Origin of the sequence: Pseudomonas sp. MWU12-2037 (genome assembly GCF_023242345.1) — a bacterium.
Lineage (GTDB): Bacteria > Pseudomonadota > Gammaproteobacteria > Pseudomonadales > Pseudomonadaceae > Aquipseudomonas > Aquipseudomonas gingeri_D.
On record NZ_JALLIZ010000029.1, the window covers coordinates 1 to 55857 of the forward strand.

The following is a 55857-nucleotide window of genomic DNA, read 5'->3' on the forward strand; positions in this document are numbered from 1 at the left end:
CGGTGGTCTTGTCAGTGCCAATGACAAGCTGCTGATCACCTCGACCGGCGCGGTACAGAACGGCAATGGCGGTTTGATCGCCAGCCGTAACGGCGACCTGCAACTGAGCGCCGCCAGCCTTGGCAATGGCAAAGGCTCGTTGCAAGGCAAGGGCGCGGTCAGTCTCGACGTCAGTGGCGATATCGGCAACCAGAGCGGCAAGGTGATTGCCCAGGACGGCATCCTGCTGGTCAAGGCCGCCAATCTCGACAACCGTGGCGGCGTGCTTTCCAGTGTCAGAAATTCGCTGGAAACCCGTGTCGTCGGCGTGCTGAAAAACGGCTATGACCTGAACAACAATCGCCAGGCTGGCAGCATCCAGGGCCAGAGCCTGAATCTCAATGCACTCGGCGGTTTCGACAACTATGGTGGCCGCATCGCTGCCCGCGCCGGTGATGTGATGCTGAACACCGGCAATATCGATAACCGTAACGGCGGCCTTTATGCCAGCGGCCAGGTCACGGTCAATGGCGGTAACTTCGATAACAGTGGTGACCTGGGGGGCCAGATCGCCGGCAGCCAGATCAACCTGAACCTCGCGGGCGCCCTGAGCAACCGCAAAGGCATTATTGAAAGCGATAACGGCCTTTCGATCACCGCTGCGAGCCTGGACAACCAGACCGGCCAACTGCATGCGCTGGGCAGCAGCGGCAAGACCCTGTTCCAGATCGGCGGGCTGTTCGACAACCGCAGCGGCAATCTGGAAATCGCCAGCAACGACCTGACCCTGGGTGCCGGCAGCTTCCTGAACCAGGGCGGCAGCCTGTTGCACACCGGTACTGGCACCTTTGATATCGCCACCGCCAACGTCCTCAACGCCGGCGGCAGCTTCGTGACCCGTGGCGGGCTGACCCTTACCGCCGATAGCTGGACCAACAGCAGCGTGATCCAGGCCGGGCGGCTGACGTTGAATATCGGCACCCTCAATCAGCTCGCCGGTGCCCAGTTGCTAGCGTCCACCAGCCTGACGGGCAGCGGTGGTAACTGGAACAACGACGGTCTGATCGCCAGTGACGGCAGCGTCAACCTGGGCCTGGGTGGCAGCTATACCGGCAATGGCCGGCTGAGCAGTCTGGGCACCCTGGGCCTGAACGCGGCGCAACTGAGCCTGGGAGGTAGCGGCAGCGTCGCCGGTGGTGGCAATACCACGATCAATGTCGGTGGTGTGCTGAACAACTATGGTCGCCTGACCTCGGCGGCGAACATGAGTGTCAACGCCGGAGGCATCAACAACTACGGGACCTTGGGCAGCGCGCAGATCCTGACCGCGACCACCGGGGCATGGCTCAATGACCACGGGCTGATCTTCAGCGGCAGCGACATGGGCCTGCGCGTCGATTCGTTGAACAACAGCTACGGCAATATCTACAGCCTGGGCAATCTGGCCATAGACCGTGACGGTCTGGGCGGTTTGGCCAGCAGCATCGTCAACAGCTCCGGCTCGCTCCAGAGCGATGGCAGCATGAGCCTGGCGGCGAGCACGATCCAGAACGTGCGCGCCGTGCTGACCACCAACAATCAGGGCATCTACACCGCCTCGATCAATGAAGTCCAATGTATCGAAGGCTATAACGCCGGTGACTGCAGCGGTAAGCAGAACCACGTCTGGCAGATCATCCAGCGTGACAAGTTCGAAGTGACCGAGGCCAGTGCGGCCTCGAGCATCACCGCTGGCGCCAATCTGAATGTTCAAGGTGGGGACCTGCTCAACAAAAGCAGCACCATCGCCGCCGGCGGCAGCTTCGTCGCTCGGGTCAACAACCTGATCAACAGCGGTCTGGAAACCGGGGAGACCGAAACGTCACGCACCTTCATGTCCGAACGGACCAAGGACGCGGGTGCCTGGTACAACGCGGCCAGCGTTTTCAACAATCAATATTCGGTTCAAGGTGCGGGCTACAACCCCAATAACCTGGGCGGCCTCGAGGGCGCGATGAGTGCCTTTATCGGCATGACCGAGACCGAGCTGGGGCAGTTCCGCACTACCCGTAAACTGGCCTCCAGCGATCAGAGCTACGCCGCGGTGATCCAGGCCGGCGGCGCGGTCTATGTCCAGGCACAAAACGGCATCGACAATAGCGTCGTGCGTCCGGGTTACACCTATGTCGGCGCCGGCCCGCGCACCGACACCCAGTCCTCGGGGAGCAACTTTTCCACGCGGATCACCGTCAACTCGCAACTGCCGCCGAACCTGGCGCAGCAGCAGGTCAACCCGATCACCTTGCCCGGCTTCAGCCTGCCGACCGGCCAGAATGGTCTGTTCCATCTGAGCGGGGAGGGCAGCGGTGCACCGACTGTCACTGCGCCGCAGAGCTGGACCCTGGGTGGCGCCAGCATTGGCGCGGCGCAGCGCCAGCCGACACCGGGTGACCTTGCCACACCAAGCGGCCTGGCCGCTGGCACAGCAGACAGCGCCCAGGGTAGCCAGACCACCAGCATTACCCGGGTGCAGGGTTTGCCCGACACTTCGGGCCGGTCCAATCCGCAGAAGTACCTGATTGAAACCAATCCGGTGCTGACCGACCTCAAGCAGTTCATGAGTTCGGACTACCTGCTGTCCAACCTGGGCTACGACCCTGACGCCAGCGCCAAGCGTCTGGGTGACGGTTTCTACGAGCAGAAGCTGATCCAGCAGGCTGTGGTCGCCCGCACGGGGCAACGTTTCATCGATGGCCAGACCTCCGATGACAGCATGTTCAAGTACCTGATGAACAACGCCATTGCCAGCAAGCAGGCACTCAATCTACAACTGGGTGTGAGCCTGACTTCCGAGCAGGTCGCGGCCTTGACCCACGATATCGTCTGGATGGAAAACGCGACGGTGAACGGCGAGCAGGTGCTGGTGCCGGTGCTCTACCTGGCCAATGCCAATAACCGCCTGGCCGCCAACGGTGCGCTGATCCAGGGCAGTGATGTGACCCTGATTGCCGGCAAGGACTTGAACAATGCCGGGACCTTGCGGGCCAGTAACAATCTGTTGGCTGCGGCAGGCAACGACCAGGTCAACAGCGGGCTGCTCGAGGCCGGTCAGCGCCTCGATGCGCTGGCGAACAACAACCTGACCAACAAGGCCGGTGGGATTATCGCCGGACGGGATGTCAGCCTGGCCGCCCTCAACGGCGATGTGACCAACGAACGCACCATCACCACACACGAGAGCGGCACTGGTTACAAGACCGAGCAACGCGGGTTTGCCGACAATGCCGCGCGGATCGAGGCGGCCAACAACCTCACGATCAGCGCCGGGCGTGATATCAACAACACCGGCGGTGTGTTAGGGAGCGCAACGGACACAGCCCTCAGGGCGGGACGCGACGTCAATATCACCTCTGCCCAGCAGTTGAACAGCAATACCCTGGGTGATCATCATAATGATCAGACCATTACCCAGAACGGTTCCACTGTCACCGCCGGTCGTGATCTGTTGGTCAGCGCCGGGCGTGACTTGAGCGTTGTGGCCAGCCAGATCGACGCCAAGCGTGATGTTGCGCTTTCCGCGGTGGACAACCTGACCCTGTCTTCGGCGGCGGATGAGCAGCACTCCTATGGCCATACCAAGAAAGTCACCAGCCAGGAAGATCACACCCAACAGGTGTCCTCGAGTGTGACTGGCGGTGGCAATGTCCTGCTGACGGCCGGCAAGGACCTGGGGTTGGTGGCGAGCACGGTGACCGCCGGTAACGAGGCGTATCTGAACGCCGGGGCCAACCTGACGTTGCAGACCGCGACCAATGATGACTATAGCTTCTACACCAAGACCAAGAAAAACTCCTCGGGCAGCAAGAGCCGCCTGGATGAAACGTCGAGCAGCACCAATATCGCCAGTGCCGTCACCAGTGGCAGCCACACCTCGCTGGTGGCTGGCAACGATATTGTGGTCAAAGGCAGCGCGGTGACGACTGAAAAAGGCGGCACCCAGTTGAGCGCCGGCAACGACGTGCAGATTCTGGCCGTTACCGATTCCGAGAGCGCGCGTCATGAAAGCAGCAAAAGTAAAAGCAGCTGGGGTGGCTTGAAATCGAGCAAGGTCAAGGACAAGGTGGCTGAAACCCAGACCACGGCAGTCGGCAGCCTTGTCGCCGGTGACACCGTGGACGTGGTCGCCAAGCGGGATGCAACGATCACGGGCTCCGCCCTGGCCAGCACCCATGACCTGACCGTACAGGCGGGTCGCGACCTGACCATCAACGCTGCGGAAAACACCTTTACCCGCGACGAAATGCACAAGGAAAAAGGTCACGACCTGACCGGTATCCTGACGGGCAACAAACTGGGCATCGATGACATCACCGGTAACCAGCACCTGAACATGAGCAGCTCCAGCCATAACGGCCAGGCGACTCAAACCACCCTGACCGGCAGCACCATCGGTTCGAGCCAGGGCAATGTCAACCTGGTCGCGGGGCGCAACCTGGGCGTTGTCGCCAGTGAGTTGGTCAGCACCCGGAACATGAACCTGACCGGGTCCAATGTGACCATTGCGGCCGGGATGGAAAGTGCCAGTCAGAACAGCACCGACAAATCCTCCAGTCTGGGCGTCGGTCGGGTGTTGGGCGGTTCGGTGATCGGTACGCTGGAGACCATTTATAACTTGCGTGAGACCGTCAAGACGACCAAGGCGATTGACGATCCGCGGCTCAGGGCGGTGAAGGAGGCGCAACTGGCGATGTCGCTCGGCGGGATCGATCCGGCAGGCATGGCCTCGGACGTCAAGGGCGCGGCTTCGAACTATCTGCAAGGGAAAGGCAGTTCGGGGTCGCTGATCAAGATCGGTACCGAGCTGGCCAGCACTCATAGCAAGAAAAGCGAGGAAGCGGAAAGCCAGACGGCCAAGCAAAGCAAGATCACCGCCGGTGGGGGGCTGGCGATCGTCGCCACAGGCAGCGCAGCGGGAACAGCTGGTGATATCCATGTGATCGGCAGCCAGCTCAAAGGCGCCAGTACGGTGTTGGATGCGAAGAACAATATCCTTCTCGAAAGTGCCCAGAACACGACGGATAAATCCAGCAACAGCAGCAACAGCAGGACCGCCATTGGTGCCAGCTTCAACCTCGGCGAGCAGAACGGTTTCACCCTCGACCTGGGTGCGCAGATCGGCAAGGGCATGGGCGATGGCCATTCGGTGACCCAGGTCAACAGCACCCTGGACACCGGTTCCCTGGTGCTGCACAGCGGCAAGGACACCACGCTGGCGGGTGCCCAGGTCAAGGCCGACAGCATCAATGCGGTCATTGGCGGCAACCTCGATATTGTTTCGCGCCAGGACAGCGAGAGCGAGAAGAGCAAGCAGGGCAGCGCCGGCTTCGGTGCCAGTATCTGCATTCCACCTTTCTGCTATGGCTCGACGGTCACCGCTTCGGCCAACCTGTCCGCGGGTAATACCAACAGTGACTACAAGGCGGTGACCGATCAGAGTGGCCTGTTTGCGGGCAAGGGCGGCTACAACATCAATGTGGGCCAGACCACCACCCTGCAGGGTGCGGTGATCGCCAGCGAGGCGAGTGCCGACAAGAACCTGCTCAGCACTGATCGGCTGGTGGTCAGCGACATCAAGAACAAGAGCGAGGCGAGTAGCCAATCGGCGGGTATCTCGTTCTCTTACGGTAAGGACGGCCTGGGCTTTGGCGGCAGTATGCCGTTGGCGCTCAGTGAGTCGGGCGAGAGCAAAACCCGTAGTGCGGTGAGCGAAGGTACGATCATCGTGCGGAATGCCGAAGGGGCCAATGACCTGGTCGGTCTCAATCGCGATACGGCCAATGCCAATCCGAAGCTGGACAAGCCGGACGTGGGTGCCTTGAAGACGCGCATGGATCTGATTCAGAGCTCGATAGCGCTGACCCAGAGTGTCGTGGGGCTGGTGTCTTCCGCTGAGAAGAAGGATGCGGAAGCGAAAGTGAAAGCCGCCAAGGACTCCGGGAACGTCAAGGACTTGAGAGACGCTGAGCTCAATCTCAAGGCTGTCAACGATAGTTGGGGGACCGGTGGAGACAAGAAGATATTCGTCGATATCGCCAGTGGCCTGATCGGCGCGGCCATGGGCGGCGCCGGCGCGGCAACGACCCTGGGTATTGTCGCCAATACCACGGCGGCCGATACGTACAAGCGCATTGGTGACTACGCCAACCAACAGCTTGCAGATGCCAAGGACCCGGCGACTAAAGCGGCCTGGGAAGAGGGCGGCAGTGCGCGGGTGCTGATGCACACCCTGGCGGCGGCGGTCCAGGGACTTTCAGGTAACACCGTGGGTGCCAATGCGCTGGGTGCCGGTGTGGCGGGACTGACGGCGCCGCTGGTAGCGGAAAAGGTCGCGCAGATGGACCTGCCCCTGGACGTGAAGAAATCCCTGATATTGGGGGCTTCCGGATTGGCGGCCGCAGGTGTTGGCGGGATTACCGGCGCTCAGTCCGGGATGGAAGAGGTCAAGAACAATTACCTCAAGCATGAGGACATTGAGCTGTTGTCCAAGCAGTTGGCGGTGTGTGCGGCGGATAACACGGCTTGCCGCATGCGCGTGCAACTCGAGGCGAAAAAACTGAGCGACGCCAATGATGCTGAACTCCTGGCGTGCACGGACCAGGCCTGCCTGGACAAGCACATCGCCCAGATCGTCGACGGGGCCAAGAGCTTCGGCGATTTGTATGCGGCCGACAAGGCGGTCAACTCGAAGGATAAAGACACCTTTGGGGCGATCAGCGATATCGAAACCAACAGCCTGTTGATCGCGGCCAACATGGCTGCCGGGCTGCCGGGCTTCAAGGTATGGGCTTCGAACAACTGTGAATCGATGGGGATGTCGGCCTGTCAGCTCAAGTTTGCCGACGTGGTGAAAAGCGGTACCTTCATCAATAGCAAAGGCCAGGTGGGCGGTGAAATTCCCAAGGGCTTCGAAACGTGGGAAGCCGTGGCGGGCAGCACCAAGCAGCCCCATGAATACAGCGATATCTCGTCGGGATGCATGGTGACCTTGGGCGGCTGCGGTACCCTGGAAAATGAATACGAGGCGCTGAAACGCAACGCCGGTCCCGGTGGCGATGGGACGACGGTGGTGAAAAGTGGAGACGTGAGTGAGTTGTATCTGATGAAGCTCAAGCTCGGGTATGTGGCTCACCTGACGGACGAGAGCAGCAAGAGTGTGATCAACATTACCTTGCCGGGCATGCACGCCCTGGATCCCGGTTTTGTCGTGCGTTCCGTGGTGCCTACCGCCTCGGGCGGCTTCGATATCGAAACCCACGGTTGGGGCACTGGCAGCAGTCCGCTCTTTAACTCCAATGACTGGGCCGCCGGTACGGTATGGGGCGGCAATAGCGCCTGGATTGCCGGGCAGGAGTTGTTAAAGAACAGCCCGGCCTTCAACTGGGGCACCAATAGCAAACAAGGCGGGACGAATTGAGGCCCAATGGCGAACTCCGATTGTTCGCCGTGCCTTTGTGCGGTGGCGTTGTCTATGCCATCGCGAAGGGGATGCTGATCGGCTGGAGTGATTCGGTGCTGTTTTCCGGATTTCTTTTCGGCAGCGTGATTTCTATTGTCCTGGGCATTCCCTTGCTGCTGCTGGGTGATCGCCATTTTGATCGGTTCAGGGCGCGCCATATGGTAAGCGGCCTGATCCAGAGCCTGGTGGCCTGTCTGCTGGTGGGGGCCTGGGGGTGGCATCTGCTGGTGATGACGATGTTGAGCGGATTGGCGCTGGGGGTGTTGTACAGCGTTACTGTCAGTGGGATAGACCTGCTGCCGGCTAGCGTCGATGCGCCTCTTCGCTCAAGGTGGGGACGGGTTGTTTCCGTTCCGCTCTCGGGTGGGGTGACGCTAGGCATGGCGGCGGTGTTATTTCTCTCGGACGGCGCGGCTTTTATCCTGTTCTCCTTGATAGGGGCGCTGCTGGGCATGCTGGTCGGTTGGCCGGTGCTATGGGGTGTCGAGCGTTTTCTAAAAACGCGTTTACGTTACGTCATCGCTGGAATGCTCAGCGCCTTGTTGATCTGGCTGGCGAGTATTGCCCCTGCCTTTCTTGGCTATCCCGCCGCATTATCGAAAGGTGCCGCAGTGTGGCCGACACTATTTTGGCATGGGGCAATCGTGTTCCCGTCTATCGGCCTGCTCTCCGGGTGTGTATGCATGTTGTTCAATTGGTTGTGTCAGCGCTGTTGTTACACCCAAGACAAGGACTAGACGGGCGCTCCTCACGTCCACCAATAGCGCACCAGATGAAAGAAGATCGGCGCGGCAAAGCACACCGAGTCCAGCCGGTCGAGCATGCCGCCATGACCTTCGATCATATGGCCCCAGTCCTTGACCCCACGGTCGCGCTTGATCGCCGACATGACGATGCCACCGGCAAAGCCCAGCAGATTGATCAGCAACGCGATCAGTGCCGCTTGCCAGGGATTGAAAGGGGTAATCCAGAACAGCGCACCACCGATCAACGAGGCCAGGGTAATGCCGCCGACAAAGCCTTCGACGGTTTTCGACGGCGACAGGTTGGGCGCGATCTTGCGTTTGCCGAACAACTTGCCGCAGACGTACTGGAGCACGTCGGACAACTGCACCACGATCACCAGGTAGGCGATCAGCAGCAGGTTGCGGCCTTCATAACCGGCAATCTCCAGGGTTAGCAGCGCCGGCACGAACGACACGCAGAACACCGCGATCATCAGCCCCCACTGGACCTTCGAGGCCCGTTCCAGAAAGTGCGTGCTGTCACCGCCCAGCGAAGCGAGGATCGGCAGCAGCAGGAACACATAGACCGGAATGAAGATCGAGAACAGTCCGTACCAGTCGCTGTAGATCAGCAGGTACTGCAGCGGCAGGGCCAGGTAGAACGCCGCCACCAGCGCCGGGTAGTCGCTGCGCCGGGTTGGTGTCAGGGTCAGGAACTCGCGCAGGGCGTAGAAGGACACCGCATAGAACAGCAGGATCACCGCGCCGGTACCCAGCCAGAAGGCGATGCCGATCACCAGCACCATCACCCACCAGGCGTTGATCCGGGCGTTGAGGTTATCGATAACCGCGTTCGGCGTGCCCCGGGTGCGCCACTTGAGGACAAAGCCGATCAGCGAAGCCAGCACCAGGATCATACCGATCCCGGCGAACAACATCAGGGTCTGCCTATCCATTTCAGTGTTGCTCCGGTGCCAGGGCCAGCAGCGCGTCGCGGCTGCGTTGCAGGAAGTGTTCTTTGCTTTCGTCGTCTTCGAGTCGCAGCGGTGCGCCGAAACTGGTGGTGCACAGCAGCGGCAGGGGCAATACCCGGCCCTTGGGCATCACTCGGTTGAGGTTGGCGATCCATACCGGAATCAACTGCGCCTGTGGGTAGCTCCGGGTCAGGTGGAAGATCCCGCTCTTGAACGGCAGCAGACCGTCCTCCTGGTTGCGGGTGCCTTCGGGGAAGATGATCAGCGAGTGGCCTTGCTCCAGCGCGTCGAGCATCGGCTGCAGCGGGTTGTCCCCGGGCTCCTTGCGTTCGCGGTCGATCAGCACACCGTTGAAGACCCGCTTGATGATGTAGCGGCGCAGGGCGCTTTTATTCCAGTAGTCGGCGCCGGCGACCGGACGGGTGAGTTTGCGCAGTGCCGGTGGCAGCGAGGCCCAGAGCAGCACGAAGTCACCGTGGCTGCTGTGGTTGGCGAAGTAGATGCGCTGCTCCGGATTGGGCCCGCAGCCGATCCACAGGCTGCGGGCACCGGTGATCAGGCGGGCGCCGGAGGTGATGAGGGTGGCAACCACGGGTTCGAACATGACGATTCCTTATCCGGCGAAGGGCAGCCAGGGGCTGGCCAGAATGACGATCAGTGGCAGGGAAATTTGTACCAGCACCAGCAACGCCTGGCGCTTGAGCAGGCCGAGTGCGCCATGGCTGCGCTCGGCCCAGGGGCGGTTTGCGGATTGTCGCGGTTGCAGGCCGAGGTCTTGCAATGCCTGGTCCAGCGCCTCGGTGCGGTCGCTCAGGTTGCTGGGATCCTGCGCCATCAGTTGGAACAGATCAGCGTCGAAAGCGACACGGAAGGCCCAGTATTTTTGCAACAGGCCCGACAGTACCAGCCAGGCACTGACCACCAGGCACCACAGGCTGATGGTGTTGAAGAGCAAGGGTGCCAGACCCAGCAGAACACCCAGTACGGTCAGCCCCATGGAGAGTTGGTCGAGCAGGCGGCCGCGCCGTAGCAGGCTGGCGACCACATGCAGTTGCAGGCTAGCGGGCATCGGCGATCCTCGACTGGGCGACGGCTTCGCCAGGCACGAGCTGAAGCATGGCTTCCAGCACCTGGCGATGCCGCGGATGCAGGACCACGCCGGGACGTGCGGCACGTATCAGCTCCAGGGCTGCATCGATCGTCGTCGCTCGGCCGCTGTGCAGCAACCAGGCGGCGAGCGCCGTGGCGCTGCGTGAATAACCCAGGGCGCAGCAGACCAGCAGCGGCCCGTTCTGGCGCAGTTCATCAATGCTCAGGGCGGCTTCGCGACATTGCTCCGCTGACGGTGCAATCAAGTCCAGTACGGGGATGCTGCTATAGGCCCGGCCCCGGGGGGCCAAGGGCAGTTCGGCACACAGGTCGACGATGGCCGCGAATGGGCCGGCCTGAAGTTCGTGTCGGCTTGGTAGTCGCCCGAGCCAAACGTCATCTACAACCTGATCGGGTTGTGGATGGGATTTTGTCCAGAGCCGCGAATTGATCCAGGCGCCTGCCCGGTAAGGCGCAAACAGCCAGCGTGCGGCCGGGCTCAAGCTGCCGTCGGCGCGTTTCTGGAAGCCCTGGGCACCGAACACCGCGTAATTGAGCGCTACCAGCGCCAGGGCCAGCGCCGGCCAGAGCAACCATAACGCGACATCGGCGAAGCCGAAGCCGGCGATGGCCAACAGCGTCGACCCCAGCCCGTAGCGAACAGCCAGGGCGAGTCGCTTGCCATCGCCTGCCAGGCGCGCAACGGCCAATGGGTTGGCGCGATCATCCGGCCACAGCCAGACGCACAACCAGCCGGCCAAGGCACCGGTGGGCAGGTCGATAAAGTGGTGTTGATAGGTGGTCAGTACCGATACACCGATCAGCGCGAACCAGCCGTGCACCAGCCAGCGCCCGGCACCGGTGAAATGCCGGCGGTACATGACCCACAGAATCACCAGCAACGCGATATGCAGCGAAGGCGCCTGGTTGAAGGGTTTGTCGAAGCCCGCCAGTACCGCGAATAGCCAGCCGAACACGCCGTCCAGCGGTGGCCGGGGGAAGGTGAAGGTCAGCGGCCAAAGCAGGAAGCAGGAGACCGCGATTACCTGGGCCGTCAGCAGGCGCAGGGCGTGTCGGTCGAGCTCGCGCTTGCTTCTGGGCAGCAGCAGCGACAAGCCGTAAAGCAGGTCGATGGACCAATAGGGCACGATGGTCCAGGCCCAGAACGGCATATGGCTTTCCCAACCGAACACGTAGCTGCCGACATCGCTGCGCCGAGCGGTGTACCAGGTGGCAAAGCCATAGCTGGCGAAGAACAACGGCGCCAGCAGGACCAGCCAGAGCACGGCGCGTTTCAGCAGGCCGGCTTCCCGGGGCGTGCTGTTCATGCTCGCACGCGTTGTGCCAGGGACACGCTGAAGATCCCCCATTCATCGACCCGTTGAGTGATCTTGCGAAACCCGGCGGCTTCCACCAACTGGTCCATTTCCGCCTGGCTGCGACGGCGCATGACCCAGGCCTGGCCTTGGCGGTGACTGGTCAGGGCGCGGGCGATCAGTTCCAGCTGCGGGTGCCAGGGTTGCCCGGTGTAGACCAGATAAGCACCCGGTTCACAGGCCTCGGCCAAGCCGGCGAGGGAGTTGCCGACCAGGGTGTTGTCGGCGAACAGTTCGTACAGGCCCGACACCACCGCCAGGCTCGGCTTGGGGTCCAGCGCGGCGAGGTCGTCCCGGTCAAAGGCGTCGCCCTTGACGAACCGGGCGATATCGCCCAGGCCTTTTTCGACGATCAGCGCGCTGCCGTCACGCACGTTGATATCGCTGTAGTCGCGCAGCAGGATCGACTCGGGCAGCGGCGTCACTCCGTGCAGGGCTTCGAGGATATAGCGTCCGTGGCCGGCGGCGATATCGACGATCCGCACTTCGCGGCCTTGCTCGCGCAATTGGGCCATGGCCAGGCGCAGCAGTTCCTCGACATGCAGTTTGCGTTGGCGGATACCGCGCCAGCCGATGGAGTTCAGGTAGTTCTGGTCGATCATCCGGCCCAGCGCGGTATGCCCGGTGGGGGTGTTGCGGTAGACGTAGTCCAGGGTGCTGCCGGAGTCGAAACCGGTGTCGAAGCCGAGCTTGACCCCGGCCGACAGCTTGCTACCCAGGCCCATGCTGGCGCGGGTCAGGCGCCAGTAGAGATCGCGCGGCGAGTTGTGCGGCAAGGGCGCTGCCAGCGACTCGGATTCGGCGCAGGTCTCGCCGATGCGATCAGCGTCGAGCAGGGCCGGGCGGTTAACCGGTGAGAGGAAATTCTGTTGGATAAAACGCTTGGCGCGGCTGACGGCCAGGTGCCGGTCGCGTTCGCCGAGGGTGTCGTGGAAGAAACCGGGGAGTACGTGCCGTTCTTTTTTCAGGCTGCCCAGGCGCTGGAAGAACTGTTCCTGGGGTTTGCGGTGAACCACGAAGTCCGCGCCGGAAATCAGCAACTGGGTCGGTACCTGGATCGCATTGGCATCGGCGACCACGCGGTCGGCGGCTTCGTAGAGCCCGAGCAGCACATTCACCGAAATGGCCTTGGTGATCAGCGGATCGCTGTCATAGGAGGCAATGCGTTCCGGGTCGTGGCTGAGAAACTTGGCCTTGACGTAGCTGTTGACGAAAAAGTTGCCGCGAAAGCGTCGCATCAGGGCCAGGCCTGGACGGGCGAACGGCACGTAGAGCTTGACCTTGAAGGCCGGGGAGGCGAGCACCAGGGCGCGGATCTTTGGCGCGTAGTCGTGAACCCAGGTGGCGACGATCACCGCGCCGACGCTCTGGGCGATGACCGCGATATTTTCTTCGGCGATAGCGAAGATGGTGCCGAGGTGATCGCAGAAGGTCTGCACATCCCGCACGCTGGTGGCGAAGCTCGGGCTGTCACCCCGCGCGCCCGGCGACTGGCCGTGGCCACGGGCGTCCCAGGCGAAGAAGTCGAAGTCCGGCAGGTCGAGTTCATCCACCAGGTGGGCAATGCGCCCGGAATGCTCATGCCCCCGGTGGAACAGCAGGATGGCCTTGCGCGGCTCGCCGGCGGCAGGGGTTGTGGCCGGCCAGTGGCGATAAAACAGTTCGACGCCATCATGGGTACTGAAGGTCTGGGTTTGCTCGTCGCGCATTGCAATGTCCTTTTGCCGGATCTTGGAGTGGGGAGCTTGAGGCAACTATCTTGGGGGAGCGGTTTGGCGATTCGGGTGTTATTGGGCAGGCGGTTCTGCTGTTGTTGCGGCTTCTTTCAAGCCTTGCCGTACCCGATTGACCAGCGTAACCAGCAGGAGTGCCGCCATCAGCACGAATAACCCATTTATCCATTGGGTATTGAGCAGGCCGAAGGCCACGCCGGTGGCGATCACGCCCAGAACAAATGCGCGATCGCTCTTGCCCATGGGACCGTCGTAGCGCCGTGAGGCACCGACCATCGACCCCAAGACACCGGCGTATTCGCTGAACAGGGCCAGCAGGGTCACCAGCAGCACCGCCAGCAGGCTGACCTCGGGTAACAAGGCAAACGGCAGGATCAGCGCGCTGTCGGCGATTATGTCGCAGAGTTCGTTCAGGTAGGCGCCGAGCTTCGATTGCTGGCCGAACTCCCGGGCGAGCATGCCGTCGATGGCGTTCAGGGCCATGCGCAGGATCATCCAAATGGGGATGATCACGAACACCCAGGCGTGCCCGGCGAAGGTGGCGACTACGGCGCCTACCAGCAGGGAAATTACAGCGGCGCTCAAGGTGACCTGGTTGGCGCTGGTGCCATTGTCGAAGAGGCGTTGGACCACTGGACGCAACAGGTTCTGGAAGCGGGGCTTGAGTTGGTAGATCGAAGGCATGGTGGCGACGGTCCTTGTCCGAAGGCAGTGAGCGGGGCTAGGGGAATCCTGGGAGCAGGAGAGACCGCTTATTGGCAAAACAGGTGGATTATTGCCAGAAATGGCCGGGGCTGACATTAGGTTCCGGATAAAAATGTGTGCAGCCGTGCATATTCAGGAAACAAAGCGGTTTTTATGAAGGGGTGGTTTCCAGGACTGTCAGCCAAGGCCAGCGAGCCTGATAACTTTTCGCCTTCTGCTCGAACAAGTCGGGTTCGGGATGTGCCGGATTGATCCGAAGCAGGCCTTGTTCGATATCGGTCAGGCCGTAGGGTGCATAGACTTCACCCGTGGCAACATCCAGTCCGATGCAAGTGCCGGCAATAAGGTAACGATCAATACCTTCTTTGGCCGACTCCAGCCGAGCATAGGTTCTGCCGAACCGTTGGGCATACCAAAGATGGACGCGCGCCTGGTTCTTGATATCGATGTTGACGCCAAGGTCCTGGAAGAGCTGTTGAGTGGCCTGGATAACCTCGTTTTCGGCTTCCCAGGAGAGGTCATTGTCGAAGTAGAAAACGTCGTAATCCTTGACGCCCCACTCGGCTGGCAGGTCCGAATGCTGATTCCAGACGGCCTGGAACAGACAGCCCGCGGTGAGCATGCATTGACTCAAACCGAGGGATGGCAGGCGTGAGGCGATTTCAGCGTTTACCGAGTTGGCCATGGCCAGGCTGAGCAAACGTTCGGCAGTCAATGTCATCTTCATTCCTTTGGCGTAGATCGAGTCCTGGGCGCCGAGGATAGCTCAAAGGTTATGAAATTTTGTGATGGCCATCGACCTTGTCGATGTGCCGCTGGTGGTTCGCAGCCCTTGTTTACAAGCCGTTTTTGGAAAGGCATGCCTCAAGTGCTTCGGTTATCAGGGAAATCAGAATCGGGCCTGAGCTGGACTGCATGTCTTTCCCGATTGCCGATTGTCGCTCTATCACTTTACCGGCGTATTTTGAGTCTCGACCTTTAGACGCCAGCGACGATAGCTCTTCTGAGGAGAAAGACTTCTCATAGGCGGCGGCAAGGTTCTGGTCCCATTTCGGCTGGTACTGCGGGAGTAGCGCAGTGATTTCGCTCGACACGGCTGTGTCTGCCCCGACAGCCCCCAGCTTCGCAACGAGCGTCCCGTAGGTTTGTGTGTGCTTGGCGGCCGATAGTGCGATGGCGGCGAGATCGTCGCCGGCATGGGATTGGGCAACGAAACTGCGGGCTGATTCATGAGCTGTTTCAGCCGCGGCTGTATTCGATAGCGCGAGGAGCAATGTGAAGGCGAGGGTGATGCCAAAGGGTTTCGTCATTGTCGGGCTCCTGAAGGGTTGCGAATAAGCGCTTCGTCTTTTGGACGCTCTCTACAACCAAGCCATCACACCGCCGTGCCGTGAGCAGGTTCCACGCCGATGCTGGCTGAAACTGTAAGTCTTGTCGCGGCACTTGGCCGTGGCACCCTCGGGAGCTCGGTCTGATTTGGTGTGAGCGGGACTGTGTACGATGTTTCCGTCTTTATTGATATACGAGCCGTGCTCGATCAATTGCGACTCGTCTGGGGTGAAGGCTTGACGATCCGTATCGGACCTGGCGAAAGCGGGTTGGAAAATCAAACAGGCGGCAAGCGCCAGGTAGGCGAGTTTCATGGGCTGACCGATCCTTGGTGTACGGGAGGAGATTCATACGGGTGTGATTACCGTACATTTCTTTCCATTAGGATGGTAGCGATTTGGAATCATTTAGGACGTTTTTTCAGCCCAACGTTGTTGGGCATTTCCTTCTGGGGAGTGTTGCGAGTAATGCTTTTCAGGCCGGTGCCAGGCAGGTAGGTTGTGTATGAGGATGACGGTAAAGGTGGTAGAGGAGTCGTGGATGTGGGCCGTTCAGGACTTTTTTACTTTCGTCCAGCCCAAGAGGCGCCAAACTCTAGTGTCTACTGCATTTCAATTTCGTTGAATTTGAGGGCGAGTGTCTCACCATTTAGATCACGGAACATCAGTTTGATTGCTGGTGTCTTGTTCAATTTATGATTGCTCTTCTGGAAGTTTAGAGTCACGCGTGTAGGCACGTTGCGAACCAGTTGAAACTGCAGCCAGTGTTTTTCTTCAGCTTGGCCCACACGAATCGATTCAAATTTGAGCGGTCCACCGGACTCATCGAATAGCTGAGTTTTCTCGCTGAAGCGAAAACTACGATCCACGCTCAGGTTGGTTAGTTCAAAGGTACAGGTGGGCAGACGACCAATATTTTCGCAATCCACCAGTTCGATACGTACGTTGTCCAGTACTTCCATACGCTTGCCAAGCAAATTTCTCCCTTCGTTTTCGACTATCTTGGATTGTAGTCTAGCGAAGTCGAAAGAGGGCTTAGAATATTCGCTGCCCAAGATAAAAAAGCCGAAAGACAGGACGGCGGCGATGAAAAGCTGTAACGTACCTCTGAATGTTGGTTTGTAATTGCGGATTTGCCAGCCGATGGATATGGCTATAAAGAATAGAAAAGCACTGGCCAGCAATACTATGTTTCTCCAGCTAATGAAGCTGAAGCCTAGTACGCTTGGGTCTGGCACGAGATAGGTGATCAGTGCCCACATCATAGGAATCAGCACGACGACGAGGCTGGTGATGCAGCGTGCGATTGTTGAGGTGGATGCTGGTGGGTCTTGAAGGGGCGCCAATGGTACTAACTCCTTGTCCCGTACTTAGATCATTCGTCCTTGAAGGCGTGACTATATCTAGCACTGCAATACTGGATTTTGGTGGTGGCTGTACGCAGGTTGACAGACCGGACACAGAATACCCGGTGCATCCGAAAATGCCCTGCGCGCAGCCGCCATGACATGCAGCGACCAGAGTCGGCATTTACATTGCACTGACGCTATAGCCGCTCGTGGGATTGGTCTGTCAATCTAAAGACTAGCGGTACGCAGACTAACTTGTTGATTCTGGTAAGCGCAACGAGCTGAGATCTTTTGGGAAGAATCCTTCAAGTGAAAGGGAGCTTTCATCGGCGTGTCTCTGGCAAGTTCATTCACTCAAGTTTTCAGAATGAGCGTGGCAGAAAAAATGGTCAATTTCCCAGAGACCAACAGAAACACTTAAGCGCTCGCGAAAGTTCTTCCCGTGTCTATGATTTCAATCACATCGCAGACCTGCCACCTCGGCTGACGTCGAGCTCCGTGGCAAAGGTCAGTCAGTGTCCTGGCGGTACTTTTCACACACACGTTGACAAACAAAGGTTGCACTCTACCATTGCGCAGCCTATAAATATTATAGGTTCGTATGAGCGATAATCTACCGTTGTGGTCACCGAGAGAGCTCGAAAGTCTTGTTCACAGGCTTGCGCAGGACTCTTACCGCGTCATCCTGACTCATCATTTCCTGCAGCGGCTGAAGGAGCGCGGGGGCACGATGGTGGAGGCGCTGAGGTGCTTGCAACGTGGGGTCATCATTAAAGGCCCCACGTACAGTGCTGAACACAAAAGCTTCGAATTCAAGATGTGCGAGCTGCCTCCGCGAGACATCGTGTGTGTGGTCGCAGCGGTGAAGCCGGTTCTTGATCCCGGCGAGGTCATCGCCGTCACCGTATGGGAGGTGAGTGATGTTTGAATACACAGGCAGCGGCCTGGAAGGTATCTATCTGAAAAACGGCTACACGATTGTCGAGTCGTCCTATGGCCAAGGTGTGAAAATCGAGGATGTCGAAGGCCTGCATCGTGCAATTGCACTTGATATCCTTCGGCAGAAAAAGCCCATGACAGGACATCAGTTTCGATTTCTCAGGAAGGAGCAGGATCTGGTCCAGGAGGAAGCCGCGGCGCTTTTTCGTGTCGACGTGCAGACCATCGCCAATTGGGAGAAAAAAGGCAGCGACCCCGTGCCAGGCGCTTCCGATATCGCGATGCGCGCATGGTTTTCGGCATACATACACGTCAATTACGGTCCGGTGAGGGTCGAGCCCGGCACCCCCGCCGATGAGGGGGCCACTTTCCAGCATTGTCAGGATAAGTGGGTTGAGGCTCATGCGGCCTGATCAGCCGGACTCCTGAGCCTGTCGAAGCTCGTCGATCACCCCCATGAACGCCTCGACCAGCAGGCTGCGTCCTTGCGCGCGAGTGAGTACCAGCAGAGGCGCACAGGCGTCGGGATCGGTCAGGGGCCGATAGGTCACGCCTTTTTTTGCCAGGGTCCGGGTGCAGTGAGGCACCAGTGCAACGCCCTGGCCGGCAGCCACGAGGGCGATGATCGAGGTGATCTGCCGTCCGGCCGGCCCGGGCTGCAAGGGCAGGCCATGGCGTTGGTAGAGGTGCTCGATAATCGTGTTGAGCCCCGAGCCGTAATCGGTCGGATAGCGTATCAACGGGCGTGCACTGAGTTGCGCCAGGGTCACCTGGGATTGATCGGCCAGCGGGTCGTCACTGGAGAGGGCGGCCACCAGTTGCTCCTCGCCCAGGGACAGTGACTGGACCTCGGTTTGCCCGTCGGACGGTGGCAGACGGCTCATGCCGATATCGATGCGCCCGTCGACGATCTGCGCCACCAGGGCACCTGAAGCGCTTTCCACCAATGTCAGTTGAACCTCTGGAAAACGCTGGGCGAAGGCCCGAATGGCCTGGCTGAAAATATCCGACAGGGCAATCGAGCTGGCATAACCCAGGACAAGCTGACCGGCAGTGCCAGCCGCCAATTTGTCGGCGATGACTTTGGCCAGGTCGACTTGCTCCAGCACGGAGCGGGCGTAAGGCAGGAAGGCGCGGCCTTGAAGCGTGAGCGATACGCTGCGGCTGGTGCGGTCGAAAAGGCGAAACCCCAGTTCGACTTCCAGGGCCGAAATCTGCCGGGTCAGGGGCGGTTGGGCAAGGTGCAGGCGCAGTGCTGCACGGCCGAAATGCAGTTCCTCGGCAACGGTCAAGAAGTAACGCAACCTGCGTAGATCGAGCATCCTGGTCCTTGGGTATTGATCGGTTCGAATTTGGTATTGGTCTTTGCCAGTCTGCGTATTCTATAAAGTCTTTTCGTCATAAAACGAGAGGCTCTGTGAGTCAACACGATGACTGATCTGAAAAGCCCACTGACATTGAGCGAATCGCCACCCGTCGAGACCTCTTTACGTCGTCGGTCCCTGCTGGCGGCCTGTAGCGCCCATGCCGTGCATGACGGCCTGACCGATGTGATCTATGTGTTGCTGCCAATCTGGCAGGCACAATTCGGCATGAGCTACGCGCAGGTGGGGCTGCTGCGCGGAGCCTATTCCGGAATGATGGCCGGTTTCCAGCTGTTGGCGAGCCGGGCCGCCAGGCGCTGGGGGCGGGGGCGTTTGCTGGTGGGCGGCACGGTATTGGCCGGTCTGGCTTACCTGCTTGTCGGTCAGGCCGGCGGGTTGACGGTGCTGCTGTTGGCGCTGCTGCTGGGTGGGTTGGGCGCCAGCACCCAGCACCCGCTGGCGTCCTCGCTGATCACCGATACCCATGAGGCGGGTGGCGGGGTCAAGGAGGCGCTGTCGCAATACAATTTTTCCGGCGATATCGGCAAGACGTTGCTCCCGGGACTGGTAGGCCTGTTGTTGACGGTCGTCAGTTGGCGCGCCAGTGTCACGCTGATGGGCGTACTTGGCCTGGCTGCCGCCGCGCTGCTGTGGTGGCTGGTTCCGACACAGGCGGCAACGTCGCCCGGGCCTCGGAAAGCCTCCGTGACACCGACAGGGAAAGGCTCCGCCAACGGGCTGCGTGCGCTGCTGCTGACGGGCACGCTGGACAGCGCGGTGCGCATGGGCTTTCTCACCTTCCTGCCTTTCCTGTTGAGCCGCAAGGGCGCCGGTACGGCGGGTATCGGCCTGGCGTTGATGCTGTTGTTCGTGGGCGGCGCGTTCGGCAAGTTGTTCTGCGGTTACCTGGGCGCGCGTATCGGCATGATGAAGACCGTGTGGCTGACGGAGTCCGCTACTTCGGTATTGATCGTGCTGGCTGTATATCTGCCGTTGTCCGGCATGATGGTGATGCTGCCGTTGCTGGGGCTGGTTCTGAACGGGACATCGTCGGTGCTCTATGGTGTAGTGCCGGAGTTGTCGGAAGCGGGCAAGCGCGAGCAGGCATTTGCGCTGTTCTATACCGGAACCATCGGCGGTGGGGCGCTGGCGCCGGTGTTGTTCGGGGGACTGGGTGACCTGACCGGAATCCCGATCGCGGTGATGGCCCTGGCGGCGATGGTGCTGCTGACGCTGCCATTGTCCTGGTGTGTACAGAGAGCGCTGGACCGCTGAAACCACGGTATTCCCGCAGGGAATGCGCGCATGAAAATCATGCATTTCATTTATGACGGCCAATCCCGTAGCGTGTCCTCTCCCACCTATGGATATGGAGATGTGTCGTGCGTGATCCCCGCCTGCAACTGTACGTCGATGCTCAATTCACCAGCCCTTATGCCATGTCGGATTTCGTCGTGCTGCGGGAAAAGGGCATCGACTTCGAACTGATCCCCCTGGACCTCGACACCCTGGAAAACCAGGCTGAAGGCTACGCCAGCCTGTCGCTGACCCAGCGGGTGCCGACCCTGGTGCATGGCGACTTTGCCTTGTCCGAGTCGTCGGCGATTGCCGAGTATCTGGAAGAGACATTCCCGCAGGTGCCGGTTTATCTGCAGGACCGTCAACAGCGCGCGCAGGCCCGGCAGGTCCAGGCCTGGCTGCGCAGTGACCTGATACCGATCCGGCAGGAGCGCTCCACCGTGGTGGTGTTTTATGGCATCAAGTCGGGGCCCTTGTCGCCAGCGGCCGAGGCGGCGACGCGCAAGCTGTTCGCGGCCGCCCGGGCACTGCTGGCGGATGGCCGTGAGCACCTGTTCGGTCAATGGTCGATAGCCGATACCGACCTGGCGCTGATGCTCAACCGGCTGGTCCTCAACGGTGACGACGTGCCACCTGTCCTGGTGGAATATGCGCAACGCCAATGGCAGCGGCCTGCCGTGCAGGAGTGGGTCGGGTTCCAGCGTCCTGCGTTGTAGCTGGCAGTATTGCGCAGCGTTATCTTTTCTTGACGACCAGCGCCACGGCCAGGGCGACGACAACCAGTGCCAGTGCCGTGGCAAAGGTCGTCCGCATGCCGCTGGCGACGGCTTCGGGGGACGCGCTGGTGATGTCGGCTGCCTTTGAAGCGAACACAAACACCGCACCCAACGCTGATGCTCCAGTGATCAGCCCGAGATTGCGTGACAGATTGAGCAGGCCGGAAACGACGCCCCGTTGCTGCGTGCCGACCTCGCCCATGACGGCGCTGTTGTTGGACGCCTGGAACAGGGCATAGCCGATAGTGACAACGACCAGCGGGCTGATGTAGCCGCCCAGCCCGAGGGTCTGCGGCACTAGCGACAGCGCAAGGCAGCCGACGGTCATGGCCATCAGACCGACAACCGTTATGCGCTGTGCGCCAAAGCGGTCTGCCAGTCGGCCCGCCGGCACCCCGGTCAGCGCCGAGACACAAGGCCCGGCTGAGAGCGCCAACCCGACCCCAGCCGCGTCCAATCCCAGCCCTCGCGCCAGATAGAACGGACCGACCACCAGCGTCGCCATCATCACCGCCGAGACGAGCCCGCTCATCAGCAGGCTCCCGCTCAGCCTGAGGTCACGGAACATCACCAGGCGAATCAGCGGCGAAGCGACCTTGGCCTCGGTCAACACGAACAGGCCAAGGCCGAGGGCTGCCATCGCTAGCAGGCTGATATTGAGCAGGCCGAAGTGGCCGCGTCCCAGGGTCATGGCCAGCGCATAGGCCGCCAGTGTCAGCGCCAGTAGCAGTGTACCCAGTGGGTCGAAACCGCTTCGCTCGTGCTGAGTCCTTTGACGATCTGCGGGCAGGTGGCGGTGGCTGAGGATAAACGCCAGCACACCCAGCGGCACACTGATGAGGAAGAGCGCGCGCCAGCCCGGCCCGGCGATCAGGAACCCGCCCAGTGAGGGGCCCAGAGCCGTGCCGATGGCTGACATGGTGCCCAGCAAGCCCATGGCACTGCCGGTGCGGGCCTTGGTCACCGTTTCGCCGACAAACGCCAGGGTCAGGGCCATCATGATCGCCGCGCCGACGCCTTGTAGCGCCCGCGCGCCGATCAGCAGACCCAGCGTGGGGGCGAAACCACAGAGCGTCGAGGCCAGGGTGAACAGGACGATGCCGGTCAGGAGCAGGCGCCGCCGACCGGTGAGGTCACCCAGCCGGCCTACGCTGACGATCAGGGTGGTGATCGTCAGCAGGTAGGCGAGGACGATCCATTGCACGTTCTGGAAGGACGCGTTGAACGCCTGGGCCAAGGTGGGCAGGCCGACGTTGGCGATGCTGGTGCCAAGGGATGACAGCAGCATCGACAGCGACAAGCCGGCCAGTGCCCAGCGTGCCGACGGTGTGTGTGGCTCGGTGTTCGTCGCGAGCTTTTCGGGTCCTGCAGTGATCGGTTTCATCCGGCTTCTCTTTTCGGCCGCTCCCAACGCAGAGCTGTCAGAAATCTACGCCGGCGTCTAACATGGCGGAAGGTGCACCGTTTGCACTGTACTCGTGCGTTTGACGCGCTATCCGATCAGGCCATGCCAAGGGGCGGTCCATGTCCACACCCGATCTCAATCTACTGGTCACCCTGGATGTGCTGCTGGCCGAAGGCAGCGTGGCGCGCGCTGCCCGGCGCCTGCATCTCAGCCCCTCGGCAATGAGCCGGGCACTGGCGCGTTTGCGGGAAACCACCGGTGATCCGTTGTTGGTCAGGGCAGGGCGTGGCCTGGTGCCCACGCCCCGGGCACTGGAGTTGCGCGAGCGGGTCGCGCAGTTGGTGCAGGACGCAGAAGCCGTGCTGCGACCTGTCGGGCAGTTGGACCTCAAGCAACTGGTCCGCACCTTCACACTGCGCACCCGTGACGGTTTTGTGGAGAGTTTCGGTCCTGCGCTGCTGGCCCGGATCGCTGAAGAGGCGCCCGGGGTGCGCCTACGCTTCCTGCAGAAACCGGACAAGGACAGCGCGCCACTGCGCGATGGCAGTGTCGATCTGGAAACCGGTGTGGTGGGTAGCAGCCAAGGTCCGGAGTTGCTGACCCAGGCGCTGTTTCGCGATCGCTTTATTGGCGTGGTGCGCCGGGAGCATCCGCTGGGTCAGGGTGAAATGACTCCTGCACGGTATGCGGCCGGCCAGCATATCGGTGTTGCGCGGCGAGTGCTCGACAAGGGCGCTGTCGATGAGGCGCTGGAGCGGCTTGGGTTTTCACGGGAGGTGGCTACGTTTGTTGCCGGATTTTCGACTGCGCTGTCGCTGGCCCGATCCACCGATTTGATCGCCACCGTGCCCGAGCGCCACACCGGCAACCTGCGTACCCGTATGCACAGCTTTGAACTTCCGTTCTCGCTGCCGACGTTCACGGTTGCCATGCTCTGGCATCCGCGGCTGGATGCCGATCCCGCGCACCGCTGGCTGCGCGGGTGCCTTCGGCAAGTCTGCGCGCAGCTGAAGTGACTCAGTTCAAGGTCAACTTGATCAGCATATCGTAAGCCAGCTTGAGCAGGGGAATGGTGATGCAGACGAGCAGGATGCTGAGCTGCCAGCGCAGGATCTTGTTCTGTGAGTCCATTTCAGCAACGGATACCTGGAATTTTGCACCTTGTTCTGTAATGGCCTCTCGCAGTTCTGCGCCTTGCTTCGTCATGGCCTCTCGCAGCTCCGCGCCCTGCTTCGTCATGGCTTCTCGCAGTTCTGTGCCTTGCTTCGTCATGGACTCTCGCAGTTCCGCGCCTTGCTCCTTGATGGAGGCTCGCAGTTCTGCACCCTGTTCATTGATCAGTGCGCGCAGTTCGGTGCCCAGTGAGCGAACTTCTGAGCCCAATTCCGTAATCGACGTTTGCAACTGGGTCTCGGTGCGGAGCAGATCAGACTTTGTCGCGAATTTTTCCATATCCGACTCCCAGGCATTTACAACCGCCTTGGCCTTGTTCGGAGGGACGCTGATGCTCGTCAGTGCGTCGTATAAGTTCATCGATAGCTTCATCGTATCTCCTGCAAGGGACAAGTGACCAGAAGGCACCGCCTGACGGCAGGCTCCCGTCAAAAGCGAGGGCTGGGCAGGCGCTGTCGGGGGCAGCGGTCCAGATTCAGATAATCGACGTAAAGCTAGGGAGTGGAAAGTCGGACATTTCCTATGAGATAGCAGGACCAGGCCTGGCTTTTTGCGTGCAAATCAACGTGGCTGCCGGGGGATGCAGCCAGCCGTTGATCAGCGATTGAACTTAGTCGCGCAGCATGCTGGTGCCGTACTCACGGAAGCTGCTGCCCAGGTTCGAGGCGCCAAAACTCTGGGTGACCGGTTTGCTGTCGTAGTGCTGGTTACAGCTTTCGGTATAGCAGGCACTGTTGCTGGTCATCGTGCTCGTGCCGGAGCAGGCGCTCAACAGCAGGGCGCTCATTACCAGCGCGACTTTGACGAGGTTCGGCTTCATGGTTCGGTTTCCCCTGGCTGGATATGATGCACGATTAACACCTTGTTCATCTTACGCCGCTTGAACGCTTTGCTGGATGAAACATTTCGTCTGTGGGGCAAAAGGCTGTACAGGGGAGTTTTCTTCAATACCGCCGCCCGTGCGCATGGGTACCTTCAGCCCCGACATCCACTTATGCAGAAGGTAGACGATGAGCATTCTTGTTTCCATGGCGGCCTTTGCGCTGGCCTCTTCCATCACCCCCGGCCCGGTCAATATCGTGGCCCTGAGCGCCGGTGCACAGTTCGGCTGGCGTGCCAGCTTGCGGCACGTGACGGGCGCGACCCTGGGCTTCACCCTGTTGCTGGTCCTGATCGGCCTCGGGTTGAATGAGCTGCTGTTGTTCGTGCCGAGTTTGACCCGGGTGATCCAGCTGGCCGGTGTGGCGTTCCTGTTGTACATGGCCTTGAAGCTGGCGCTCGACGATGGCGGTCTCAATACCAGCCAGTCCGGCAAACAGCCGACGATGACGGTCGGCGCGGTGATGCAGTGGCTCAATCCCAAGGCCTGGCTGGCCTGCGTGGCGGGGATGGGGGCGTTTGCGGCCAATGGCGAAGCGCGGTTGGTATGGCAATTCGCGGCGGTGTACTTCGTGATCTGCTACGGCTCGATTGCCTGTTGGGGATTTGCCGGAACCTTTCTGCGGCACTATCTGGACAATCCCAAGGGCATGCGCCTGTTCAATCGGCTGATGGCCTTGTTGCTGGCCCTCAGCGCGATCTACCTGTTGCTGCCTTGAGGCGAATCAACCGCGATACTGCCCCGGTGTAGCGGCCAGGTGTTGTTTGAATGCCCGTTGGAAGTGCGCCTGGTCGGCGAAGCCGGCCTCCAGCGCGACGTCGGCGATCAGGCCGCCACGGCGCAGCCGATTGCGTGCGTACTGGATGCGCCGGTTGACCAGGAAGGCGTGGGGCGTCATGCCGTAATGCTGTTTGAAGGCGCGGGTCAGGTACGACGCCGACAACTGCGCGGCCTGGCAGATGTCTTCCAGCTTCAGGGCTTCGGTGCAGTGTTTGTGAATGTAGGCCGCAGCCCGTTCCAGTTTCTGGTTGATCTCCCGAGCCGGCCGTGGCGCCGGGTTCAAACGGTGCTGCAGCAGGGTGAAGAACTCGACCAGGGCGCACTGTTTTTCCAGGAGCGCGAGCTCGTCGTCCACCAGGGTTTCGTACAGGCTGTTCAAGCCTTCATAGAGTGCCGGATCGCGGGTATGGGGCGTGGAAAATGCCCGGAAGTCCAGATCCGGGCTGAACCCCAGTTCATGTTGCAGTGATGTCAGCCAGGCTATTTCGACATAGAACATGCGATAGGCCCAGGGCTGGTCTTCGATGGGGTTGCAGGCATGCACCTCACCCGGATTCATCAGCACCACGGTGCCGGCCGCGACCCGCCATTGGCTATGCTCGTTGATGTAGGTGCTCTGGCCGTGGGTGATCGCACCGATCGAGAAGTGTTCGTGGGAATGCCGGGAATAGCAGACCTTGCGGCCGTCCTGGATCGAGCGGGCCTCAATGAAGGGCAGGCGTTCGTCCCGCCAGAAGTAGGGTGCCTTGTCATCAGGGACGGTTGAGGACGATTTACTCATGAGCGGGTCCGGTGCGAGATGATTCGGGGCGGCGACTGGTCTGTAGCGTAGCCTGTTCCTGCAGAAGTCGAAGCGGTTCCGGTCTTTCCAGGGTTTGCCAAGCCTGGGCATGAGCCGCCTCGGCGGCTGTCAGCCAGAGGCCTGCTTGCAGTTGCAAGGGTTCGCACGGCCACTCCAGTATCTCTTTCAAGGTGATCTTCACACGAGTGCCCGGGTCGGAGCCATCCCGCTGATCCCAGTCCGCTTCGAACTGGCGCAAGTGCAGGGCGTCGGCAGCAAAGTCGATGAGCTGTGGTCGGTTGCCCAGCCAGCCGGGTGCGGTGCGCAAGGTGTGTGCCTCGACATCCAGCAGCAGGAGTTTCCAGGCGCTGCGATTGTAGCTGTCAGCGAAGTCGCGATGGTCGAGATAGAGTCGGGTCAGCGCAAGGTAGCGTCCCTTCGGCGACCACGCCATGGAGGGCGCCAGGTCCGACAGGGCACAGCCGGAAGCGGTCAGCAGGTGTCCGCCCAGGCGAGCAATATGCCCGCGCCCCAGATCGTCGCCGTATTCGGTACTGGTGCCGAACAGCCAGGCGGCGTCCAGGCCGGTCGGGGAGGGTTGGATAAACTCGCCTTCGGCGCTGGCGATCTGTGGCTGCTTGACCCAACGCCAGGCGGGCAAATCTTGCAGGTTGTCGCCACTCAATTGCAGTCTGCACAGCTCGTAGTAGAGGCGCGAGTCTTCGCGGTATCGGCAGAACTCGGCGGCTTGGGAGGCATCAGGGACGGCCTCGGTAAAACGTTGCAGCGGCGTACTGGCGACGTCCCGCGGCAGGCGCCCGACAATCACTGCGACGCTCAGCGTCGCCGCCTTGAAATCCACCAGCCCGGCGACCCGCATCGGTGGACTCTCGATCAGCCGATGTTGCCGGGGATCGGCCACCATCACGCGGTCGGGCACCGCCGGATGCAGGGCAAACGGCACCAGCGCCAGATAATGGGAGCAGTCGCTCACTCGATGATCCAGGCGCCAAAGGCCGGGCAGGGTCCAGTCGCCGATCCGGCACTGGTAGCCGGCTGAGTCGTCCTGATCGTCCTGGAGCCAGGTGAAGTGGGCGTGGGTGCCATTCGCCAGCGGCTCTGACTCGATGGTTACGCTGGCCGTGCTCCCGTCACTGTCCAGTGGCAGGACCAGGCGGATACGGGGCCTGTTCCATTCGGTAGTCTGCTCGCGGCCCAGAGGGTCGTGGCCGACCAGAATCTGCGAGTCACTGTGGATACTGTGCAACTGGTAGCCGTAATGTCCGTTGTCGGGTTGCGACAGCGGCAGCTCGCTCTCCAGCCAGACCTGCTGCTCGTCCAGCGCCACCGGTTGGCTCCAGTATCCGCTGGGGCTGCGGTTGTCGCGGCTCCAGGGGCTGCGCAGGGGGCGCCAGCCCCGATCCTGCTGCCAGAGCCATAGCGCTTGGTGCGGCTCTGACGAGTCCAGTGTGCGGGCACGGCAGACCAGGCTGCGGCTGTCGGCGCTCCAGACAATCGGCGTCTGGGCCGAGATCAACAAGGAGGAAGGGGCGTTATCGACGCTGAGCCGGTAATCGAGATGGTTGATCGGGCGGGTCGGTTGGTCCAGTTCCCTCAGGCTATCGGGCAGGGTCAGTTGGCCATTTAGCCGATGCCGACCATCGGGGGAGCGATATTCGATCTGTTGCCGGGCCAGGGCTTGTTGCCAGTTGCCCGGTTCCAGCCAGAGATCGCTGACTGGGAGCAGGTCGATGGCTTGGGCGTCTTGCAATAACTCTTCAAGGGCGTGCTGGTGGGAACCGTTGTCCACCAACGGACTGTAACGCCCACCGAGGCCTTGCTCATTGAAAGTGTCCAGTTCCCAGAACTGATCCGCCTGGCAGCGATAGAGGCGGCGCAAGGAGCGGTCGAGGATCACCAGGCCCCAGTTGCCGCGTGACGGAATGGGGGCGGCGAAGTAGCGGGCGTCACTGGAAAAGCGCGCCGAGGCACCCAGTCCTTCGAGCAGGGTGCCGTCGGGAAACAGGTAGTCGCACATCACCGGGCCGCCCATGGCGATTTCGCCGTGGTTGAACACCCGGATCGGCTCGCCTTCGGGCGTCAGTGTTGGCTCCTGGCCACCCCAGGCACTGGCACCGCTGCCAGCGGGTGGAGTCTGCGTGGCGGGCTTTACCAGGCCCAGGTGCTTCTCCCAAATGCTCACGCAAGCCAGCCCGGGGAAAATCGCCAGGCAGGCGGCCGCGATGTCCCAGTAATCGGGCAGTGCCCGGCCGAGGCTGAAGCCCAGGCCAAAGACCGCCGAGATCATCAGCCGGGCAAAGGCTCGTCCGCCTTTGGGCCAACCGACTTTCACACAGACCCACATCGCCCCGGCGCAGACGATGACCACGGCCAGGGCGAGCAAGGGCGGGAGGATCGTGACGAAGAACATCGGCACCAGCAGTACCAGGAGCAACCACAGCAGTTCGAGCAACAGGCGGCCGATGTTTTTGTTCTCGCGGGTTGGGGTGCGTGCGGCGCTCACGGGTGACGTCCTGTTCGACGGAGGCGGAGCGCGATTATGCCGGTTTGGGTGCGCGGCGGCACCTTTGGGCTTATGGCGACGGATTGGACTCCGCTTGTGGCTGATCGAGCAGGGCCGTCGAAGTCACATCACTGCCGGCGAGGCAGACTGACGGGCCCAGTTCAGCCAGGTGATAGGCGCGCAGGAACAGGCACCCGAGCACGACAGCACGTGGCCCGAAGAATCGGGCCACGGTATCAGGACTCACTTTGACGCTTGGTCGCGGCTCTTGAGGTTCTTCTCGGACTTGTAGCGCAGGGCCACATCCGGTACGCCACCGCTCTTGCCGGTTTCGATCCAGTTGCGGATCCGGCTGGCATCGGCGAAATGGGTGTACTTGCCGAACGCATCGAGAATCACCAACGCCACCGGGCGACCGCCCATGTTGGTGACCAGTACCAGGCAGTGACCGGCCTGGTTGGTGAAGCCGGTCTTGGTGATCTTGATGTCCCAGTTATCTTTATTGACCAGATGGTCGGTGTTGTGAAAGCCCAGGGTGTAGTTGGGCTTGCGGAACGCCACGGTCTTTTCCTTGGTGGTGCTCAGTTCGCTCAACATCGGATAGTGACGTGCGGCCATCAGCAACTTGCTGAGGTCGCGGGCGGTGGAGACGTTATGGACCGACAGGCCAGTGGGTTCCACATAGTGGGTATTGATCATGCCCAGGGACCGGGCCTTGGCATTCATCGCCGCGATAAAGGCCGCGTAGCCGCCCGGGTAGTGGTGGGCGAGACTGGCCGCCGCACGGTTTTCCGAAGACATCAGGGCGATCAGCATCATTTCCTTGCGCGGCAGCTCGCTGTTGAGCTTGACCCGGGAGAACACGCCTTTCATTTCCGGGGTATCGGCGATGTTCACCGAGATGTACTGGTCCATCGGCAGCTTGGCGTCCAGCACCACCATGGCGGTCATCAGCTTGGTCACCGAGGCGATCGGCACGATCACGTCCGGGTTGCTGGAGTACAGGGTCTTGTTGGTTTGCAGATCGACGACCAGGGCGCTGCCGGAAGCGACTTGCAGATGATGGGTATCACGGGGGGCGGAGACGGTCTCGCGGGCTTCTACGTTAGGGGTGATGGCGGCGCCTGCCAGGACAAAAACCAGGCCGAAGATGGAATGACGAATGTTCACGCGGATGGACTCGCAAAAAATAATGGGTAAACCGTAGGTAACGGGTCGTTCTCAAAAAAACGTTACATTTTATGAATATAGTTCAGAAAGTTGCCACACCTCTGTAGATATTGGGCTTAACTGACACAAAATTTACTCTTGTACCAATGTTGTACCCATTCTCTCTTCGAGCTTCCTGATCTCGGTCCAATCCGTGGTGAGCTAAGCCAGCATGCATGGGTCGGCAGGAGGACCTGAACGCTGTGTCCTAACTGGCCGGCGATGAAGGCTGGATGCATGCTGGCCATAAGACACATAGTAGCGTACGTATGGCGGCAGTTGTATGGATTGCGCCCTCTTATTTTCAGGCTTTTCGGTGCCTTTTCGAACGGGCTGGTCGGGGTGGTGACGCGCTGAGTTTCCTGCCGGTTGGAACACGAATGGAAACGACTTGCGGACGCGTCGGCGGTCGTTGTCGCGCTTCTTTGCTATGTTTGCCAGGACGCCGGATAAGTGATGGCTATTTAATTGTGTACCCAGCCTGATACGTGGTGGTACGGGCCTCGCGGACCGATTAGCATCGGCGCTTGCGACGTAATCGACGCGATCCAATGACTCAGGAGTCCGGCAATGCCGAAGGGTTTGATCAGCAGGGATTACCTGCCCATGGTGGTCTGGGCAGGGATGGTGGCAGTTCTGTTGCTGGGCTTTGCTTTCTTTCCGAAATCGGCGGATTGGTATGGCTGGATCCAGGCCGTGGGCCTGGTGGTCGGCCTGATGGTGGCTATCAGTGTGCCCGCAATCCAGCGCAAGCAGGAATTCCAGGAGCAGCGCAAACAACGCCGTGAGCGCGATGTCGGGTATGCGCGGCGGCTGCACTACTTTGGCATTGAGCTGCTGGATCTGCTGGGTCGTATCAGCGCCAATCTGGCGCACTTGCGGGCCACGGACCGGCATCGTTGCCAGCGCACCCTCGATGATTTCCTGCACCGCCTGTTCGAGTCCCACAAGCATGATCTGAACGACGACCGGATTGTCATCAGCCATGAACTGCGCCAGGTGACCCAGGCGCTGATCGATGAGTTGGAAAGTGGTCGCAGCGACCGTGTGGTGATGATCGAACTGGAGAAGCGCCTGCAGAAGCTCATCCATCGTTCCCAGGTCAATGCCGCCTTGGCCGAGCGCGGCTGATCAGTACACGCCCATAAAAAAGCCCGCAACGAATGCGGGCAAAGGGGTGTGCGGAGCAACGCACGTTTTCGGGAATCTTGGGCTGGTCAGGCGTTCAATGCCGAGAGGTTCATACTTTGCGACGAAGTCTTGGCGGCCATCAAAGAAGTGAAAGGTCCACTGATCGGTACACCGTCTCGAACCAGGTACCAGCAGGCGAGCAGACCCAGCTCTCTGAGCGAGGCGGGAACGGCACTGCCGATCACGGACATGATTTGTATCTTGGCCATGAAGACCTCCATCAATCTATGGAGCTACCTTAAGGCCCGGCCCGATCGGAGGAAAATCATCGCGCTCGATAGTGGACATCGACGAGATCGACAGGCGGCAATAGACTGCGTCAGTCGACGACCTGGTCGAGCATCTTCAGCACTTCCTGCTCATTCAGCAGCCCTTTGCGGACCAGATTCTCGGCCAGCAAGGAGAGGAATTTGGCCGTGCGGTGGCCTTCGAGCTGCTTGAGCTCGGTGAGGGCGCTGTAGACCTTGCTGGATGTGCAGAGGCCAGCGGTACGATGTGGGTTCTGCGTAGGCATGGTTCGTCCTTGTTCTTATCATTCAGCCTGATCTTGCTGATCGGGCATGGCATAAATATGACAGTCGTATTAAGGCCCGTCCTGGGCGACGACAGGTCATATCATGCCTTTTATTGCCGCTGGGCGGTTGTCTTGCCTGCGACCTTTGCTGGCGCAATTCAGACATCGACGCTTGGATATCGCAAAAAAAAGCCCCGCTCTTGCGAGCAGGGCCTGGATGTTCTGCCTGTCGATTACCAGCGTGGGCCACCGCCGTAGTAATGCGGATGACCGTAGTACACCGGACGGCCATAGTAGCCACCCTGGACGTAGACCGGGGCCGGCTGGACATAGACCGGTTGTTGGACATAGACCGGAGGCGGCTGCTGTACATAGACCGGGGCCGGTTGCACATACACGGGCTGCTGAACATAAGCCGGGCGGCTCTCTGACATCACCGAACCGACGATGGCTCCGCCGATCACGCCACCCAACAAGGCAGGGCCGACCCAGTTGCCACCATGGGCAGAGGCCTGGCCTGCGACAGCGAGTGCACCAACGAGCAAGGCTATCTTGGGGATTGTACGAATCATGATTATTCCTCGGGTTCCAACCCCAGCGCTTGTTGTCTGCAATAGACTCAAGGACTGTCGTGGGGATACTTCTATGACAACGACTTTCTGAAAAAATGCACAGCCGTTGAGTAAATTTTGTGTAAGGTTCTTGGCGCGGCTTCTTTGACAGCTATCCGAGGCCAGGTGCCAGAGCCTTCAACTGGTCGCTATGATCGACGAAAGCTGGGTAAATGCCTATCCCATTTATCCGAAAACACCCCTTCAGGAGATGAAACATGCAGATGAACCCCAACAAAGACACCCAGTTGTGCATGTCGTTGTCGGGGCGCCCCGGGAATTTCGGTTTGCGTTTCCACAATCATCTTTATGAGCAACTAGACCTGAACTTTTACTACAAGGCGTTCAGCAGCCAGGACCTGACCGGCGCGGTCGGTGGGATTCGGGCCCTGGGTATTCGGGGCTGTGGGGTGTCGATGCCGTTCAAGGAGGCGTGCATCGCCTTGGTGGATGAACTGGACGCGTCCGCCGCGGCGATTCAGTCCATCAATACCATCGTCAACACTGCTGGCCATCTGAAGGCCTATAACACCGATTACATCGCCATTGCGCAGTTGCTTGAGACCCATGCGGTGCCCAAGGACATCAGCTTCGCGCTACGCGGCAGCGGCGGCATGGCCAAGGCCGTGGCGTCGGCCTTGCGGGATGGCGGTTACCGTAATGGCGTAATTATGGCCCGCAATGAAGCAGCGGGCAGGGCGCTGGCGCAGAGTTGCGGTTATGAATGGCAGGCGGAGTTGGGGGCGTTACGCCCGCAGATGTTGGTCAATGTCACGCCGATTGGCATGAGCGGCGGCCCGGAAGCGGATCAGCTGGCCTTCGAGGCCGCGGCGGTGGAGGCGGCCGACACGCTGTTCGATGTGGTCGCGGTGCCCTCGGAAACCCCGTTGATTCTACGCGGCAGGGCCCTGGGCAAGCGGGTGATCACCGGGCTTGAAGTGATTGCCATCCAGGCGCTGGAACAGTTCGTGCTGTACACCGGTGTGCGGCCCAGCGAAGAGCAGTTCCAGAAGGCGGTGGCCTTTGCGCGCAGTTGAATGAAGCGTCTGGCGGTGGTTATTCCAATCGCGCCAGACGTTCTTCAAGCGCCGCGATCCGGGCCTCCAGCTCTTCGATACGCTCCACGGACACCGCGCCGGCCGCACTGCGCTCGGGTCCTTGCTGGCGGGCCGCGAGGATGGCTTCGATATCCGCCGGGCCGCCCAGGGCGTGGGTGTAGCGGTCTTCCCGCTGCCCGGCCTGTTTTGGAATCAGCAGGGCCAGGCCACGGGCAATCAGGCGCTCCAATTGATGCACGACCTGCTCGCTGTCTTCGAAATCATGCATCCGGCCGCTGCGGGTCAGGAGTTCGTTGACCGTCTGCGGGCCACGCAGAAACAGCAGGCCGATCAACACCACCTGGGCCGGCACCAGTTCCAGCGCCTTTTCGACCCGATGCTCCCAGCGGTCGGCACGGCTGCCCATCACCAGGCGCGTAAAGCCACGGCCTTCAAGGGCGCGCAGGCTCTGGCCGACCTGGCCCTGGTTGAGGTTTGTCACCGGTTCGCGGCTGGTTTTCTGGTTGCAGGCCAGCACCAGGGCATTGAGGGTCAGGGGGTAGGTTTCCGGGCTGGTGGCCTGTTTTTCAATCAAGGAGCCCAGGATGCGAATTTCCGTGCTGTTCAATTGTGGCTGGTCGACGGAAGTCTCTTGCTCGCTGCCCATAGTGCTTTTCCCTGTGCGTTGAAAGGTCGTAAGCGTAGGGCCTTCAGCCGTAAAAAGACAAGCCGCTATACGCTTCACCCTGGCTATAATCGCCCAGCTTCACTCCTGCCATTTTCACTGCGAGATCCTCATGACCATTTCCCTGTACGCAGCTTCCATTCCGGTCTTCAAGCAAATGCTCAATGCCTTGAGCGACGTTCTGAACAAGGCCGAAGCCCATGCGGTGGCAAAGAACATCGATCCGAGCGTTTTCGTACAAGCCCGTCTGGCCCCTGATATGTTCGCGCTGAACCGTCAGGTGCAGATCGCGGTCGATTTCGCCAAGGGCGTTTCTTCGCGTCTGGCCGAGATCGACGTGCCGTCCTACCCGGACAGCGAAACCACCTTTGCCGAATTGCAGGCATTGATCAGCAAGGTGCTGGCTCACCTGGACACCATCACCCCGGACCAGATCGATGGTCAGGAAGGCATCGAGATCGTGACCCGTCCGGGCACACCGAAAGAGAAGCGCTTCACTGGCCAGGCCTACCTGCTGACTTACGGCCTGCCACAGTTCTTCTTCCACGTGACCACTGCCTACGCGATCCTGCGCCACAACGGCGTGGAAATCGGCAAGCGTGACTACATGGGCGCGTTCTGATTTCGTAAGGCTCGATACCGATTCAAATCTGATTGGCCGGTGAGACCTTGTGGTGAGCGGGCTTGCCCGCTTGCCGCAAACTTTCTGTTGGGCGCGAAATCCCGCACGGTCAGCGCTTAGTCTTCCTGCGTGGTAAACAGCTCGCGTCGAGCACCCTCGGTAATGGCAACAATGCCAGGGTGCTTGACCTTGCGCTCCACCGAGATCGCATAGAACGACTCGCTTACCGCATCGGTCTGGCCGATCAGCTTGACGCCGTACTGCCGGCATACCTCCTCGGCGATCACGCTCGGGGCAATGAAAATCCCGCTGCCGGATTGGCCGAATGCTTGCATCAGGGCACTGTCGTCGAACTCGCCGACGATCCTCGGATGCAGGTGTTGTTCGGCGAACCAGCGCAAGAGCCGGCTGCGCACCACGCTTTCCTGTCCGGGAATCAGCAGCGGTGCGCCATGCAGGCAACGTGGAAAATCCTCGGCATGGCGCGCTGCCAGTGCCGATGTGGCAAAAAAGCTGATCCCGCATTCCCCCAGCTTCTGGCTATAGCCCTTGATGTCCAGATGACTAGGCATGGGGCTGTCGGAAATCACCAGGTCCAGGCGCTGGATCGCCAGGTCGGCGAGCAGGCGTTCGAGTTTGTCTTCGCGGCAGGTGATACGGATCGGCTCATCCAGCTCCATGGTCGGCGCGATCAGGCGATAGACGATGGATTTGGGCACCACATCCGCGACCCCGACCCGCAGCAGTCGCTGCTGCTCGTTCGGCTGGGTGCGCAACATGGCTTCCAGTTCGTTGCCCAATTGGAACATCTGCTCGGCATAGGGCAGGGTACGGCGCCCGGCTTCAGTCAGTTCCAACTGTCGTCCGGCCTTGCGGAACAACTCCACGCCAAAGGTCTGTTCCAGCAGGCTGATCTGGCCGCTGATGGTTTGTGGCGTCAGGTTCAACTGCTCGCAGGCCCTGACGATACTGCCGGTCCTGGCCACGACCCAGAAATAGTGCAGCTGGCGATAATTGAGCATCAGGCTCTATTCAGTTCGTTAAAACCGAAGTATAGCGCTTAAAAATACGAATTTTCCTGAAGTGTTCATTTCCTTAGAATGCTGCGCTATTGGTGGGCCAGGACGTGGCCGCCTTACCCCCGAATCAGGACTGAACCATGGAATACCTGTTGCAACTCGCCGTCAGCCCCACCGCCTGGATTGCCCTGGCGACGCTGATCGTCATGGAAATCGTGCTGGGCATCGACAACCTGATCTTCATCTCGATCCTGACCAACAAGCTGCCGGCGCAGTTTCGCACCAAGGCCCGGCGTATCGGTATCGGCATGGCCCTGATCCTGCGCCTGGCCTTGCTGGGCACCATCGCCTACATCGTCAAGCTCACCGCGCCGGTGATCGAGGTGTTCGGCCAGGCGTTCTCCTGGAAGGACATGATCCTGATTGCCGGTGGCCTGTTCCTGGTGTGGAAGGCCACCACCGAGATTCACCACAGCATGGACCCCGAGGCCAAGGAGACCGAAGACAGCAGCGCCGGTATATCCCTGGGTTTCGCGGCGGCGATCGGTCAGATCCTGATGCTCGACATGGTCTTTTCCATCGACAGCATCATCACCGCAGTGGGCATGACCGAGCATCTGCCGATCATGGTGATCGCGGTGGTAGTGGCGGTGCTGGTGATGCTGCTGGCGTCCGAGCCGTTGGCGAAGTTTATCAACGACAACCCAACGGTGGTGATGCTGGCCCTGGGCTTCCTGATCATGATCGGCATGACGCTGATCGCCGAAGGCTTCGGCGCCCATGTACCCAAGGGCTATGTCTACGCGGCCATGACCTTCTCCGCGGTGATCGAAGGTTTGAACATGCTGGCCCGACGTGCCCGGCACAAGCGTCAGGTAGCAGAAGGCTGATAGCTGTTGCGTCAATAAAAAGGCCGCCTGGATTCAGGCGGCCTTTTTCGTTAAAAGCCCGTCAGTGCACAGTGACAGTACGGGCCTGGGACTGTTCGGCGGTTTTGGGCTGTGCCGGCAGGGCAGGGTGGTGGTGACGGCGGGAGATTCTCAGGACTCCCCACAACATGGCCGCTGCGACGGTGACCCAGCCGAGCACCAACAGTGCAATTATCGCTACAAGGCTCATCAGTGCCTCCTTCGCCCGTTCGGGCTCACTCACTTCGTCTTTCCAGGATCAGTCTAGACGTTGCTGTGTTTCAGTCCATTGACCAAAGGTCGTGTTGGGTCAGTCATTTCGCTCTATCGCGTCTGGCAAATCGCAACGAAAGGCTATACCCACATCGGCGTGCGACCTATGATCAGCGGGCCTGTCAGGTGTTGAACGGCCTGGCGATTGACCAAGAGAGTGAAGATGTTCAAGGGATCAACAAATTTTCGAACGGTACCGGGGCGGCGCTTGTGGCTGGTGGGGGCATTGTTGCTGGGGTTGGGCGGTTGTGCCGGCGGTGGTGTTTCGCCAGAGGTCCGGAGTCTGCCGGAGCGGGTTGAGCTCAATGCCGTGCCGTTCTTCCGTGGCGAGGCCTATCAAGGCGGCACCATGGCCCTGGCCACCATGCTGTCGCAGCAGAGTGTCAGCGTGACGCCGGGGTTGCTGGAGAAACCGCTGAAATTGCCGGGAGCCGAGGACGGCCTTGAGCGCAACATGCAGGTCCTGGCCCGTGAGTACGGCATGGTGGTCTATCCGCTGGACCCTGAGTTGTCGGCGTTGCTGGCCCAGGTCGCCGCCGGGTATCCGGTGCTGGTCCGGTTCAACGAGGGGCGGGTGTGGTCGACCCCGCGTTATGGGGTGCTGGTCGGTTACAACCGGACCAAACAGACCGTGCTGTTGCGCGCGGGCATGAGCCCCCGGCTGCCGATGAAGTTCAGTGCCTTTGCATCGGCCTGGAAGGGTGCCGGCAGTTGGGCGGTGCTGATCCAGGCGCCGACGCAATTGCCGGCCCGGGTTGATCGGCAGCGCTGGTTGAAAGCCGCCAACGACCTGGCCCAGGCCGGTCAGGAACAGGCGGCGGCCCAGGCCACCAAGGCCTTGGCCGGGCACTGACGACAATATTTGCATCAGGCTGCGGGGGTCAGACCCCCAGCTTGTCCCGCAACGTGTAATACCAGGCTCCCAGGGCGGTAAACGGCGTGCGCAGCAACTGGCCGCCGGGGAAGGGGTAGTGCGGCAGGTCGGCAAAAGCGTCGAAGCGCTCGGCCTGGCCGCGCAGGGCTTCGGCCAGCACCTTGCCCGCCAGGTGGGTGTAGGTCACGCCATGACCGCTGCAGCCCTGGGAGTAATAGATATTGTCCCCCAGGCGACCGACCTGCGGCAGGCGCGACAGCGTCAGCAGGAAGTTGCCGGTCCAGGCGTAGTCGATCTTCACATCCTTGAGTTGCGGGAAGGCCTTGAGCATCTTCGGCCGGATGATCGCCTCGATATTGGCCGGGTCCCGTGCGCCATAGACCACGCCGCCGCCGAAGATCAGGCGCTTGTCACCGGAAAGACGGTAATAGTCCAGCAGGTAGTTGCAGTCCTCGACGCAGTAGTCCTGGGGCAGCAACGACTTTGCCAACGCATCGCTCAGCGGCTCGGTGGTGATCACCTGGGTGCCACAGGGCATCGACTTGGCGGACAGTTCCGGCACCAGATTGCCCAGGTAGGCGTTGCCGGCAACGATGATGAACTTGGCCCTGACCTTGCCCTGTGGCGTATGCACTACTGGATTGGCACCGCGTTCGATGCGCACTGCCGGCGACTGCTCGTAGATGGTCCCGCCCAGCGACTCGACCGCTGCCGCTTCGCCCAATGCCAGGTTCAGCGGATGGATATGACCGCCGCTCATGTCGAGCATGCCGCCCAGGTATTGGTCGCAACCGACCACTTCACGAATGCGTCGCTCGTCCAGCAGTTCGAGCTGGGTATGGCCATAGCGTTCCCAGAGCTTCTTCTGGGATTCGAGATGGCCCATCTGCTTTTTGGTAATGGCGGCGAACACACCCCCGTCCTTCAGGTCGCACTGGATGTTGTACCTGGCCACCCGCTCGCGAATGATCCGGCCGCCTTCGAAGGCCATCTGCCCGAGCAATTGCGCCTGTTTGGGGCCAACGGTGCGTTCGATGACGTCGATATCGCGGCTGTAGCTGTTGACGATCTGCCCGCCGTTACGGCCCGACGCGCCGAAACCGACTTTGGCGGCCTCCAGCACTGTGACCCGGAAACCGTTCTCCAGCAGAAAGAGTGCGCTGGACAGCCCGGTATAACCGGCGCCGATCACGCACACATCGGTCTCGACGTCATCCTGCAAGGCAGGGCGTTGAGGAACCGGATTCGCCGAAGCGGCGTAATAGGACTGGGGGTAGGGGGTGTTCGCCATCCTGCAACCTCTGTTTTATATTTTTTACGAGTGGCCTGATCCTACCTCAGATGAAATACCCCCGCCAGCCACCCGGGAAAAAAGCCGATTTCGCCGGGAATCAGTAAAAAATATGCATATTCAAGGGGTTAGCGAAATAAAGGGGTTGACAGCTTTGAGAAAATCCGCAAAATGTCGCCCCACAGCAGGCACGTAGCTCAGTTGGTTAGAGCACCACCTTGACATGGTGGGGGTCGTTGGTTCGAGTCCAATCGCGCCTACCAAACAAAATCCGCTCTGCTGGGCGGTCAGAAAGGGTCAACCGAGAGGTTGGCCCTTTTTTCGTTTTCCAGGTGTTCACTAAAAAATACGCATATTCATAGGCTTAGCGGAAAGAAAAGGGGTTGACAGCCTTTCGGAAATCCGTAGAATGCCGCCTCACAGCAGGCACGTAGCTCAGTTGGTTAGAGCACCACCTTGACATGGTGGGGGTCGTTGGTTCGAGTCCAATCGCGCCTACCAAATAAAATCCGCTCTGCTGGGCGGTCTGAAAGGGTCAATCGAAAGGTTGGCCCTTTTTTGCGTCTTGCGTTTGGCAATAGTGCCCGACGTATCGAATCCGTTATTGGGTTGACCGTTTTCTGTCTTCCCTAAACATTGGGCCTTAAACGCTGGTTTTTTGGGGGTGTAGGTGGAGGTATCAAGGGTTCGGCTACTGGCAGTCTCCGGGAGCCTTCGGGCGGCCTCTTCAAACTCCTCGTTACTTCGCGCCGCCGAGAGGCTCAGTCCGCAGGGGGTGTCGATCCAGCATTATCTGGAGGTGGGGCAGTTGCCGCATTTCGACCCGGACCTGGCCGACAATCCTCCGGCAATCGTTTTGGCGCTGCGGGAGCTGATCGGTCGGGCAGATGGCATTCTGATCTCTTGCCCCGAATATGCGCGTGGCATTCCAGGCTCGTTCAAGAACGCGCTGGATTGGCTCGTCGCCAGCCACGAATTTCCCGGCAAGCCGGTGGCGCTGTTCAATGCATCGCCGCGGGCGAGTCATGCCCAGGCGGCGCTCAGGCTGGTGCTGGAAACGATGTCAGCCAATATCGTCGAACCGGCATCGATCACTGTGAACCTGCTGGCCAAAGAAATGGATGAGGCGAGCATTGCGGCGGATCCGCTGATTGGCCAGCAAATCGTTTCAGCCCTCGATGCATTCAAGGGCTGGATCGATAAGGAAAACCCGATCTCGTAGCCGCCGCTCGACGGGCTCGCAATCAGTCGGATTTGCGCTCCTGCCGGACATCGATAAAGGGCAGGGAGCCGCTCGGCAATACCGTTGTCGGCAGTACACCATTCCAGCGTTCCGCCTTGGTCAACTCCACCAGGTTCTGGTTGCTCGCCAATGCCTGGGCGCGGGCCTTGATCGCTTCCGCCTCGGCTCGGCCGCGCAGTTCGGTGGCCTGGGCATCGGCCTTGGCCTGCGCCAGCTGTGCGTCGGCCTCGGCTTGTGCCTGGGTCACGCGGATCTGTGCCTGGACCTGTTCGGTGGCCAGTTGCTGTTCGCGGGTCTTGACCTGCACCTCGGCGGCCATACGTGCCTCGATGGCTTTCTCATAGGCATCGCTGAAGTCGATGTTCTCGACCTGCACGCTGTCGATCATCACCGGCCCGGTGATCGCCGTCTTGATCGCGGCGGAAATATCATTGACCAGTTGGACACGGTTCTGCACGGCGGCCACGGCGTTGAACTGGCCGAAGACGTTCTCGACCTGGGTCGGTACCTGGCGGCTGATCAGTCGGTCGCGAATGCCCTCGATATCCTTGAACTGGGTGTACACCTTGGCGACATCGGAAGGGGCGACGTGCCACGACACCGAGACCTTGAGTTGCGCCGATTGCTGGTCCTTGCTGTAGGCCTGGAGATTTTCATAGGCCGAGACCTGGCTCTGGGTACTGATCAGCTTGACCGTTTCAATGAAGGGTGTCTTGAACGACAACCCGGGGTCCACCACACCGACGAGCGCGCCGTTTCTCAGAAGCACGCCGCGCTCGGTTTCATCCACGGTGTACCAGCTGCCGAAAAACACAATGAGCAGGATCAATGCAGCCGCACCGCCAACCGCGCTGCCGATCATATTACGGGTCATATTTCGTTCCTTTGATGTGCGGGAAAGCACTCCCTGGATACGCTGCCTGGGTGTTCAGGAAGCGCGCCCCGCCAACATGGTCAATAGTGTTGAGCTTGCCTTGTCGCCGCAACGGTTCCGGGCGCCTTTCGAGCCGCCGACACCGGCGACCCGATATGATAGCGACCTGGCCAGTTCCATTCTGAGAAGCGACTCTCAGGCCTGGGCGTCAGAGATCCCTGACGGTTCAGGTCTACTGAATATCGTGCCCTGTCGGTCGTTATCTTTTCAATGATGCTGGAAGGCCATATTGATCTAGTGTCGAATGATCAATCTGGCGTCGGCGTTTCCTGGCCTGTTGCCAAACCCATTTGAAGAGCGCGCGCCATATGCCTGTATTGGAAAAGACCACGTTGATCAAAGGGCGCAGTTGCGCCGAAGTGTTCGACTTTTGCCTTGAGGGGGCCAACTTCCCGAAGATTTTTCCGGAGCGTGTCACGCCGCTGGGCAAGGTCGACATCGCCGACCTGCGGATCGAGCAGGGGCGCGAGTTCCGTTTCCGGCACTGGATGTTCGGTTTTATCCCGGCCAACTGGACCGTGCGTATTCGTGAGGTCAGAGACAATCAGCACTTTATCGATGAGATGGTCAGGGGGCCGCTCAGTGCGTTTCGCCATGAGCACCGGGTCGAGGCCGCCGAGGGCGGGACGCTCTATACCGACCGGGTTACCTATCGGGCTATCGGTGGTGCGGCGCTGGAGTGGCTGTTTGTCGATGCGTACATGAATCGCATCTTTGATGCACGCCATCGGAACATGCGGCAGTTGCTGGACATCCCATGATTGCCGTGGTTTTCGGACAGCCTGAAGCCAGAACATCGGGAGCGGAACCAGTTTTGGAAAAGTGAGTCATAGCTATGTGCCATCTCGGCACTTCACAAGGACGCTCAGTGATGCTCGCTCGTTTCAAGCCCTCGTTCACGATTCCCGCCACTGGCTTGCTGGTCCTGCTGCTGGGTGGCTTGGCGCTTCCGGCCCAGGCCGCGGTGGAGGTCGATAATCTCAGTGCTTCGGGTTTTGATCATCTCGCCGCGACCCATGGTGGTTCGGGTTCCGGGCACTCGCTGCGCAATACCGATTTCACGGTGGATGACTTGCAGAAGATGGAGAACCTGCAGAAGCGCAATGCCGACGAACTGGAGAGCCTGAAGAAGATCATCAACGATCAGGCACGTGTCATCGAAGAACTCAAGCGCAACAGTGGTTCCGGCTCCAATTCCAGTTCGAACAGCAGCGATCTTTCCGGCCTCAAACGCAGTGTCAGCGATCAGGATCGCGCTATCGAAAAGTTGACCAGCCAGGTGGACGATCTCAAGCGCAGTTCAGGCTCAAGCTCCAGTTCGAGTTCCAGTGAGTTGTCCGGCCTCAAGCGCGATGTCAGTGATCAGCAGCGTGATCTGGACAGTCTGAAACGCAACGTCGATGACCTGAGCAGAAAGGTGAAGTGACGACAGCAGCCATGGCGCTCGCATAAGCCCTGATGTGATCGTTCCCACGCTCCGGCGTGGGAACGTTCGATCAGTCAGGAGTTGGCCGCCGACTTCGGCGTACGCCGGGTCCTGCCTGTCTTGGCTCCCGCTGCCTTGCGCTTCTTCTTCCAGGGCGCCGCGCCTTGTCCCGTCATTCCGGCCGGCATGGTGATCTGCAGCTTCAACTCGACACAACGTCCTACCTGCTTGCTCATCCAGGCCGCCTGCTTGGCGACAAACTCTTCCAGGCTCATCTCGCCGCTTTGCACCATGTCCAATGCCTGCTCCCAGATCGCCGTGGTGCCCGGGTCGGCAATCGCCCGCGGTACCGCATCGATCAGGCTGAAGGCCGCCGGGGTGGCTGACAGGCTTTTGCCATGCTTGACCAGATAACTTCGATCGAGCAAACCCTGGATGATGCCGGCGCGTGTGGCTTCGGTGCCGATGCCGGTGGTGTCCTTGAGTTTCTGTTTGAGGCGTGGGTCCTCCACATACTTGGCGACGTTTTTCATCGCCTTGATCAGGTCGCCTTCGGTGAAAGGTTTGGGGGGCTGGGTCCAGAGATCCTTGAGGTCGACCCGGCTCACCGTGCATTCGGTGCCTTCGCGCAACGCCGGCAAGGCCTGCGGCTCGGGGGCTTCGCGGCCCTTGGCCGGCGCCAGCGCTTCAGGCAGGGCACGTTTCCAGCCCGGCTCAACGATCTGTTTGCCTACGGCCCGCAATGCCTGCGCCGCACAATCGAAATCGGCCTGGGTCCGGTCGTATTCGTGATTGGGCAGGAATTGCGCCAGGTAACGGGCGCGAATCAGGCTGTAGACGGCGCGCGGCTTGCCCTGCAAACGTTCGAGGCTGGCGCCGGTGCCCGTCGGGATAATACCGTGGTGGGCGGTGACCTTGGCATCGTTCCAGGCTCGCGAACGGCGTGTCGGATCGAGATACGGCGCCAGTTTGTCCAGGCTTGGATCAGCCCGTTCCAGTGCCGCCAATACCCGACCGGCGTCGCCGTGCTGGCTCAGGGGCAGAAAGCCGCAATCACTGCGCGGGTAGGTGATGACCTTGTGGGTTTCGTACAGTGACTGGGCAATATCCAGTGTCTCCTGGGCGCCCAGCCCGAGCCTTTTCGAGCAGACTTCCTGCAAGGTGCCCAGATCAAAGGGCAGGGGGGCAGCCTCGCGAATCCGCTCGGTCTTGAGCTTCACCACCCGGGCGCTGGACGCCGCGCCCATGTCGCTCGCGGCCTGTTGGGCGAGGGCCTGGTTGAGGCAGCGGTCCTGATCGTCACAGGCATCCGACGGCGCGCGCCACTGGGCGATAAAGGGCTGGCCGTCGTGCAGCAGGTGCACGTCGATCGCCCAGTAAGCCACCGGCACGAAGTCGGCGATGCTACGGTCACGGTCCACCACCAGGCGCAGGGTCGGTGTCTGTACCCGTCCGACCGGCAACACGCCCTGATAACCGGACTGGCGGCCGAGCAGGGTGAACAGGCGGCTCATGTTCATGCCGATCAGCCAGTCGGCCCGCGAGCGTCCCAGGGCCGAGTGATAGAGCGAAAAGGTCTCGACGCCGGGCTTGAGCGCCGCCAGCGCCTTGCGGATCGAGGCATCGTCCAGTGCCGACAGCCAGAGCCGCTGGATCGGCCCGCGATAGCGACAATGTTCCACCAGTTCACGGGCGATCATTTCCCCTTCGCGGTCGGCGTCGGTGGCAATCACCAACTCCCCGGCCTCGCCCAGCAGGCGCTTGACCGCCTTGTACTGGCTGGCGGTCTTGGGCTTGACCTGCATCTTCCATTTTTCCGGAACGATCGGCAGGTCGGCCAGCACCCAGCGCTTGTAGCGGGCGTCGTAGGCATCCGGCGGGGCGGTTTCCAGCAGGTGGCCGATGCACCAGGTGACGGTGGCATTCGGCCCCACCCAGCAGCCGTCGCCACGCCGCGTGGCACCGAGCACCGCAGCAATGTCTTTGGCCTGGGAGGGCTTCTCACAGAGGAACAAGCGCATAACCACTCTCATTTCAGCGCGGGGTCTTGAAGTCGGACAGCATGCTCAGTGTCGGGCGATCAGGCAATCATTATCTGTATAAACATACAGCTTAATTTCATCAACTATAGTTCATGCGCGCAGATAGTAGGCAAGACTCAATTGTCCCTTTTATAGAATCAATGATTCCCGGTTTAGGGTAATTGTCTCGATTTGCTCAGGCGCCTAAAGTGACATCCAAGCCAGGCAGCACGGACCTCCCAGCGGAGGGCGCCAGGCCCGCCTGACAAACCGAACGCACCACTACTCGACATCAAAAGGAACGCGCCATGTCTATTCGTGAACTGCTGAACCCAACCAACTCCACCCTGATCCTGATCGACCACCAGCCGCAGATGTCCTTCGGCGTGCAATCGATCGATCGCCAGACCCTGAAGAACAACACCGTGGGCCTGGCCAAGGCGGCGAAGATCTTCAATGTGCCGACGATCTTCACCTCGGTGGAAACCAAGAGCTTCAGCGGCTACATCTGGCCGGAACTGCTGGCGGTGCACCCGGACCAGCAGCCCATCGAGCGCACCTCGATGAACTCCTGGGAAGACAAGAAATTCGTCGAGGCAGTGAAGGCCACCGGTCGCAAGAAGCTGATCATGGCTGCACTGTGGACCGAGGTGTGCCTGAACTTCCCGGCCCTGGAAGCCCTGGCCGAAGGTTACGAGGTGTACATCGTCACCGACGCGTCCGGCGGCACCACCCAGGAAGCCCACGACATGTCCGTGCAGCGGATGATTCAGGCCGGTGCCGTCCCGGTGACCTGGCAGCAGGTACTGCTGGAGTTCCAGCGTGACTGGGCGCACAAGGAAACCTACGACGCGGTGATGGATCTGGTGCGCGAGCACAGCGGCGCCTACGGCATGGGCGTGGACTACGCCTACACCATGGTGCACAACGCGCCGCAACGCCAAGCCAAGTAGTGACGTGAGTCGGGCGCGTGGGTCGCGCCCGACACCTCATCGCCTCAAGCCTTCACAGGGATACCTGACATGGTCACTCGCCCCTTGTTGTCCTCTCGCACTTCGGCTGACTGGGCGCTGCTCTGGTTACGCCTGGCCGGTTCAGCCTTGTTGTTACGGGTCCATGGCTTGCCCAAGCTGCTGGATTTCCAACATCAACTGACATTGATCGAAGACCCTTTCGGCCTGGGGGCGCACCTGACCCTGAGCCTGGCGATTTTCGCCGAAGTGCTGTGCCCGTTGCTGATTATCCTTGGCCTGTTGACCCGCCTGGCTACGCTGCCGGTGCTGTTCCTGCTGCTGGTTTCACTGGTGTGGGTACACCCGGAGTGGAGCCTGGCCGAAGGGCAATTCGCCTGGTTGCTGCTGATCGTCTTCGTCGCCTTGCTGATCGGTGGTTCCGGGAGCATCGCTCTGGAGCGGCGTTTCAGCGCGTTCACCCGCCCGGGGAGTCTTCATCCATGAATATCGAATTGCTGGATGGCGTGGTGACCCTGTTGGTCCGTCATCGGATCAAGAAAGGCCAGGACCAGGCCTATGAAACCTGGCTGCGGCGCATCGTCACCATGGCGCGCAGTTATCCGGGGCACCTCGGTGTCGATGTGGTGCGTGGGCATAGCCACGGGCAAACGTTGTTTACCAGCGTGCTGCGTTTTGCCTCTACCGAACAACTGCAACACTGGTTGGACTCCAATGACCGTCGTGAGTTGGTAGAAGAGGCCCAGCCCATGCTGGCCGACGGCGACCAGACCGAAATCAACGCCGACCGCGAATTCTGGTTCACCCCGGCCGAAGTCGGTTCGCCCAGTCCGGTGCCGCGTTGGAAGCAGGCCTGCGTGACCTTCCTGGTGATCCTGCCGCTGAGTTTTGTCGTACCGATGTTGTGGCGCCCGCTGTTCACGCTGCTGCCCTGGTTGGGCGGCTATGTGCAAGCCAATGTGCTGATCACCTTGAGCATCGTGTTGCTGGTGGTCTATGTGTTCATGCCCCGTGTGACCCGCCTGTTCAGCCGCTGGCTGCAACCGGCCAACCACTGATTTCGCTGACCGTTACATTCCGTCAAGCAAGGAGAACTGATATGAGCAATGTGATCGCTGACCTGATTCTGCACAACGGCCGCTTGCACACCGTCGACCGCGCCCAACCCAAGGCCACGGCGGTAGCCATCAAGGACGGTCGCTTTATCGCCGTGGGCAACGACGGCGAGGCCATGGCCTTGCGCGGTAGCACCACCCAGGTAATCGACCTCAAGGGCCGCACCGTCATCCCCGGCCTCAATGACTCGCATCTGCACCTGATCCGTGGCGGCCTGAACTACAACCTGGAACTGCGCTGGGAAGGCGTGCCCTCGTTGGTGGATGCGTTGCGCCTGCTCAAGGAACAGGCCGAGCGTACCCCTGCGCCGCAATGGGTGCGGGTGGTAGGCGGCTGGAACGAATTCCAGTTCGCCGAAAAGCGCATGCCGACCCTGGAAGAACTGAACAAGGCGGCGCCGGACACTCCGGTGTTTGTCCTGCACCTGTATGACCGCGCCTTGCTCAACCGGGCGGCACTGCGGGTGGTCGGCTACAACCGCGACACGCCGAACCCGCCGGGTGGCGAGATTGTCCGCGATGCCAAGGGCGAGCCGACCGGCATGCTGATTGCCCGGCCCAACGCGATGATTCTCTACTCGACCCTGGCCAAGGGGCCGAAACTGCCGCTGGAGTATCAGGTCAACTCGACCCGCCAGTTCATGCGTGAACTCAACCGCCTGGGTGTCACCAGCGCCATCGATGCCGGCGGCGGTTTCCAGAACTATCCGGACGACTATGAAGTCATCAACGAACTGGCGGCCAAACAACAACTGACCGTACGGATTGCCTACAACCTGTTTACCCAGAAGCCCAAGGAAGAGCTGGCGGATTTCAAGAACTGGACCGGCAAGGTGACCTACGGCCAGGGCGACGACTTCCTGCGGCACAACGGCGCAGGGGAGATGCTGGTGTTCTCGGCGGCGGATTTCGAAGACTTCCTCGAGCCGCGCCCGGACTTGCCGCAGACCATGGAACAGGAGCTGGAGCCGGTGGTTCGCCATCTGGTGGAACAGCGCTGGCCGTTCCGCCTGCACGCCACCTATGACGAATCCATTTCGCGGATGCTGGATGTCTTCGAGAAGGTCAATCGGGATATTCCGTTCAATGGCCTGCCGTGGTTTTTCGATCACTGCGAAACCATCACGCCAAAAAACATCGAACGGGTACGGGCGTTGGGCGGCGGCATCGCCATTCAGGACCGCATGGCCTTCCAGGGTGAATACTTCGTCGAGCGTTACGGCGCCAAGGCCGCCGAGGCCACGCCGCCGATCAAGCGCATGCTGGCCGAAGGCGTGCCGGTGGGCGCGGGCACCGATGCCACGCGGGTGTCGAGCTACAACCCCTGGACTTCGCTGTACTGGATGGTCAGTGGGCGTACCGTCGGCGGGCTCGAGCTCTATCCCGAGGGGCTGCCACGGGAAACCGCGCTGGAGCTGTACACCCATGGCAGTGCCTGGTTTTCCTCGGAGCAGGGCAAGAAAGGCCAGATCAAGGTCGGGCAACTGGCGGACCTGGTGGCCTTGTCGGCGGACTATTTCAGCGTCGACGCCGAAGCCATCAAGTGGATCGAATCGGTGTTGACGGTGGTCGACGGCAAGGTGGTGCACGCGGCGGGTGATTTCGACAAACTCGCGCCGCCGACGCTGCCGGTGACCCCCGACTGGTCGCCGGTGGTCAAGGTGCCGGGACACTGGCGGCCGAACTCGCCCTTGCAGGCCCAGGTGCACCAGTGCAGCGGTCCATGCGTGGTGCATGCCCATGGTCACGAGCGGGCGCGGATGTCGAGTGTGCCGATCAGTGACTTCCAGGGGTTCTGGGGGGCCTTTGGTTGTTCGTGTTTTGCTTTCTGAGTCACGAGTATCAATGTGCGCACGCTTCTGTGGGAGTTGGCTTGGCGTCTCCCGCAGAAGTGTGTCGTGCCCTTAATGTGCGTCCGGTGAGGCTGCCGCAGCAGGCGGTGGTTTCACTTTATGCATCAGTGGAACCAGGGCCGTGGCGATGATGAAACAGACCATGATCACCAGGAAGGTATCGGCATAACTCTGGGTCTGCGCCTCACGATAGGCCAGTTGCCAGAGTTGCTGCAGGCTGGCGGTGGTGCCTTCGCTGCCGCTCTGGCCGAGGGCCGCGAAGTTGCTGCCGACCGTGGCCATCCACTGGTTCAACGCTTCGTTGGTGCTGTTCAGGTGCTCGGCCAACCGGTTGAAATGCAGGTTGGTCCGATCATTGAGAATCGTCGCGCAAGCCGCGATACCAATGGCGCCGCCGAGGTTACGCATCAGGTTGAACAGGCCCGAAGCCTGTTTCAGACGTGCCGGTGCCAGGGCGCCGAGGGTCAGGGTCACGGTGGGCGGCACGGCGAATTGCTGGGCCATGCCCCGCAGTGCCTGGGGCAACATCAGCTCCTTGCCACCCCAATCATGGGTCAGCGGTGAGAAGTCCCACATCGACACGGCAAACAGCCCCAACCCCACCATCATCAGCCAGCGCAGGTCGACCCGGTTGGCAAAAAACGCGTACAGCGGAATTGCCGCCAGTTGGAATAGACCAGTGGAGAACACCGCCAGGCCGATGTCCAGGGCGCTATAGCCACGCACTCGGCCGAGAAACAGTGGCGTCAGGTAAATGGTTGCGAACAGCCCGATACCGGTGACGAAGGAAAAGAAGCAACCCAGGGCGAAATTGCGCTCCTTGAGCGCGCGCAGGTCGACCACCGGATTGGCCACCATCAGGCTGCGGCTGACAAAGGCCAGCCCGGCGAGGCCGGAAATCCATGCGGTGGCCAGGATAGTGCTATCGCTGAACCAGTTCCAGCGCGGGCCTTCCTCCAGGGTGTATTCCAGGCAGCCGAGAAACACCGCCATCAGCAGCATGCTCAGGTAGTCGGCACCCTTGATCAGGCGCAGGTCCGGCTCGTCGATCCGCACCAGCATCGGCACCACCACGGCGACGAACACACCGGGCACCAGGTTGATGTAGAACAGCCAGTGCCAGGAGGAAATATCGGTGATCCAGCCGCCGACCACCGGGCCGAGGGTCGGCGCCAGGGAGGCGATGGCACCGATGGTCGAGGCGGCGATAACGCGCTGCTTGCCGCTGAAGAACATGAACGCCGAGGTAAACACCAGGGGGATCATCGAGCCGCCCAGGAACCCTTGCAAGGCGCGAAACACGATCATGCTCTGGATGTTCCAGGCCGCTCCGCAAAGCAGGCTGGCCAGGGTGAACCCCACCGCCGAGGCACAGAACAGCCAGCGCGTGGAAAACACCCGCGACAGCCAGCCCGACAGCGGGATCACGATGATTTCGGCGATCAGGTAGCTGGTCTGCACCCAGGCGGTTTCATCGGTACCGGCCGACAGTCCGCCGCCGATATCGCGCAACGAGGCGGAGACGATCTGGATGTCCAGCAGGGCGATAAACATACCCACGCACAGGGTGGCAAAGGCGAACACCTTGACCGAGGTGCTCATCGACGCCGCGTCGAAAGGCTTGGCCGGGGCGCGGGTGCTCATGGCGTGCTGACCAGTTGGCTGGTGGCACGTTGGTCAGCCGGGCGGCTGGCGACGCCATTGGCGTTGTGCAGGGTATCGACTTCGGCGGTGACCGAGAGGCCCGGGCGCAGCTGCCCGAGCACGCCATCGGCCTGGTCAAGCATGACCCGGACCGGCACCCGCTGGACGATCTTGGTGAAGTTGCCGGTGGCGTTTTCCGGTGGCAGCACGCTGAACTGGGCGCCGGTGGCCGGGGCCAGGCTGTCCAGGTGGCCGTGAAAGACCTTGCCGGGCAGCACGTCGGCGCGGATGGTCACGGCCTGGCCGGGCAGCATATGGGTCAACTGGTCTTCCTTGAAGTTGGCGTCGACCCAGAGGCCCTGTTGCGGCACCACGGAAAGTAACTGCGAACCGGCCGCGGCAAAGGCGCCGACCCGGGCCCGTCGGTTGCCGATCACGCCGTCCACCGGCGCTCGCAATTCGGTGTAGGAGAGGTTCAGGCGGGCCATGTCGCGTTCGGCGACCGCTTGCATCAACGCGGCCTTGGCCTGCAATTTCTGGGTCTCGATCACGTCCACCTGGCGTTGATTGGCCAGTAGCGTGGCTTGCGCCTTGGCGCCATTGGCCTGGGCGGTCTTGAAGGTGGCATCGACCCGTTGGGCACTTTCCACCGACACCGCCGAGCGGCCCACCAGGCTTTCGTAGCGGGCGTGGTCGTTGCGCGAACGCACGGTTTCCGCATTGGCCGCATCAATGCCGGCCCGGGCCTGGCTGATCACCGCGTGCTGCAACTGCTCGGTGGCGTCGAGATTGGCCAGCAGCGCCTGTTGAGCTGCGACCGCGCCTTCGGCCTTTTGCAGGGCGGCGACATAGTCGCGGTCATCGATCTTCACCAGCAGGTCACCGGCGTGGACGAACTGGTTGTCGGTGACTTTGAGCTCGGCGATATAACCCGGCACCTTGGGCCCGATCACTGTCACGTCGGCGCCGATATAGGCGTCGTCGGTGCTTTCGATAAAGCGTCCGGCCGTCCACCAGTGCAGGCCGTAGAAAGCGGCGAAGACCACTGCGCCAGTGACCACCGTCAGCAGCAGGAGGCGCTTGAACAGCAACGGTTTTTTCTGAACGGCCAGTTCAGGGGCAGAGGCCGAGGACAGGTTGGTCATGACGGAGTTACCGGTTGGCAGAGAGGGGGGGAGCGATATCAGGGTTTTGCAGCGCCGCCAGTTGGCGGCGTTTTTCAAAGCGTCGACGCATGGGCTCGTCGGCAGCCGGGCCGGCGACGACCTTGTGGCGCCGACTGATGGTCTGCCCGGAGCGACGGTCGATCAGGGCCAGTTCGACGAGTTCGCCGCTGGCACTGTCGACAAGTTGAGTGGTCGGGCCTTCGGGTGAGAGGTGCTGGTTGCCCCAATCCATCAAGGTCAGCAGCACCGGTCTGAAATCCCGACCGCGAGCGGTCAGCAGATAGTCGAAGCGCGGTGGGGCATCGTTGTAGGCCCGGCGTTCGAGCAAGCCGCTTTCGACCAGGTCATTGAGACGGCGGGTCAGGATACTGGGGGCAATCCCGAGGCTTTCCTGGAACTGATCGAAACGGCTGAGACCGTAGAAGGCGTCCCGCAGGATCAGGATATTCCACCACTGGCCGACCTGCTCAAGGCTGCGGGCCACGGGGCAGTGCAGGTGGGCCAGGCTTGTCCTTTTCATGGTTGGGGCCTCGGAGTGCGGCAATGATTATGTGCGTAATATTATGATCGAAATATAGGTGAGCGACTTTCAATTTGCAAGTCACTACTTGCAAGTATTTTCAGGCGAGGGGGGAGGTGGGCAGAGGGGAGGTTCGGGCTGGATGGGGGCACACGGGGGCATGGGATCTTGAGAGCAGTACCGAACCGTGTGGGAGCCGGCTTGCCGGCGATGAGGCCCGCAAGCCCTGCGTCGACTATCCGGCCGTCATCGCCAGCAAGCCGGTTCCCAAAAGGGGATGGTGATCACCCGTGCTGGCAGGCGTTGCCCAGGCGAATAAAGTTCATTTCGTGGCGCACGCCCTGGCCATCAACGTAGATCACGTGCCCCTGCACCGGACCACAATCGGAGGCGGCGGCACTGTCGGCGCGCACGGCCTTGGCCATGTCGAGGTCTTCGGAATAGTCATAGGGCTCGGCGTTGGTGCTGGAGGTTGCACCCTGGCCTTGAGGGACGACGGTCGCATCGCCTTGGGCGGTGGCAACCAGGCTGAACAGCGACAGCAGGACAAACAGAAGGTATTTCATGGCGGTCTCCGGAAAGACATCCCCCTCACCTGACGGTAGTGAGGCAGTGGCGCCATTTTACGAACGGCATCGCCTGTAATAGAACGGATCCTTGCCGATAGCGGATATCAGCGTGATCGATACTGGGCAGGCGCCGGAAACTACGGGCGTTGTTCGGGAAACAGATGAGCCTTCAGGAAGTCGATGAACACCCGCAACTTCAACGACGGGTATTTGCCGGAAGGCCACATCAGCCGGTAGACGCCGGATTCGCAACAGTCCTCAAGGACCTTGACCAGCTTCCCGCGCTCCAGCCATTCGCGGATGGCGAAGTCCGGCAGGTAGGCGATACCGATCCCCTGTACGGCGAACACGATGCGTGCCTCCAGATTGTTGCAGACCATTGAGGTCGGCAGTTGCAGGTCGATGTCCTGGGTTTCGCGGTTCAATGGCCAGACCTGCAGTTTACCGGTGTTGGGGAAACGAAACTGAATGCAGCTGTGCCGCATCAGGTTGATGGGCGACTGCGGCACACCGTGTTTTTCGAAATAGTCCGGCGAGCCCACCAGGATCATTTGATACGTGCCGATATGGCGGGAGGTCAGGCTGGAGTCAGGGACTTCGCCACTGCGAATCACCGCGTCGTAGCCTTCTTCGATGACATCGACCCGGCGATCGTCGAAGGTCAGGTCCAGGTCGATGGCCGGATAGGCTTTCTTGAACTGGGCCAGGACCGGTAGAAAGGGGTCGTCGACCAGCGGCATGCTGATCTTCAGGCGCCCACTGGGAGCCGTTGTGGTCTGCGAGAACTCGGCCTCGGCGGCTTCGATTTCGGCCAGGATGCGCAGGCTGCGTTCGAGAAAACGCGAGCCTTCTTCGGTCAAGGTGACGCTGCGTGTGCTGCGGTTGAACAGGCGCACGCCGAAACGTTCCTCCAGGCGCACGATGCTTTTGCCGATGGCCGAAGCGGACACCCCCAGCAAGCGGCCGGCGGCGACAAAGCTGCGGGTCTGCGCCACGGATACGAAGACATTCAAACTGCTCAAGCTATCCATTTTTCATTCTCGACCATGAACCTCAAATCCTGCTTTTTTGCTGCGCCGAACCGATCGGGTGACGGGTTATCCTAACTCGATTGCGGAATAAAACATCCGTAGATAGCGGATATGGCACCTACTTAATCGGGACCTGGAGGCCCTCTATGATCGCCACATCGCTCATCAACCGAGATCACCGTCATGTCCGAAATCATGAACCGCTGGGAAATTTCCTCGTTCGGCCTGGATAATCTGAATCTGGCCAATACACCGCGTCCGCTGCCGAAAGCCGGGGAAATACTGGTCAAAATCGAAGCCGTGTCGCTCAACTACCGTGATACCCAAGTGGTCGAGAATGGCATGACGGCGGCCCTGGCCTTTCCGTTCACCCCGGCCTCCGATATGGCCGGGACCGTTGTCGCGGTGGGAGAGGGCGTCACTCGTTTCAGTGTAGGCGAGCGCGTCATCTCCACCTACATTACCAACTGGATCGATGGTAATCCCAAGACCTGGGCCGAAATGCCGACCCAGGGCGGGCCGATTCAAGGGATGCTCGCGCAGTACGTCACGACGCCGGCCGAGTGGTGTGTCCGCGCGCCGAAAAACCTGACCCCGGTGGAGGCCAGTACGCTGCCCATCGCCGCCTTGACCGCCTGGATGGCGCTGATCGAATTGGGGCACTTGCATGCCGGGCAGACCGTGGTGGTCCAGGGCACCGGCGGGGTTTCGTTGTTCGCCGTACAGTTGGCGGCCGCCAGCGGCGCCAAAGTGATTGTCACCAGCAGCAGTGACGCGAAGATCGCCGAGGCGATCAAGCTCGGTGCCAGCCATGGCATCAATCGCACCACCACACCTGAATGGCAAACGGCGGTGCTGGAGCTGACCGAGGGTCGCGGCGCCGACCATGTGCTGGAAATGGCTGGTGGCGATAACTTGGGACGCTCCCTGCAAGCGGTAGTGCCCGGTGGCCGGGTTTCCATTATCGGTTTGCTGGAGTCCGAAGAGTTGCGTACTCCGATCATGCCGTTGCTGGGCAGCCGCGCGTCGATTGTCGCTGTGGCGGTAGGGCCGCGCCGCGCATTGGAAGATCTGGTGCGGATGATCGATCACCACGGGATCAAGCCGGTGATCGATGCCACCTACGCCTTCGCGCAAGTCCCCGAGGCGTTCGCGCACCTGAGCCGTGGCGCGTTTGGCAAGGTTGTTATCGACTTCGCGCTGGCATCGAAATGACTGGTTCGATCAAACCCATGAGCGTCATGCCCTTTATCATGCTCGGGCTGTTCGGCCTCTATACCCTGGAACTGGGCGTGGTCGGCATCCTGCCGCTGATCGTCGAACGCTTCGGCGTGACGGTGGCCCAGGCCGGCCTGCTGATGAGCTTGTTCGCCTTTATCGTGGCGGCTTGCGGCCCGTTCCTGGTGCTGGTGTTTTCCCGCTTCGAGCGCAAGAAAGTGCTGGTGGGGGCCCTGTTGTGCTTTTCCCTGTGCAGCGTTTTGTCAGCCTATGCGCCGAACTACTCGACGCTGATGGCCCTGCGCATCGTGCCGGCGATGCTGCATCCGGTGTTCTTTTCGGCGGCGTTCGCGGCGGCTATTTCGCTCTGTCCCAGGGAGCGCGCCGCCCATGCGACCACAGTGGCCTTTATCGGCACGACCCTCGGCCTGGTGTTCGGCATCCCGATTACCGCCTGGGTGGCCGGACGCTTTTCCTATGAGACTTCGATCCTGTTCTGCGCCGTGGCCACCTTCCTGGCGGGACTGGGCTTGTGGCTGCGGTTGCCGCGCCAGGTCGCCGCGCCGGAAAGTTTCGCCAGTCAGCTGTCGATCCTGCGCAAACCGCCAGTGTGGTTGGCGATCATCGGTACGCTGCTGGTGTTCACCACCAAGTTCGCGGTCTACAGCTATGCCGCCGAGTACCTGAAAAGCCAGACCGGCCTTGGGGGAGAGACCATCAGCCTGCTGCTGGTGGTCTTCGGGGTCGGCGGGGTGCTGGGGAATATGCTGGCGGGCAGGGCGCTGGCCCGTCATCTGGTCAGGACTGTGCTGCTGTTTCCGATTCTGCTGAGCCTGGCCTACGGGATGCTCTACTGCTTCGGCAGCGCTTCGCTTTGGTCGATGCTGCCGATCGTGTTCGTCTGGGGTGCGATTCATACCAGTGGCATGGTCATCACCCAGATGTGGTTGACCAGTGCCGCCCCTGAAGCTCATTCGTTCGCCACCAGTCTGTATGTGTCGGCGGCCAACGCGGGGATTGCCATCGGCGCCTGGGTCGGAGGTCTGTTCATCAATGCCTATGGCCTGCCGGGGACGATCGCCTGCGGTTTGTTGTTCGCGGCGTTGTCGTTGCTGGTGATCGTGGTGAAATCGCTGCTCTATCGGACGCGTGCCGAGGCGCTGGTTCCGCAAACCGCCTGATCCGTTCCGCTCGGGTTCAGTGCTGCTGGCGCAACGCAGCGATAAACACTTGCAACG

The 55857-nt window shown here is 60.8% G+C and carries 55 protein-coding genes, 2 tRNA genes and 1 pseudogene (1 of these 58 only partly in view); 24 read left to right on the plus strand and 34 right to left on the minus strand.

The window, feature by feature from the left end; genetic code table 11:
• Both M5B42_RS30455 and M5B42_RS30460 read left to right on the plus strand, forming a co-directional pair.
• The coding region (locus tag M5B42_RS30455; protein ID WP_248747914.1) for a hemagglutinin repeat-containing protein at positions 1-7432 on the plus strand (7432 nt) is incomplete at its 5' end.
• Positions 7433-7452: 20 nt separating this feature from the next.
• Positions 7453-8211 carry a hypothetical protein gene (locus M5B42_RS30460; RefSeq protein ID WP_248747915.1) on the plus strand — a complete coding sequence of 253 codons (759 nt, stop codon included), beginning with the start codon at positions 7453-7455 and terminating at the stop codon, positions 8209-8211.
• Between the two features lie 11 nt (positions 8212-8222).
• Here M5B42_RS30460 and M5B42_RS30465 read toward each other — a convergent pair whose 3' ends face one another.
• The 10 genes from M5B42_RS30465 to M5B42_RS30510 form a co-directional block, all read right to left on the minus strand.
• Positions 8223-9155 carry a phosphatidate cytidylyltransferase gene (locus tag M5B42_RS30465; protein ID WP_100942822.1) on the minus strand — a complete coding sequence of 311 codons (933 nt, stop codon included), beginning with the start codon at positions 9153-9155 and terminating at the stop codon, positions 8223-8225.
• Position 9156: 1 nt separating this feature from the next.
• A complete protein-coding gene (locus M5B42_RS30470; RefSeq protein ID WP_100942821.1) occupies positions 9157-9777 on the minus strand; it encodes a lysophospholipid acyltransferase family protein in 621 nt (206 codons plus the stop codon).
• Between the two features lie 9 nt (positions 9778-9786).
• Positions 9787-10242, minus strand: coding sequence for a hypothetical protein (locus M5B42_RS30475; protein ID WP_152737502.1), 456 nt, complete (start codon positions 10240-10242; stop codon positions 9787-9789).
• Positions 10232-11590: a phosphatase PAP2/dual specificity phosphatase family protein gene (locus tag M5B42_RS30480; protein WP_248747916.1), complete on the minus strand. Its 1359-nt coding sequence runs from the start codon at positions 11588-11590 to the stop codon at positions 10232-10234. The genes M5B42_RS30475 and M5B42_RS30480 overlap by 11 nt, the downstream gene beginning before the upstream one ends.
• Entirely contained in the window at positions 11587-13347 is a 1761-nt protein-coding gene (locus M5B42_RS30485; RefSeq protein WP_248747917.1) for a bifunctional alpha/beta hydrolase/class I SAM-dependent methyltransferase, read from the minus strand. The genes M5B42_RS30480 and M5B42_RS30485 overlap by 4 nt, the downstream gene beginning before the upstream one ends.
• A 78-nt stretch (positions 13348-13425) precedes the next feature.
• Entirely contained in the window at positions 13426-14055 is a 630-nt protein-coding gene (locus M5B42_RS30490; protein WP_103498337.1) for a CDP-alcohol phosphatidyltransferase family protein, read from the minus strand.
• Positions 14056-14227: 172 nt separating this feature from the next.
• Complete coding sequence (locus M5B42_RS30495) at positions 14228-14797, minus strand: nucleotidyltransferase family protein (RefSeq protein WP_248747918.1); 570 nt, start codon at positions 14795-14797, stop codon at positions 14228-14230.
• 115 nt (positions 14798-14912) lie between these two features.
• Positions 14913-15386 carry a hypothetical protein gene (locus M5B42_RS30500; protein ID WP_103498339.1) on the minus strand — a complete coding sequence of 158 codons (474 nt, stop codon included), beginning with the start codon at positions 15384-15386 and terminating at the stop codon, positions 14913-14915.
• A gap of 51 nt (positions 15387-15437) precedes the next feature.
• Positions 15438-15719, minus strand: a complete 282-nt coding sequence (locus M5B42_RS30505; RefSeq protein WP_248747919.1) for a DUF3761 domain-containing protein — start codon at positions 15717-15719, stop codon at positions 15438-15440.
• A gap of 287 nt (positions 15720-16006) precedes the next feature.
• Positions 16007-16750 (minus strand): hypothetical protein, encoded by a 744-nt coding sequence (locus M5B42_RS30510; RefSeq protein ID WP_248747920.1) that lies wholly within the window; start codon positions 16748-16750, stop codon positions 16007-16009.
• 604 nt (positions 16751-17354) lie between these two features.
• Here M5B42_RS30510 and M5B42_RS30515 point away from each other — a divergent pair.
• Both M5B42_RS30515 and M5B42_RS30520 read left to right on the plus strand, forming a co-directional pair.
• On the plus strand, positions 17355-17681 hold the full coding sequence (locus tag M5B42_RS30515) for a DUF4258 domain-containing protein (protein ID WP_248747921.1): 327 nt from the start codon (positions 17355-17357) through the stop codon (positions 17679-17681).
• On the plus strand, positions 17674-18105 hold the full coding sequence (locus tag M5B42_RS30520) for a transcriptional regulator (RefSeq protein ID WP_152737508.1): 432 nt from the start codon (positions 17674-17676) through the stop codon (positions 18103-18105). Before M5B42_RS30515 ends, M5B42_RS30520 begins: the two co-directional genes overlap by 8 nt.
• Here the strand turns inward: M5B42_RS30520 and M5B42_RS30525 are convergent, their stop codons facing one another.
• Positions 18106-19014 carry a LysR family transcriptional regulator gene (locus M5B42_RS30525; protein WP_248747922.1) on the minus strand — a complete coding sequence of 303 codons (909 nt, stop codon included), beginning with the start codon at positions 19012-19014 and terminating at the stop codon, positions 18106-18108. It lies immediately after the preceding gene.
• A 108-nt stretch (positions 19015-19122) separates the two neighbouring features.
• On the opposite strand from M5B42_RS30525, the gene M5B42_RS30530 reads away from it, so the two are divergent.
• Positions 19123-20331 carry an MFS transporter gene (locus M5B42_RS30530; protein WP_248747923.1) on the plus strand — a complete coding sequence of 403 codons (1209 nt, stop codon included), beginning with the start codon at positions 19123-19125 and terminating at the stop codon, positions 20329-20331.
• Between the two features lie 107 nt (positions 20332-20438).
• A complete protein-coding gene (yfcF, locus tag M5B42_RS30535; protein WP_248747924.1) occupies positions 20439-21071 on the plus strand; it encodes a glutathione transferase in 633 nt (210 codons plus the stop codon).
• Between the two features lie 19 nt (positions 21072-21090).
• Here the strand turns inward: yfcF and M5B42_RS30540 are convergent, their stop codons facing one another.
• Positions 21091-22515, minus strand: a complete 1425-nt coding sequence (locus M5B42_RS30540) for an MFS transporter (RefSeq protein WP_248747925.1) — start codon at positions 22513-22515, stop codon at positions 21091-21093.
• 140 nt (positions 22516-22655) lie between these two features.
• Here M5B42_RS30540 and M5B42_RS30545 point away from each other — a divergent pair, with 140 nt between their 5' ends.
• A complete protein-coding gene (locus M5B42_RS30545; protein WP_103498345.1) occupies positions 22656-23552 on the plus strand; it encodes a LysR family transcriptional regulator in 897 nt (298 codons plus the stop codon).
• A 1-nt stretch (position 23553) separates the two neighbouring features.
• Here M5B42_RS30545 and M5B42_RS30550 read toward each other — a convergent pair whose 3' ends face one another.
• The 3 genes from M5B42_RS30550 to M5B42_RS30560 form a co-directional block, all read right to left on the minus strand.
• Complete coding sequence (locus M5B42_RS30550; protein ID WP_248747926.1) at positions 23554-24081, minus strand: apolipoprotein A1/A4/E family protein; 528 nt, start codon at positions 24079-24081, stop codon at positions 23554-23556.
• A 238-nt stretch (positions 24082-24319) separates the two neighbouring features.
• The gene (locus M5B42_RS30555; RefSeq protein WP_103498347.1) at positions 24320-24529 is read right to left on the minus strand and encodes a hypothetical protein; all 210 of its coding nucleotides are present in this window, start codon (positions 24527-24529) and stop codon (positions 24320-24322) included.
• A gap of 51 nt (positions 24530-24580) precedes the next feature.
• Entirely contained in the window at positions 24581-24727 is a 147-nt protein-coding gene (locus M5B42_RS30560; RefSeq protein ID WP_248747927.1) for a hypothetical protein, read from the minus strand.
• Between M5B42_RS30560 and M5B42_RS30565 the strand changes: the two genes are divergently transcribed.
• The gene (locus M5B42_RS30565; RefSeq protein ID WP_103498348.1) at positions 24720-25307 is read left to right on the plus strand and encodes a LysE family translocator; all 588 of its coding nucleotides are present in this window, start codon (positions 24720-24722) and stop codon (positions 25305-25307) included. The genes M5B42_RS30560 and M5B42_RS30565 overlap by 8 nt on opposite strands.
• A gap of 6 nt (positions 25308-25313) precedes the next feature.
• Here M5B42_RS30565 and M5B42_RS30570 read toward each other — a convergent pair whose 3' ends face one another.
• From M5B42_RS30570 to M5B42_RS30585, 4 genes and pseudogenes are all read right to left on the minus strand, one after another.
• Positions 25314-26150 carry an AraC family transcriptional regulator gene (locus M5B42_RS30570; RefSeq protein WP_248747928.1) on the minus strand — a complete coding sequence of 279 codons (837 nt, stop codon included), beginning with the start codon at positions 26148-26150 and terminating at the stop codon, positions 25314-25316.
• On the minus strand, positions 26143-28674 hold the full coding sequence (locus M5B42_RS30575) for a hypothetical protein (protein ID WP_248747929.1): 2532 nt from the start codon (positions 28672-28674) through the stop codon (positions 26143-26145). The genes M5B42_RS30570 and M5B42_RS30575 overlap by 8 nt, the downstream gene beginning before the upstream one ends.
• A gap of 243 nt (positions 28675-28917) precedes the next feature.
• Positions 28918-29844 (minus strand): D-alanyl-D-alanine endopeptidase, encoded by a 927-nt coding sequence (gene pbpG / locus M5B42_RS30580; RefSeq protein WP_178129762.1) that lies wholly within the window; start codon positions 29842-29844, stop codon positions 28918-28920.
• A gap of 132 nt (positions 29845-29976) precedes the next feature.
• Positions 29977-30194: pseudogene (locus tag M5B42_RS30585) on the minus strand (site-specific integrase); the annotation flags it as partial.
• Between the two features lie 259 nt (positions 30195-30453).
• Between M5B42_RS30585 and M5B42_RS30590 the strand changes: the two are divergent.
• On the plus strand, positions 30454-31014 hold the full coding sequence (locus M5B42_RS30590; RefSeq protein ID WP_248747930.1) for a hypothetical protein: 561 nt from the start codon (positions 30454-30456) through the stop codon (positions 31012-31014).
• An 86-nt stretch (positions 31015-31100) separates the two neighbouring features.
• Here M5B42_RS30590 and M5B42_RS30595 read toward each other — a convergent pair whose 3' ends face one another.
• The 3 genes from M5B42_RS30595 to M5B42_RS30605 all read right to left on the minus strand — a co-directional run bounded on the left by M5B42_RS30595 (position 31101) and on the right by M5B42_RS30605 (position 32160).
• Complete coding sequence (locus M5B42_RS30595; RefSeq protein ID WP_103498352.1) at positions 31101-31283, minus strand: hypothetical protein; 183 nt, start codon at positions 31281-31283, stop codon at positions 31101-31103.
• Positions 31284-31393: 110 nt separating this feature from the next.
• Positions 31394-31588 carry a hypothetical protein gene (locus M5B42_RS30600; RefSeq protein ID WP_100942792.1) on the minus strand — a complete coding sequence of 65 codons (195 nt, stop codon included), beginning with the start codon at positions 31586-31588 and terminating at the stop codon, positions 31394-31396.
• A gap of 233 nt (positions 31589-31821) precedes the next feature.
• A complete protein-coding gene (locus M5B42_RS30605) occupies positions 31822-32160 on the minus strand; it encodes a hypothetical protein (protein WP_103498353.1) in 339 nt (112 codons plus the stop codon).
• A 257-nt stretch (positions 32161-32417) separates the two neighbouring features.
• Here M5B42_RS30605 and M5B42_RS30610 point away from each other — a divergent pair, with 257 nt between their 5' ends.
• Positions 32418-33236 carry a shikimate 5-dehydrogenase gene (locus M5B42_RS30610; protein ID WP_103498354.1) on the plus strand — a complete coding sequence of 273 codons (819 nt, stop codon included), beginning with the start codon at positions 32418-32420 and terminating at the stop codon, positions 33234-33236.
• Between the two features lie 19 nt (positions 33237-33255).
• On the opposite strand, the gene M5B42_RS30615 is transcribed toward M5B42_RS30610, so the two are convergent.
• Positions 33256-33903 carry a DUF480 domain-containing protein gene (locus tag M5B42_RS30615; RefSeq protein WP_248747931.1) on the minus strand — a complete coding sequence of 216 codons (648 nt, stop codon included), beginning with the start codon at positions 33901-33903 and terminating at the stop codon, positions 33256-33258.
• Positions 33904-34033: 130 nt separating this feature from the next.
• Here M5B42_RS30615 and M5B42_RS30620 point away from each other — a divergent pair, with 130 nt between their 5' ends.
• Positions 34034-34543 carry a DUF1993 domain-containing protein gene (locus M5B42_RS30620; protein WP_177103413.1) on the plus strand — a complete coding sequence of 170 codons (510 nt, stop codon included), beginning with the start codon at positions 34034-34036 and terminating at the stop codon, positions 34541-34543.
• A gap of 116 nt (positions 34544-34659) precedes the next feature.
• On the opposite strand, the gene nhaR is transcribed toward M5B42_RS30620, so the two are convergent.
• On the minus strand, positions 34660-35565 hold the full coding sequence (gene nhaR, locus M5B42_RS30625; protein WP_248747932.1) for a transcriptional activator NhaR: 906 nt from the start codon (positions 35563-35565) through the stop codon (positions 34660-34662).
• A gap of 137 nt (positions 35566-35702) precedes the next feature.
• Here nhaR and M5B42_RS30630 point away from each other — a divergent pair, with 137 nt between their 5' ends.
• On the plus strand, positions 35703-36452 hold the full coding sequence (locus tag M5B42_RS30630) for a TerC family protein (RefSeq protein ID WP_103498358.1): 750 nt from the start codon (positions 35703-35705) through the stop codon (positions 36450-36452).
• A 61-nt stretch (positions 36453-36513) separates the two neighbouring features.
• Here M5B42_RS30630 and M5B42_RS30635 read toward each other — a convergent pair whose 3' ends face one another.
• The gene (locus tag M5B42_RS30635; RefSeq protein WP_178129763.1) at positions 36514-36681 is read right to left on the minus strand and encodes a hypothetical protein; all 168 of its coding nucleotides are present in this window, start codon (positions 36679-36681) and stop codon (positions 36514-36516) included.
• A 225-nt stretch (positions 36682-36906) separates the two neighbouring features.
• Between M5B42_RS30635 and M5B42_RS30640 the strand changes: the two genes are divergently transcribed.
• A complete protein-coding gene (locus M5B42_RS30640) occupies positions 36907-37596 on the plus strand; it encodes a peptidase C39 family protein (protein ID WP_248747933.1) in 690 nt (229 codons plus the stop codon).
• Between the two features lie 28 nt (positions 37597-37624).
• On the opposite strand, the gene M5B42_RS30645 is transcribed toward M5B42_RS30640, so the two are convergent.
• Positions 37625-38908: an FAD-binding oxidoreductase gene (locus M5B42_RS30645; protein ID WP_177103405.1), complete on the minus strand. Its 1284-nt coding sequence runs from the start codon at positions 38906-38908 to the stop codon at positions 37625-37627.
• A gap of 186 nt (positions 38909-39094) precedes the next feature.
• Here M5B42_RS30645 and M5B42_RS30650 point away from each other — a divergent pair.
• The 3 genes from M5B42_RS30650 (at position 39095) to M5B42_RS30660 (ending at position 40130) form a co-directional block, all read left to right on the plus strand.
• A tRNA-Val gene (locus tag M5B42_RS30650) sits at positions 39095-39171 on the plus strand.
• A gap of 161 nt (positions 39172-39332) precedes the next feature.
• Positions 39333-39409 (plus strand) — tRNA-Val (locus M5B42_RS30655).
• 169 nt (positions 39410-39578) lie between these two features.
• Complete coding sequence (locus M5B42_RS30660) at positions 39579-40130, plus strand: NADPH-dependent FMN reductase (RefSeq protein WP_248747934.1); 552 nt, start codon at positions 39579-39581, stop codon at positions 40128-40130.
• 22 nt (positions 40131-40152) lie between these two features.
• Here the strand turns inward: M5B42_RS30660 and M5B42_RS30665 are convergent, their stop codons facing one another.
• Entirely contained in the window at positions 40153-41025 is an 873-nt protein-coding gene (locus M5B42_RS30665; RefSeq protein ID WP_103498299.1) for an SPFH domain-containing protein, read from the minus strand.
• Between the two features lie 368 nt (positions 41026-41393).
• On the opposite strand from M5B42_RS30665, the gene M5B42_RS30670 reads away from it, so the two are divergent.
• Together M5B42_RS30670 and M5B42_RS30675 are read left to right on the plus strand one after the other, a co-directional pair.
• Positions 41394-41846, plus strand: a complete 453-nt coding sequence (locus tag M5B42_RS30670) for an SRPBCC family protein (protein ID WP_248747935.1) — start codon at positions 41394-41396, stop codon at positions 41844-41846.
• 110 nt (positions 41847-41956) lie between these two features.
• Entirely contained in the window at positions 41957-42511 is a 555-nt protein-coding gene (locus tag M5B42_RS30675; RefSeq protein WP_248747936.1) for a hypothetical protein, read from the plus strand.
• Between the two features lie 74 nt (positions 42512-42585).
• Here the strand turns inward: M5B42_RS30675 and M5B42_RS30680 are convergent, their stop codons facing one another.
• Positions 42586-44532, minus strand: a complete 1947-nt coding sequence (locus tag M5B42_RS30680) for a DNA topoisomerase III (protein WP_177103399.1) — start codon at positions 44530-44532, stop codon at positions 42586-42588.
• Positions 44533-44840: 308 nt separating this feature from the next.
• Here M5B42_RS30680 and M5B42_RS30685 point away from each other — a divergent pair, with 308 nt between their 5' ends.
• The 4 genes from M5B42_RS30685 to M5B42_RS30700 all read left to right on the plus strand — a co-directional run bounded on the left by M5B42_RS30685 (position 44841) and on the right by M5B42_RS30700 (position 48450).
• Positions 44841-45485, plus strand: coding sequence for a hydrolase (locus M5B42_RS30685; RefSeq protein ID WP_152737523.1), 645 nt, complete (start codon positions 44841-44843; stop codon positions 45483-45485).
• 69 nt (positions 45486-45554) lie between these two features.
• On the plus strand, positions 45555-45989 hold the full coding sequence (locus M5B42_RS30690; RefSeq protein ID WP_103498326.1) for a DoxX family protein: 435 nt from the start codon (positions 45555-45557) through the stop codon (positions 45987-45989).
• On the plus strand, positions 45986-46561 hold the full coding sequence (locus M5B42_RS30695) for an antibiotic biosynthesis monooxygenase (protein WP_103498327.1): 576 nt from the start codon (positions 45986-45988) through the stop codon (positions 46559-46561). The genes M5B42_RS30690 and M5B42_RS30695 overlap by 4 nt, the downstream gene beginning before the upstream one ends.
• Positions 46562-46611: 50 nt before the next feature.
• Positions 46612-48450, plus strand: a complete 1839-nt coding sequence (locus M5B42_RS30700) for an amidohydrolase (RefSeq protein WP_248747946.1) — start codon at positions 46612-46614, stop codon at positions 48448-48450.
• Between the two features lie 72 nt (positions 48451-48522).
• Here the strand turns inward: M5B42_RS30700 and M5B42_RS30705 are convergent, their stop codons facing one another.
• From M5B42_RS30705 to M5B42_RS30725, 5 genes are all read right to left on the minus strand, one after another.
• Positions 48523-50115 (minus strand): DHA2 family efflux MFS transporter permease subunit, encoded by a 1593-nt coding sequence (locus M5B42_RS30705; RefSeq protein WP_248747937.1) that lies wholly within the window; start codon positions 50113-50115, stop codon positions 48523-48525.
• Positions 50112-51260, minus strand: coding sequence for an HlyD family secretion protein (locus tag M5B42_RS30710; RefSeq protein WP_248747938.1), 1149 nt, complete (start codon positions 51258-51260; stop codon positions 50112-50114). Before M5B42_RS30710 ends, M5B42_RS30705 begins: the two co-directional genes overlap by 4 nt.
• A gap of 7 nt (positions 51261-51267) precedes the next feature.
• Positions 51268-51801 carry a helix-turn-helix domain-containing protein gene (locus M5B42_RS30715; protein WP_103499374.1) on the minus strand — a complete coding sequence of 178 codons (534 nt, stop codon included), beginning with the start codon at positions 51799-51801 and terminating at the stop codon, positions 51268-51270.
• Positions 51802-52085: 284 nt separating this feature from the next.
• On the minus strand, positions 52086-52367 hold the full coding sequence (locus M5B42_RS30720; RefSeq protein ID WP_248747939.1) for a DUF2790 domain-containing protein: 282 nt from the start codon (positions 52365-52367) through the stop codon (positions 52086-52088).
• A gap of 140 nt (positions 52368-52507) precedes the next feature.
• Positions 52508-53401 carry a LysR family transcriptional regulator gene (locus tag M5B42_RS30725; RefSeq protein ID WP_248747940.1) on the minus strand — a complete coding sequence of 298 codons (894 nt, stop codon included), beginning with the start codon at positions 53399-53401 and terminating at the stop codon, positions 52508-52510.
• Between the two features lie 183 nt (positions 53402-53584).
• Between M5B42_RS30725 and M5B42_RS30730 the strand changes: the two genes are divergently transcribed.
• Together M5B42_RS30730 and M5B42_RS30735 are read left to right on the plus strand one after the other, a co-directional pair.
• The gene (locus tag M5B42_RS30730) at positions 53585-54616 is read left to right on the plus strand and encodes an NAD(P)-dependent alcohol dehydrogenase (protein ID WP_248747941.1); all 1032 of its coding nucleotides are present in this window, start codon (positions 53585-53587) and stop codon (positions 54614-54616) included.
• Entirely contained in the window at positions 54613-55800 is a 1188-nt protein-coding gene (locus M5B42_RS30735) for an MFS transporter (RefSeq protein ID WP_248747942.1), read from the plus strand. Before M5B42_RS30730 ends, M5B42_RS30735 begins: the two co-directional genes overlap by 4 nt.
• 16 nt (positions 55801-55816) lie before the next feature.
• Here the strand turns inward: M5B42_RS30735 and M5B42_RS30740 are convergent, their stop codons facing one another.
• Positions 55817-55857 carry the 3' end of a LysR family transcriptional regulator gene (locus tag M5B42_RS30740; protein ID WP_177103382.1) on the minus strand. It continues 853 nt past the right edge of the window, so only the last 41 of its 894 coding nucleotides appear in the window; its start codon lies off the right edge, out of view; its stop codon occupies positions 55817-55819.

Bases quoted from the DNA above. Each gene is read 5' to 3' on its own strand.
- M5B42_RS30465 (WP_100942822.1), bottom strand. From the start codon at position 9,155: ATGGATAGGCAGACCCTGATGTTGTTCGCCGGGATCGGTATGATCCTG.
- M5B42_RS30470 (WP_100942821.1), bottom strand. From the start codon at position 9,777: ATGTTCGAACCCGTGGTTGCCACCCTCATCACCTCCGGCGCCCGCCTG.
- M5B42_RS30475 (WP_152737502.1), bottom strand. From the start codon at position 10,242: ATGCCCGCTAGCCTGCAACTGCATGTGGTCGCCAGCCTGCTACGGCGC.
- M5B42_RS30480 (WP_248747916.1), bottom strand. From the start codon at position 11,590: ATGAACAGCACGCCCCGGGAAGCCGGCCTGCTGAAACGCGCCGTGCTC.
- M5B42_RS30485 (WP_248747917.1), bottom strand. From the start codon at position 13,347: ATGCGCGACGAGCAAACCCAGACCTTCAGTACCCATGATGGCGTCGAA.
- M5B42_RS30490 (WP_103498337.1), bottom strand. From the start codon at position 14,055: ATGCCTTCGATCTACCAACTCAAGCCCCGCTTCCAGAACCTGTTGCGT.
- M5B42_RS30495 (WP_248747918.1), bottom strand. From the start codon at position 14,797: ATGACATTGACTGCCGAACGTTTGCTCAGCCTGGCCATGGCCAACTCG.
- M5B42_RS30500 (WP_103498339.1), bottom strand. From the start codon at position 15,386: ATGACGAAACCCTTTGGCATCACCCTCGCCTTCACATTGCTCCTCGCG.
- M5B42_RS30505 (WP_248747919.1), bottom strand. From the start codon at position 15,719: ATGAAACTCGCCTACCTGGCGCTTGCCGCCTGTTTGATTTTCCAACCC.
- M5B42_RS30515 (WP_248747921.1), top strand. From the start codon at position 17,355: ATGAGCGATAATCTACCGTTGTGGTCACCGAGAGAGCTCGAAAGTCTT.
- M5B42_RS30520 (WP_152737508.1), top strand. From the start codon at position 17,674: ATGTTTGAATACACAGGCAGCGGCCTGGAAGGTATCTATCTGAAAAAC.
- M5B42_RS30525 (WP_248747922.1), bottom strand. From the start codon at position 19,014: ATGCTCGATCTACGCAGGTTGCGTTACTTCTTGACCGTTGCCGAGGAA.
- M5B42_RS30530 (WP_248747923.1), top strand. From the start codon at position 19,123: ATGACTGATCTGAAAAGCCCACTGACATTGAGCGAATCGCCACCCGTC.
- M5B42_RS30540 (WP_248747925.1), bottom strand. From the start codon at position 22,515: ATGAAACCGATCACTGCAGGACCCGAAAAGCTCGCGACGAACACCGAG.
- M5B42_RS30545 (WP_103498345.1), top strand. From the start codon at position 22,656: ATGTCCACACCCGATCTCAATCTACTGGTCACCCTGGATGTGCTGCTG.
- M5B42_RS30550 (WP_248747926.1), bottom strand. From the start codon at position 24,081: ATGAAGCTATCGATGAACTTATACGACGCACTGACGAGCATCAGCGTC.
- M5B42_RS30555 (WP_103498347.1), bottom strand. From the start codon at position 24,529: ATGAAGCCGAACCTCGTCAAAGTCGCGCTGGTAATGAGCGCCCTGCTG.
- M5B42_RS30565 (WP_103498348.1), top strand. From the start codon at position 24,720: ATGAGCATTCTTGTTTCCATGGCGGCCTTTGCGCTGGCCTCTTCCATC.
- M5B42_RS30560 (WP_248747927.1), bottom strand. From the start codon at position 24,727: ATGCTCATCGTCTACCTTCTGCATAAGTGGATGTCGGGGCTGAAGGTA.
- M5B42_RS30570 (WP_248747928.1), bottom strand. From the start codon at position 26,150: ATGAGTAAATCGTCCTCAACCGTCCCTGATGACAAGGCACCCTACTTC.
- M5B42_RS30590 (WP_248747930.1), top strand. From the start codon at position 30,454: ATGCCGAAGGGTTTGATCAGCAGGGATTACCTGCCCATGGTGGTCTGG.
- M5B42_RS30595 (WP_103498352.1), bottom strand. From the start codon at position 31,283: ATGGCCAAGATACAAATCATGTCCGTGATCGGCAGTGCCGTTCCCGCC.
- M5B42_RS30600 (WP_100942792.1), bottom strand. From the start codon at position 31,588: ATGCCTACGCAGAACCCACATCGTACCGCTGGCCTCTGCACATCCAGC.
- M5B42_RS30605 (WP_103498353.1), bottom strand. From the start codon at position 32,160: ATGATTCGTACAATCCCCAAGATAGCCTTGCTCGTTGGTGCACTCGCT.
- M5B42_RS30610 (WP_103498354.1), top strand. From the start codon at position 32,418: ATGCAGATGAACCCCAACAAAGACACCCAGTTGTGCATGTCGTTGTCG.
- M5B42_RS30615 (WP_248747931.1), bottom strand. From the start codon at position 33,903: ATGGGCAGCGAGCAAGAGACTTCCGTCGACCAGCCACAATTGAACAGC.
- M5B42_RS30620 (WP_177103413.1), top strand. From the start codon at position 34,034: ATGACCATTTCCCTGTACGCAGCTTCCATTCCGGTCTTCAAGCAAATG.
- nhaR (WP_248747932.1), bottom strand. From the start codon at position 35,565: ATGCTCAATTATCGCCAGCTGCACTATTTCTGGGTCGTGGCCAGGACC.
- M5B42_RS30630 (WP_103498358.1), top strand. From the start codon at position 35,703: ATGGAATACCTGTTGCAACTCGCCGTCAGCCCCACCGCCTGGATTGCC.
- M5B42_RS30635 (WP_178129763.1), bottom strand. From the start codon at position 36,681: ATGAGCCTTGTAGCGATAATTGCACTGTTGGTGCTCGGCTGGGTCACC.
- M5B42_RS30640 (WP_248747933.1), top strand. From the start codon at position 36,907: ATGTTCAAGGGATCAACAAATTTTCGAACGGTACCGGGGCGGCGCTTG.
- M5B42_RS30645 (WP_177103405.1), bottom strand. From the start codon at position 38,908: ATGGCGAACACCCCCTACCCCCAGTCCTATTACGCCGCTTCGGCGAAT.
- M5B42_RS30665 (WP_103498299.1), bottom strand. From the start codon at position 41,025: ATGACCCGTAATATGATCGGCAGCGCGGTTGGCGGTGCGGCTGCATTG.
- M5B42_RS30670 (WP_248747935.1), top strand. From the start codon at position 41,394: ATGCCTGTATTGGAAAAGACCACGTTGATCAAAGGGCGCAGTTGCGCC.
- M5B42_RS30675 (WP_248747936.1), top strand. From the start codon at position 41,957: ATGCTCGCTCGTTTCAAGCCCTCGTTCACGATTCCCGCCACTGGCTTG.
- M5B42_RS30680 (WP_177103399.1), bottom strand. From the start codon at position 44,532: ATGCGCTTGTTCCTCTGTGAGAAGCCCTCCCAGGCCAAAGACATTGCT.
- M5B42_RS30685 (WP_152737523.1), top strand. From the start codon at position 44,841: ATGTCTATTCGTGAACTGCTGAACCCAACCAACTCCACCCTGATCCTG.
- M5B42_RS30690 (WP_103498326.1), top strand. From the start codon at position 45,555: ATGGTCACTCGCCCCTTGTTGTCCTCTCGCACTTCGGCTGACTGGGCG.
- M5B42_RS30695 (WP_103498327.1), top strand. From the start codon at position 45,986: ATGAATATCGAATTGCTGGATGGCGTGGTGACCCTGTTGGTCCGTCAT.
- M5B42_RS30705 (WP_248747937.1), bottom strand. From the start codon at position 50,115: ATGAGCACCCGCGCCCCGGCCAAGCCTTTCGACGCGGCGTCGATGAGC.
- M5B42_RS30710 (WP_248747938.1), bottom strand. From the start codon at position 51,260: ATGACCAACCTGTCCTCGGCCTCTGCCCCTGAACTGGCCGTTCAGAAA.
- M5B42_RS30715 (WP_103499374.1), bottom strand. From the start codon at position 51,801: ATGAAAAGGACAAGCCTGGCCCACCTGCACTGCCCCGTGGCCCGCAGC.
- M5B42_RS30720 (WP_248747939.1), bottom strand. From the start codon at position 52,367: ATGAAATACCTTCTGTTTGTCCTGCTGTCGCTGTTCAGCCTGGTTGCC.
- M5B42_RS30725 (WP_248747940.1), bottom strand. From the start codon at position 53,401: ATGGATAGCTTGAGCAGTTTGAATGTCTTCGTATCCGTGGCGCAGACC.
- M5B42_RS30730 (WP_248747941.1), top strand. From the start codon at position 53,585: ATGTCCGAAATCATGAACCGCTGGGAAATTTCCTCGTTCGGCCTGGAT.
- M5B42_RS30735 (WP_248747942.1), top strand. From the start codon at position 54,613: ATGACTGGTTCGATCAAACCCATGAGCGTCATGCCCTTTATCATGCTC.